This window comes from Pseudomonas sp. GW821-FHT03A09 (assembly GCF_059421065.1).
On record NZ_JBWKUX010000002.1, the window covers coordinates 1 to 57,025 of the forward strand.

General features: G+C 60.7%; 54 protein-coding genes (1 of these 54 cut by a window edge). 31 read left to right on the forward strand and 23 right to left on the reverse strand.

Features of this window, described 5'->3' with window-relative positions:
- Positions 1-175 precede the first annotated feature (175 nt).
- Both AC07V4_RS02845 and aptA read right to left on the reverse strand, forming a co-directional pair.
- Positions 176-1,669 carry a CoA-acylating methylmalonate-semialdehyde dehydrogenase gene (locus AC07V4_RS02845; protein ID WP_492637191.1) on the reverse strand — a complete coding sequence of 498 codons (1,494 nt, stop codon included), beginning with the start codon at positions 1,667-1,669 and terminating at the stop codon, positions 176-178.
- Positions 1,670-1,708: 39 nt separating this feature from the next.
- The gene (gene aptA, locus AC07V4_RS02850; RefSeq protein WP_016977052.1) at positions 1,709-3,058 is read right to left on the reverse strand and encodes an omega-aminotransferase AptA; all 1,350 of its coding nucleotides are present in this window, start codon (positions 3,056-3,058) and stop codon (positions 1,709-1,711) included.
- Positions 3,059-3,183: 125 nt separating this feature from the next.
- Between aptA and AC07V4_RS02855 the strand changes: the two genes are divergently transcribed.
- The 6 genes from AC07V4_RS02855 to AC07V4_RS02880 all read left to right on the forward strand — a co-directional run bounded on the left by AC07V4_RS02855 (position 3,184) and on the right by AC07V4_RS02880 (position 9,210).
- Positions 3,184-4,104 carry a LysR family transcriptional regulator gene (locus AC07V4_RS02855; protein ID WP_431749779.1) on the forward strand — a complete coding sequence of 307 codons (921 nt, stop codon included), beginning with the start codon at positions 3,184-3,186 and terminating at the stop codon, positions 4,102-4,104.
- Between the two features lie 88 nt (positions 4,105-4,192).
- Positions 4,193-5,587, forward strand: a complete 1,395-nt coding sequence (locus AC07V4_RS02860) for a uracil-xanthine permease family protein (RefSeq protein WP_492637192.1) — start codon at positions 4,193-4,195, stop codon at positions 5,585-5,587.
- A gap of 87 nt (positions 5,588-5,674) precedes the next feature.
- Positions 5,675-6,334, forward strand: a complete 660-nt coding sequence (locus AC07V4_RS02865; protein ID WP_492637193.1) for a TetR/AcrR family transcriptional regulator — start codon at positions 5,675-5,677, stop codon at positions 6,332-6,334.
- 12 nt (positions 6,335-6,346) lie between these two features.
- The gene (locus tag AC07V4_RS02870) at positions 6,347-6,928 is read left to right on the forward strand and encodes an IMPACT family protein (protein WP_431749781.1); all 582 of its coding nucleotides are present in this window, start codon (positions 6,347-6,349) and stop codon (positions 6,926-6,928) included.
- Between the two features lie 48 nt (positions 6,929-6,976).
- On the forward strand, positions 6,977-7,663 hold the full coding sequence (locus AC07V4_RS02875) for an SDR family oxidoreductase (protein ID WP_492637194.1): 687 nt from the start codon (positions 6,977-6,979) through the stop codon (positions 7,661-7,663).
- 188 nt (positions 7,664-7,851) lie between these two features.
- Positions 7,852-9,210 carry an 8-oxoguanine deaminase gene (locus tag AC07V4_RS02880; protein WP_492637195.1) on the forward strand — a complete coding sequence of 453 codons (1,359 nt, stop codon included), beginning with the start codon at positions 7,852-7,854 and terminating at the stop codon, positions 9,208-9,210.
- Positions 9,211-9,302: 92 nt separating this feature from the next.
- Here the strand turns inward: AC07V4_RS02880 and AC07V4_RS02885 are convergent, their stop codons facing one another.
- Positions 9,303-10,394, reverse strand: a complete 1,092-nt coding sequence (locus tag AC07V4_RS02885; RefSeq protein WP_492637196.1) for a calcium:cation antiporter — start codon at positions 10,392-10,394, stop codon at positions 9,303-9,305.
- A 195-nt stretch (positions 10,395-10,589) separates the two neighbouring features.
- On the opposite strand from AC07V4_RS02885, the gene AC07V4_RS02890 reads away from it, so the two are divergent.
- Entirely contained in the window at positions 10,590-11,543 is a 954-nt protein-coding gene (locus AC07V4_RS02890; RefSeq protein WP_043051475.1) for an adenosine deaminase, read from the forward strand.
- A gap of 128 nt (positions 11,544-11,671) precedes the next feature.
- Here the strand turns inward: AC07V4_RS02890 and AC07V4_RS02895 are convergent, their stop codons facing one another.
- The 3 genes from AC07V4_RS02895 to vimR all read right to left on the reverse strand — a co-directional run bounded on the left by AC07V4_RS02895 (position 11,672) and on the right by vimR (position 14,906).
- Entirely contained in the window at positions 11,672-13,042 is a 1,371-nt protein-coding gene (locus AC07V4_RS02895; RefSeq protein WP_492637197.1) for an MFS transporter, read from the reverse strand.
- A 105-nt stretch (positions 13,043-13,147) separates the two neighbouring features.
- Complete coding sequence (locus tag AC07V4_RS02900) at positions 13,148-13,843, reverse strand: ArsR/SmtB family transcription factor (protein ID WP_492637198.1); 696 nt, start codon at positions 13,841-13,843, stop codon at positions 13,148-13,150.
- Between the two features lie 133 nt (positions 13,844-13,976).
- Positions 13,977-14,906: a transcription regulator VimR gene (vimR, locus tag AC07V4_RS02905; RefSeq protein ID WP_492637199.1), complete on the reverse strand. Its 930-nt coding sequence runs from the start codon at positions 14,904-14,906 to the stop codon at positions 13,977-13,979.
- 118 nt (positions 14,907-15,024) lie between these two features.
- On the opposite strand from vimR, the gene AC07V4_RS02910 reads away from it, so the two are divergent.
- From AC07V4_RS02910 to AC07V4_RS02920, 3 genes are all read left to right on the forward strand, one after another.
- Complete coding sequence (locus AC07V4_RS02910) at positions 15,025-15,318, forward strand: putative quinol monooxygenase (RefSeq protein ID WP_492637200.1); 294 nt, start codon at positions 15,025-15,027, stop codon at positions 15,316-15,318.
- A 24-nt stretch (positions 15,319-15,342) separates the two neighbouring features.
- Entirely contained in the window at positions 15,343-16,356 is a 1,014-nt protein-coding gene (locus tag AC07V4_RS02915) for a zinc-binding alcohol dehydrogenase family protein (RefSeq protein ID WP_492637201.1), read from the forward strand.
- Positions 16,357-16,502: 146 nt separating this feature from the next.
- Positions 16,503-16,676 (forward strand): hypothetical protein, encoded by a 174-nt coding sequence (locus AC07V4_RS02920; protein WP_431752201.1) that lies wholly within the window; start codon positions 16,503-16,505, stop codon positions 16,674-16,676.
- Positions 16,677-16,684: 8 nt separating this feature from the next.
- On the opposite strand, the gene AC07V4_RS02925 is transcribed toward AC07V4_RS02920, so the two are convergent.
- Together AC07V4_RS02925 and AC07V4_RS02930 are read right to left on the reverse strand one after the other, a co-directional pair.
- Positions 16,685-17,878, reverse strand: coding sequence for a multidrug effflux MFS transporter (locus AC07V4_RS02925; protein WP_492637202.1), 1,194 nt, complete (start codon positions 17,876-17,878; stop codon positions 16,685-16,687).
- An 87-nt stretch (positions 17,879-17,965) separates the two neighbouring features.
- A complete protein-coding gene (locus AC07V4_RS02930) occupies positions 17,966-18,163 on the reverse strand; it encodes a heavy-metal-associated domain-containing protein (protein ID WP_049710182.1) in 198 nt (65 codons plus the stop codon).
- Positions 18,164-18,310: 147 nt separating this feature from the next.
- On the opposite strand from AC07V4_RS02930, the gene AC07V4_RS02935 reads away from it, so the two are divergent.
- From AC07V4_RS02935 to cueR, 3 genes are all read left to right on the forward strand, one after another.
- Entirely contained in the window at positions 18,311-18,691 is a 381-nt protein-coding gene (locus tag AC07V4_RS02935) for a hypothetical protein (protein ID WP_431752199.1), read from the forward strand.
- A 66-nt stretch (positions 18,692-18,757) separates the two neighbouring features.
- A complete protein-coding gene (locus AC07V4_RS02940; RefSeq protein ID WP_492637203.1) occupies positions 18,758-20,950 on the forward strand; it encodes a heavy metal translocating P-type ATPase in 2,193 nt (730 codons plus the stop codon).
- The gene (gene cueR, locus AC07V4_RS02945; RefSeq protein ID WP_431752197.1) at positions 20,947-21,351 is read left to right on the forward strand and encodes a Cu(I)-responsive transcriptional regulator; all 405 of its coding nucleotides are present in this window, start codon (positions 20,947-20,949) and stop codon (positions 21,349-21,351) included. Before AC07V4_RS02940 ends, cueR begins: the two co-directional genes overlap by 4 nt.
- Before the next feature lie 133 nt (positions 21,352-21,484).
- Here cueR and AC07V4_RS02950 read toward each other — a convergent pair whose 3' ends face one another.
- The gene (locus AC07V4_RS02950) at positions 21,485-22,384 is read right to left on the reverse strand and encodes a PA4780 family RIO1-like protein kinase (RefSeq protein ID WP_492637204.1); all 900 of its coding nucleotides are present in this window, start codon (positions 22,382-22,384) and stop codon (positions 21,485-21,487) included.
- Between the two features lie 124 nt (positions 22,385-22,508).
- Positions 22,509-23,786, reverse strand: a complete 1,278-nt coding sequence (locus AC07V4_RS02955; RefSeq protein WP_492637205.1) for an acetyl-CoA C-acetyltransferase — start codon at positions 23,784-23,786, stop codon at positions 22,509-22,511.
- A 114-nt stretch (positions 23,787-23,900) separates the two neighbouring features.
- Here AC07V4_RS02955 and AC07V4_RS02960 point away from each other — a divergent pair, with 114 nt between their 5' ends.
- The 4 genes from AC07V4_RS02960 (at position 23,901) to AC07V4_RS02975 (ending at position 30,038) form a co-directional block, all read left to right on the forward strand.
- The gene (locus AC07V4_RS02960; protein WP_492637206.1) at positions 23,901-25,244 is read left to right on the forward strand and encodes a 3-oxoacyl-ACP reductase; all 1,344 of its coding nucleotides are present in this window, start codon (positions 23,901-23,903) and stop codon (positions 25,242-25,244) included.
- 2 nt (positions 25,245-25,246) lie between these two features.
- A complete protein-coding gene (locus AC07V4_RS02965) occupies positions 25,247-26,095 on the forward strand; it encodes a MaoC family dehydratase (RefSeq protein ID WP_492637207.1) in 849 nt (282 codons plus the stop codon).
- A 300-nt stretch (positions 26,096-26,395) separates the two neighbouring features.
- Positions 26,396-28,183, forward strand: a complete 1,788-nt coding sequence (locus AC07V4_RS02970) for a collagen-like triple helix repeat-containing protein (protein WP_493074481.1) — start codon at positions 26,396-26,398, stop codon at positions 28,181-28,183.
- Positions 28,184-28,355: 172 nt separating this feature from the next.
- Positions 28,356-30,038 carry a ShlB/FhaC/HecB family hemolysin secretion/activation protein gene (locus AC07V4_RS02975; protein WP_492637209.1) on the forward strand — a complete coding sequence of 561 codons (1,683 nt, stop codon included), beginning with the start codon at positions 28,356-28,358 and terminating at the stop codon, positions 30,036-30,038.
- A gap of 133 nt (positions 30,039-30,171) precedes the next feature.
- On the opposite strand, the gene AC07V4_RS02980 is transcribed toward AC07V4_RS02975, so the two are convergent.
- Both AC07V4_RS02980 and AC07V4_RS02985 read right to left on the reverse strand, forming a co-directional pair.
- Positions 30,172-30,576, reverse strand: coding sequence for a response regulator (locus tag AC07V4_RS02980; protein ID WP_492637210.1), 405 nt, complete (start codon positions 30,574-30,576; stop codon positions 30,172-30,174).
- 60 nt (positions 30,577-30,636) lie between these two features.
- Positions 30,637-30,834 carry a Flp family type IVb pilin gene (locus tag AC07V4_RS02985; protein ID WP_492637211.1) on the reverse strand — a complete coding sequence of 66 codons (198 nt, stop codon included), beginning with the start codon at positions 30,832-30,834 and terminating at the stop codon, positions 30,637-30,639.
- A gap of 333 nt (positions 30,835-31,167) precedes the next feature.
- Here AC07V4_RS02985 and cpaB point away from each other — a divergent pair, with 333 nt between their 5' ends.
- From cpaB to AC07V4_RS03025, 8 genes are read left to right on the forward strand one after another with little or no spacing between them, the layout of a single operon-like run.
- Complete coding sequence (cpaB, locus tag AC07V4_RS02990; protein WP_492637212.1) at positions 31,168-32,094, forward strand: Flp pilus assembly protein CpaB; 927 nt, start codon at positions 31,168-31,170, stop codon at positions 32,092-32,094.
- A 15-nt stretch (positions 32,095-32,109) separates the two neighbouring features.
- The gene (locus AC07V4_RS02995) at positions 32,110-33,339 is read left to right on the forward strand and encodes a type II and III secretion system protein family protein (RefSeq protein ID WP_492637213.1); all 1,230 of its coding nucleotides are present in this window, start codon (positions 32,110-32,112) and stop codon (positions 33,337-33,339) included.
- Positions 33,336-34,529, forward strand: a complete 1,194-nt coding sequence (locus tag AC07V4_RS03000; protein ID WP_492637214.1) for a CpaE/TadZ family protein — start codon at positions 33,336-33,338, stop codon at positions 34,527-34,529. The genes AC07V4_RS02995 and AC07V4_RS03000 overlap by 4 nt, the downstream gene beginning before the upstream one ends.
- Positions 34,526-35,794: a TadA family conjugal transfer-associated ATPase gene (locus AC07V4_RS03005; RefSeq protein WP_431750239.1), complete on the forward strand. Its 1,269-nt coding sequence runs from the start codon at positions 34,526-34,528 to the stop codon at positions 35,792-35,794. The genes AC07V4_RS03000 and AC07V4_RS03005 overlap by 4 nt, the downstream gene beginning before the upstream one ends.
- Before the next feature lie 13 nt (positions 35,795-35,807).
- A complete protein-coding gene (locus AC07V4_RS03010) occupies positions 35,808-36,689 on the forward strand; it encodes a type II secretion system F family protein (protein WP_492637215.1) in 882 nt (293 codons plus the stop codon).
- 1 nt (position 36,690) lies between these two features.
- Entirely contained in the window at positions 36,691-37,584 is an 894-nt protein-coding gene (locus tag AC07V4_RS03015; protein WP_492637216.1) for a type II secretion system F family protein, read from the forward strand.
- 10 nt (positions 37,585-37,594) lie between these two features.
- A complete protein-coding gene (locus AC07V4_RS03020; RefSeq protein ID WP_492637217.1) occupies positions 37,595-38,317 on the forward strand; it encodes a tetratricopeptide repeat protein in 723 nt (240 codons plus the stop codon).
- Between the two features lie 2 nt (positions 38,318-38,319).
- Positions 38,320-38,589, forward strand: coding sequence for a DUF3613 domain-containing protein (locus tag AC07V4_RS03025; RefSeq protein WP_492637218.1), 270 nt, complete (start codon positions 38,320-38,322; stop codon positions 38,587-38,589).
- Between the two features lie 72 nt (positions 38,590-38,661).
- On the opposite strand, the gene AC07V4_RS03030 is transcribed toward AC07V4_RS03025, so the two are convergent.
- Positions 38,662-39,444, reverse strand: a complete 783-nt coding sequence (locus AC07V4_RS03030) for a response regulator transcription factor (protein ID WP_492637219.1) — start codon at positions 39,442-39,444, stop codon at positions 38,662-38,664.
- A gap of 122 nt (positions 39,445-39,566) precedes the next feature.
- Positions 39,567-40,046 carry a prepilin peptidase gene (locus AC07V4_RS03035; protein ID WP_492637220.1) on the reverse strand — a complete coding sequence of 160 codons (480 nt, stop codon included), beginning with the start codon at positions 40,044-40,046 and terminating at the stop codon, positions 39,567-39,569.
- Positions 40,047-40,118: 72 nt separating this feature from the next.
- Between AC07V4_RS03035 and AC07V4_RS03040 the strand changes: the two genes are divergently transcribed.
- Together AC07V4_RS03040 and AC07V4_RS03045 are read left to right on the forward strand one after the other, a co-directional pair.
- Positions 40,119-40,559, forward strand: a complete 441-nt coding sequence (locus tag AC07V4_RS03040; protein ID WP_492637221.1) for a TadE/TadG family type IV pilus assembly protein — start codon at positions 40,119-40,121, stop codon at positions 40,557-40,559.
- Complete coding sequence (locus AC07V4_RS03045; protein ID WP_492637222.1) at positions 40,556-43,276, forward strand: ATP-binding protein; 2,721 nt, start codon at positions 40,556-40,558, stop codon at positions 43,274-43,276. Before AC07V4_RS03040 ends, AC07V4_RS03045 begins: the two co-directional genes overlap by 4 nt.
- On the opposite strand, the gene AC07V4_RS03050 is transcribed toward AC07V4_RS03045, so the two are convergent.
- From AC07V4_RS03050 to AC07V4_RS03070, 5 genes are all read right to left on the reverse strand, one after another.
- Entirely contained in the window at positions 43,273-45,249 is a 1,977-nt protein-coding gene (locus tag AC07V4_RS03050; RefSeq protein WP_492637223.1) for a pilus assembly protein TadG-related protein, read from the reverse strand. The two genes, AC07V4_RS03045 and AC07V4_RS03050, sit on opposite strands and share 4 nt — an antisense overlap.
- 177 nt (positions 45,250-45,426) lie before the next feature.
- Positions 45,427-45,984 carry a DUF4136 domain-containing protein gene (locus tag AC07V4_RS03055; RefSeq protein ID WP_492637224.1) on the reverse strand — a complete coding sequence of 186 codons (558 nt, stop codon included), beginning with the start codon at positions 45,982-45,984 and terminating at the stop codon, positions 45,427-45,429.
- A gap of 45 nt (positions 45,985-46,029) precedes the next feature.
- Entirely contained in the window at positions 46,030-46,632 is a 603-nt protein-coding gene (locus AC07V4_RS03060) for a DUF4136 domain-containing protein (protein WP_492637225.1), read from the reverse strand.
- 24 nt (positions 46,633-46,656) lie between these two features.
- A complete protein-coding gene (locus AC07V4_RS03065) occupies positions 46,657-47,406 on the reverse strand; it encodes a methyltransferase (protein ID WP_492637226.1) in 750 nt (249 codons plus the stop codon).
- The gene (locus tag AC07V4_RS03070) at positions 47,399-47,707 is read right to left on the reverse strand and encodes a MazG-like family protein (RefSeq protein ID WP_003188211.1); all 309 of its coding nucleotides are present in this window, start codon (positions 47,705-47,707) and stop codon (positions 47,399-47,401) included. The genes AC07V4_RS03065 and AC07V4_RS03070 overlap by 8 nt, the downstream gene beginning before the upstream one ends.
- A gap of 178 nt (positions 47,708-47,885) precedes the next feature.
- On the opposite strand from AC07V4_RS03070, the gene AC07V4_RS03075 reads away from it, so the two are divergent.
- A complete protein-coding gene (locus AC07V4_RS03075) occupies positions 47,886-48,179 on the forward strand; it encodes a hypothetical protein (protein ID WP_492637227.1) in 294 nt (97 codons plus the stop codon).
- 3 nt (positions 48,180-48,182) lie between these two features.
- Complete coding sequence (locus AC07V4_RS03080) at positions 48,183-49,526, forward strand: MATE family efflux transporter (RefSeq protein WP_492637228.1); 1,344 nt, start codon at positions 48,183-48,185, stop codon at positions 49,524-49,526.
- A gap of 48 nt (positions 49,527-49,574) precedes the next feature.
- On the opposite strand, the gene speA is transcribed toward AC07V4_RS03080, so the two are convergent.
- The 4 genes from speA to AC07V4_RS03100 form a co-directional block, all read right to left on the reverse strand.
- Entirely contained in the window at positions 49,575-51,488 is a 1,914-nt protein-coding gene (gene speA / locus AC07V4_RS03085; protein WP_492637229.1) for an arginine decarboxylase, read from the reverse strand.
- 144 nt (positions 51,489-51,632) lie between these two features.
- Positions 51,633-52,004, reverse strand: coding sequence for a translation initiation factor Sui1 (locus AC07V4_RS03090; protein ID WP_005784408.1), 372 nt, complete (start codon positions 52,002-52,004; stop codon positions 51,633-51,635).
- Between the two features lie 182 nt (positions 52,005-52,186).
- Entirely contained in the window at positions 52,187-52,723 is a 537-nt protein-coding gene (locus tag AC07V4_RS03095; protein WP_492637230.1) for an NUDIX hydrolase, read from the reverse strand.
- 2 nt (positions 52,724-52,725) lie between these two features.
- Entirely contained in the window at positions 52,726-53,703 is a 978-nt protein-coding gene (locus tag AC07V4_RS03100) for a DUF2333 family protein (protein WP_431749658.1), read from the reverse strand.
- 391 nt (positions 53,704-54,094) lie between these two features.
- Here AC07V4_RS03100 and AC07V4_RS03105 point away from each other — a divergent pair, with 391 nt between their 5' ends.
- Together AC07V4_RS03105 and AC07V4_RS03110 are read left to right on the forward strand one after the other, a co-directional pair.
- The gene (locus AC07V4_RS03105) at positions 54,095-55,765 is read left to right on the forward strand and encodes a diguanylate cyclase (RefSeq protein ID WP_431752807.1); all 1,671 of its coding nucleotides are present in this window, start codon (positions 54,095-54,097) and stop codon (positions 55,763-55,765) included.
- Between the two features lie 53 nt (positions 55,766-55,818).
- Positions 55,819-57,025, forward strand: the 5' portion of a protein-coding gene (locus AC07V4_RS03110) for a methyl-accepting chemotaxis protein (protein ID WP_492637231.1). It continues 755 nt past the right edge of the window; 1,207 of the gene's 1,962 nt are visible here — the first part of the coding sequence; it begins with the start codon at positions 55,819-55,821; the stop codon falls past the right edge of the window.

Here is a 57,025-nt window from a genome sequence, read left to right on the forward strand (position 1 = left end):
ATCATAACTCATTGTTTAAAAAGGAGTTTTCCGTTTCGACTGCGCCGGAAGTGGGGCGAATTATAGGCCTCTAGAATTTGCCGTCAACCGCTTTTTTTCACATTTCTGTCATATCGGTCAAAAAAGCCCACTAAAACGCAAAAGCCGGCCCAAAGGGCCGGCTTTTCAGCTCGCCTTACAAACTAGGGAAGGCAAACTGGGATGCCTCATGGCTGGCCCGCTGCGGCCAACGCTGGGTAATCGCCTTGCGACGGGTATAGAAACGCACCCCATCCGGCCCATAGGCATGCAAATCGCCGAACAGAGAACGCTTCCAGCCACCAAAGCTGTGATAGGCCACCGGCACCGGCAGTGGAACGTTCACACCAACCATGCCCACTTCAATCTCATCACAGAACAGACGTGCCGCTTCCCCATCACGAGTGAAAATGCAGGTGCCATTTCCGTATTCATGATCGTTGATCAACTGCATGGCTGCTTCCAGACTGTTCACCCTGACCACACACAGCACCGGCCCAAAGATCTCTTCTTTATAGATGCGCATCTCAGGGGTGACACGATCAAACAGGCTGCCGCCCAGGAAGAAGCCTTCCTCATGCCCGGCAATACTCAAGCCACGGCCATCAACCACCAGCTCGGCACCCGCCGCCACACCATCTTCTATATAGCCACTGACCTTATCCCGCGCCTGGCCTGTCACCAGCGGCCCCATATCCAGGCCGCAAGAGGTCCCCGCGCCAATCTTCAACGCCTTGACCTGTGGCACCAGCTTGGCGATCAATGCATCCGCCACTTGGTCCCCCACACACACGGCCACCGAGATCGCCATGCAACGTTCACCACACGAACCGTACGCAGCGCCCATCAGAGCACTGACCGCATTGTCCAGGTCCGCATCCGGCATGAGCACAGCGTGGTTCTTCGCCCCACCCAACGCTTGTACGCGCTTGCCGCGTTTGGTCGCCTCGGAATAGATGTACTCGGCAATCGGTGTCGAGCCTACAAAACTCAGAGCTTTTACTTCAGGTGCTTCGATCAGCGCATCCACTGCGCCCTTGTCCCCGTGCACCACACTCAGTACGCCCTTCGGCAGACCAGCCTCCTGCAGCAATTGCGCAATCAGCAACGTCGAGCTTGGATCACGCTCCGACGGTTTCAGGATGAAACAGTTACCACAGACAATCGCCAGCGGGTACATCCACAACGGCACCATCGCTGGGAAGTTGAACGGCGTAATACCCGCCACCACGCCCAACGGCTGGAAGTCCGACCACGCATCAATGTTCGGTCCTACGTTACGGCTGTATTCGCCCTTCAGAATTTCTGGCGCTGAGCACGCGTACTCGACGTTCTCGATCCCACGCTTCAGCTCACCCGCTGCATCTTCCAGGGTCTTGCCGTGCTCTTCGCTGATCAGCTGCGAGATGCGTGCTTCGTTCTGCTCCAGCAATTGCTTGAAACGGAACATCACCTGCGCACGCTTGGCCGCTGGTGTGTTGCGCCAGGCCGGGAAAGCGGCCTTGGCCGAATCGATCGCCTGTTGAATAGTTTCACGACTGGCCAGCGGCACCTGGTGGATGACTTGACCGGTCGACGGGTTATACACATCGGCGCTACGGCCGGTGTCGTTGACCAACTCACCATTGATCAAATGCTGGATAAGGCTCATGCAGGGCTCCTGAAAAATTGTTCTATATAGAAGGAGAAATCAGTCGATCTTGTTCAGCACTTCACCGACCGCATCGAACAAACGATCCAGGTCCTGCGGCTTACTGTTGAAGGTTGGCCCGAACTGCAGCGTGTCACCGCCAAAACGCACATAGAAACCGGCTTTCCACAAGGCCATGCCGGCCTCGAATGGGCGCACGATGGCATCACCGTCGCGCGGTGCAATCTGGATCGCACCGGCCAGGCCGTAGTTGCGGATGTCGATCACGTTCTTGCTGCCTTTCAAACCGTGCAACGCATTCTCAAAGTGTGGAGCGACTTCGGCCACGCTCTGCACCAGGTTTTCCTTCTGCAGCAGGTCCAATGCCGCCAGACCAGCCGCGCAGGCCACCGGGTGCGCCGAATAGGTGTAGCCGTGGGGGAATTCCACCGCGTACTCAGGCGTCGCCTGGTTCATGAAGGTTTGGTAGATCTCGCTGCTGGCAATCACTGCGCCCATCGGGATCGCGCCGTTGGTGACTTGCTTGGCAATGCACATCAGGTCCGGGGTCACGCCAAAGCTATCGGCACCAAACATCGAGCCGGTACGGCCGAAACCAGTGATCACTTCGTCGAACACCAACAAGATATTGTGCTGGTCACAGATTTCGCGCAGGCGCTTGAGGTAACCCTGTGGCGGCACCAGCACACCCGCCGAGCCGGCCATTGGCTCTACGAACACAGCCGCAATGTTCGACGCATCGTGCAATTCGATCAGCTTGAGCAGCTCATCAGCCAGCGCGATACCGCCCTGTTCCGGCATACCACGGGAGAAGGCATTGCTCGCCAACAAGGTGTGCGGCAGATGATCAACGTCCATCATCGCCTGACCAAAAATCTTACGGTTGCCGTTGACGCCACCCAGGCTGGTACCGGCGATATTCACACCGTGATAACCACGGGCGCGGCCGATCATCTTGGTCTTGGTGGCCTGCCCCTTCAAACGCCAGTAGGCACGCACCATCTTCACCGCCGTATCGGCGCACTCGGAACCAGAGTCGGTGAAGAACACATGATTCAGGTTGCCAGGGGTCAGGTCGGTGATCTTTTCCGCGAGTTGGAAGGACAAAGGATGACCGTATTGGAAACCTGGGGAGTAGTCCAAAGTGCCCAGTTGCTTGGCGACCGCCTCCTGAATTTCCTTACGTGTGTGCCCGGCGCCACAGGTCCACAAGCCTGACAACGAGTCATACACCTTGCGGCCCTTGTCATCGGTCAACCAGCTGCCTTCGGCGGCCACAATCAGGCGCGGGTCCCGTTGGAAGTTACGGTTGGCGGTGTAGGGCATCCAGTGAGCATCCAACTTCAGTTGGCTGGCCAGGGAAGAAGGGGCGTTTTCGGGCATGTTCATCAGCAAAACCTCGCAGGGCAAAAGGCAGCGTCGGGATTGAAAAGCGTTGTTGCAGCTAAGTTGCCACGGCGATAAAGTCGGTGAAATTCAACTCTTCTAACCTTCAGTCAGGCCACCACTAAACTATGAGCAGCCGCAGACCCGATCCCCTGGCCCAAGTCAGCGACTTCGATATTCGCCTGCTGCGCATCTTTCGTAGCGTGGTGGAATGCGGCGGCTTTTCAGCGGCAGAAACGGTGCTCGGGATCGGGCGTTCGGCCATCAGCCAGCAAATGAGCGACCTGGAGCAACGCCTTGGCCTAAGGCTATGCCAGCGCGGCCGTGCAGGTTTTTCCTTGACGGAAGAAGGCCGTGAGGTCTACCAGTCGGCCTTGCAACTATTAAGTGCCTTGGAAAGTTTCCGCACCGAGGTCAACGGCCTGCACCAGCACTTGCGCGGCGAACTGATCATCGGCCTCACCGACAACCTTGTCACCCTGCCCCACATGCGTATCACCCATGCCCTGGCACAGTTGAAGGAACGCGGCCCAGACGTACAGATCCAGATCCGCATGATCGCGCCCAATGAGGTGGAACAAGGCGTGCTCGACGGCCGCTTGCATGTCGGCGTGGTGCCCCAGGCCAGCGCCCTGTCAGGCCTGGAATACCAACCGCTGTACAGCGAACGTTCGCTGCTTTATTGCGCGGTCGGCCACCCATTGTTTTATGCCGACGACAAGCAACTGGACGACGCCCGCATCGACAGCCAGGATGCCATCGCCCCCACCTTCCGCCTGCCCGCCGAGATCCAGGCCCATTACCAGGCGCTCAACTGCACCGCCAGCGCATCGGACCGCGAAGGCATGGCCTTCCTGATCCTCACCGGCCGCTATATCGGTTACCTGCCCGACCACTACGCCAGCCTCTGGGTGCAACAAGGCCGACTACGCGCGCTGAAACCGGCCACACGTTTCTACGATTTGAGCCTGGCATCGGTCACGCGCAAGGGCCGTCGCCCTCATTTGGTGCTGGAAAGCTTTCTGGAAAGTCTGGCCGCAACGCGCTAACTCAGGGCTCTCACAAAAAGCTGAGCAACTGGACAGCTTTTTGCAAGAGGCCAAGGACCTTGAACCGTCCGCCTTGAGTTTGCCCAACATGCCACCAGAATCTCCCAGCTCCAGCGACCTGATCTACGGCCTCAATGACCGGCCTAAACCTATCCCCGCCACGGTGGCCGCGCTGCAACATGTACTGGCTGCCTTCGTCGGCATCATCACGCCACCGTTGATCATCGGTTCCACGCTGGGCCTCACCGCCCACTTGCCCTACCTGATCAGCATGGCGCTGATGGTGTCTGGCGTAGGCACCTTCATCCAGGCACGTAGACCGTTTGGCATCGGTGCCGGAATGATCTGCCTGCAAGGCACCAGCTTTGCTTTCCTCGGCGCCGTGTTATCAGCGGGGTTCCTGGTGAAACAACGCGGCGGCAGCCCGGAAGACATCATGGCGATGATCTTCGGCGTGTGTTTTTTCGGCGCAGCGGTGCAGATTGTGTTGAGCCGTTTTATCGGCCAATTACGCCGGGTGATCACGCCGCTGGTGACCGGGATTGTCATCACCCTGATTGGCATCAGCTTGATCAAAGTGGGCATCACCGACCTGGGGGGCGGTTTCAACGCGCCTGACTTTGGTGCTCCCACCAATCTGGGCCTGGGCCTGTTCGTGGTACTGACGATCATCCTGCTCAACCGCTCGAACACACCCTGGGTGCGGCTCTCGGCCATCATCATCGGCCTAGTGGTCGGCAGCGTAGCAGCGTGGTTCAGTGGAAAACTGGTGCCCCAAGCCCTGCCCGACTTGCCCTTGATCAGCCTGCCCAGCCCATTTCGCTTTGGTTTCAATTTCGACTGGAGCGCTTTCCTACCGATCGCGCTGATTTACCTGATCAGCAGCATCGAAACCGTCGGCGACCTCACCGCCAACTGCATGATTGCCCGCCAACCTATCAGCGGCCCTTCTTATATAAGCCGACTCAAGGGCGGTGTATTGGGCGATGGTGTCAGTTGCATGATCGCCGCCACTTTCAGCGCCTTCCCCAACACCACCTTCGCGCAGAACAACGGCGTGATCCAGCTCACCGGCGTGGCCAGTCGTTACGTGGGTTTATACATAGGCCTGATACTGTTCTGTCTCGGCTTGTTTCCACTGATTGGCGCGGTATTGCAGCAAATCCCCAAACCGGTATTGGGCGGCGCGACCCTAGTGATGTTCGGCAGTGTGGCCGCCGCCGGTGTGCGCATCCTCGCCCAGGCGCCGCTGGACCGGCGCAGCATGCTGATCATCGCCACCTCGCTCGGTGTGGGCCTGGGCATCGCCGCCCAACCGAACCTGCTGCATTTGATGCCGCCCCTGGTGCAGAACCTGTTCGACTCCGCCATCACCAGCGGCGGCCTGACCGCCATCCTGCTGTGCCTGTTATTGCCCGAAGCCAAAGCGCCCGTCATTGCCGCAAACCACACGCCGGAAAGCGACACGTTGGAACCGCTTTGAGGGTTTTATTGCATCAGGACTTGTCTGAGCCTTGAGGGTGGGTTATCTGTGCACACGTCGTCTTTATCGATCAGCACGGAAACCTCCATGAGCCTCGAAGTTCCTGCCCACGGCCACCACGCCGGTAAGCCCGCCAGCCGCATTCGGCAAAAGAACGAACAAGCGATTCTCCAGGCGGCTGAAGATGAGTTCGCGCGCCACGGCTACAAAGGCACCAGCATGAACACCATTGCGTCGAGTGCCGGGCTGCCCAAGGCCAACCTGCATTACTACTTCACCAACAAACTGGGCCTGTATATCGCAGTGCTCAGCAATATCCTCGAATTGTGGGACAGCACCTTCAACGCGCTGACCGCCGATGACGACCCGGCCGTCGCGCTCACCCGCTACATCCGTACCAAGATGGAGTTTTCCCGGCGTCACCCACAAGCCTCGCGGATCTTCGCCATGGAGATCATCAGCGGCGGCGAATGCCTTACCGAATATTTCAGCCAGGACTACCGTGCCTGGTTCAGCGGCCGGGCGGCGGTGTTCCAGGCCTGGATCGAAGCGGGCAAGATGGACCCCATCGACCCCGTGCACCTGATCTTCCTACTGTGGGGCAGCACCCAGCACTACGCCGACTTCGCGACCCAAATCTGCCGCGTCACCGGGCGCACCAAGCTGACCAAGCAGGACATGGAAGACGCCGGCACCAACCTGATCCACATCATTCTCAAAGGCTGTGGCGTCAAGCCAGCCCCATAAACGAAGCGACTTATGCCTTTCACGCTCACCGGCTTTTGCGAATTTCGTGAAGAAATCCGCAAAAGCCGCTTTATCACACTGGCCGCGCCAATCACCAGCCCGCAGGACGCCCAGGCTTTTTTCGAACAGCACAGCGACCTCAATGCCACACACAATTGCTGGGCCTGGAAGCTGGCTGACCAATACCGCAGCAGTGATGATGGCGAACCCGGCGGTACGGCCGGACGACCGATTCTTGCCGCTATCGAAGCCCAAGGCTTTGATCAAGTCGCCGTGTTGGTGATTCGTTGGTATGGCGGCATCCAACTGGGGACTGGCGGTCTGGCCCGGGCCTACGGCGGCGGCGCAAACAAATGCCTGCAGAATGCCGAGCGCATCGAACTGATCAGTCGCGTGCCCCTGAGCTGTGCCTGCACATTCTCAGAGTTGAACCTGGTGAAATTGCGCGTCGCCGAACTCGGCGGTCTGGTGGTAGAAGAAACCTTCACCGCCAACGGTGTGGAACTGCAACTGGCATTGGGTGAGGCTCACATCGACACCCTGCAAACCCAACTGGCCGACCTCAGTCGTGGGCGTATCCTGCTGGAACGCTGAACCTGCTATGGTTGCTCGCTGCCCCTCCTACTCCAAAGGAAGCCCTTCATGTCTACGCCAAAAACCGCATTGATCATCGGCGCCTCGCGCGGACTGGGCCTTGGCCTGGTCAAGCAATTGCTCCAGGACGGCTGGGATGTGACCGCCACCGTGCGTGATCCGAGCAAGGCCGACGCCCTGAAAGCCGTGGGCCCGGTGCACATCGAGAAGCTGGACATGGACGATCAGCAAGCCGTGATCGCCCTGAGCCAACGTCTCAAGGACCGCACCTTCGACCTGCTGTTCGTCAATGCCGGCGTCAAAGGCCCGGCCAATCAGGAGCCTGGCCACGCCACCCTGGCGGAAGTCGGCCAATTGTTCTTCACCAACGCCGTCGCGCCGATCAACCTGGCCCAGCGCTTTGTCGGGCAGATCCGCAAAGACAGTGGCGTGCTGGCGTTCATGAGCTCGGTGCTGGGCAGCGTGACCATCCCCGACGGGTCGGACCTGGCGTTGTACAAAGCCAGCAAGGCTGCACTCAACTCCATGACCAACAGTTTCATTACCCAACTCGGCGACCATAAGCTCACCGTGCTGTCACTGCACCCGGGATGGGTGAAGACCGACATGGGCGGTGAAAATGCGCACATCGATGTCGACACCAGCGTGCGCGGCCTGGTGGATCAGGTGAACGCCTACACCGGCAAAGGCGGCCATCACTTCATCGACTACAAGGGCGATACCATCGCCTGGTAACTATCACAGATCGACATGTGGGAGGGGGCTTGCTCCCTCCCACATTGATAGCGTCCATTTCCCACGGCTAGACCAGACCTCTACTTACACGTAATCTAGCCCCCTCGCCTTCACCGGCGACCCTGGATCAGCAGACAGGGCAACACTGAGCTGGCAAACCTGAACCCATCATTCAGAGGAGCCGGCCAATGCCTGCGACCCGTATCTGGTTAAAAAACCCCCTCGCGATTTTCACCGCCAACGGCCTCGACGCCCGTGGCGGCCTGGTGCTGCAAGACGGTGTGATCAGCGAAGTGCTGGCCCAAGGGCAAGCCCCCACGCAGCCCTGCGCACAAGTGTTCGATGCTCGCGAGCATGTCGTTCTTCCCGGGTTGATCAACACCCACCACCACTTCTATCAAACCCTGACCCGCGCCTGGGCGCCGGTGGTCAACCAGCCGTTGTTCCCGTGGCTGAAAACCCTCTACCCGGTCTGGGCGCGCCTGACCCCGGAAAAACTCGCGCTGGCATCCAAAGTAGCCCTGGCCGAATTGCTGCTCTCAGGCTGTACCACGGCGGCCGATCACCACTACCTGTTCCCTGATGGACTGGAAAATGCCATCGATGTGCAAGTGCAAAGCGTGCGCGAACTGGGCATGCGCGCCATGCTCACCCGCGGCTCCATGAGCCTGGGCGAAGCCGACGGTGGCCTGCCGCCGCAACAGACCGTGCAACAAGGCCAGGTGATTCTCGACGACAGCCAACGGCTGATCCACGAATACCACCAACGTGGCGAGGGTGCACAGATCCAGATTGCCCTGGCGCCCTGCTCACCGTTTTCGGTCACCCCGGAAATCATGCAAGCCAGCGCCGAACTGGCCAACAAACTCGACGTGCGCCTGCACACGCACCTGGCGGAAACCCTCGACGAAGAAGACTTCTGCCTGCAACGGTTCGGCCTGCGCACCGTGGACTATCTCGACAGCGTCGGCTGGCTCGGTCCGCGTACCTGGCTGGCCCATGGCATTCACTTCAACCCGGATGAGATCGCGCGTCTCGGCGCTGCCGGCACCGGCATCTGCCACTGCCCAAGTTCGAATATGCGCCTGGCCTCCGGCATCTGCCCGACCCTGGACCTGCTCGCTGCCGGCGCACCCATTGGCCTCGGCGTGGATGGCTCCGCTTCCAACGACGCGTCAAACATGATCCTTGAAGCGCGCCAGGCCCTGTACATCCAACGCCTGCGTTATGGCGCGGAAAAAATCACCCCTGAAGGCGTGTTGGGCTGGGCCACCCAAGGTTCGGCGCAGTTGCTGGGGCGTACGGATATCGGTGAGTTGGCGGTAGGAAAGCAGGCCGACCTGGCGTTGTTCAAGCTTGATGAACTGCGGTTCTCCGGCAGCCACGATCCGATTTCGGCGCTGTTGTTGTGCGGCGCCGACCGTGCGGATCGAGTGATGGTGGCGGGTAAGTGGCGGGTCATCGACGGCCAGGTCGAGGGCCTGGACCTCAAGGGCCTGATCGCCGATCACACTCAAGCCGCGCGTCAGATGATCGCCGGAACCTAAGCCCTACCCCCATCAAAATGTGAAAGGAGATCTCTGTGGGAGCTGGCTTGCCAGCTCCCACATTGGGCCCAGTGATGATTTGAGAGATCGGGTTACAGGCCCAGCAGCGACAACATGATAAAGGTCGCAAACAGCACGAAATGGGTCATCCCCTCGATGGCGTTGGTTTCGCCATCGTTGAGGTTGATCGCACTGACAACCAGCGTGATCAACACCATCACCGTTTGCACCGGCGTCATCGCCATCTGGAACGGCTGGCCGGTGTAGAGCGCCATGGCCTCCATCACCGGTACGGTCAGGATCACCGTCGACAAGGACGCGCCCAACGCAATGTTCACCACCGACTGCATGCGGTTGGCCAACGCGGCGCGCAACGCGGTCAGAATCTCCGGTGCCGCCGAAATGGCCGCCACCACAATCGCGGTGATCACCGGTGGTGCGCCCGTGCCTTCAAGGCCCAGGTCGAGGGTCTTGGACATCACCTCGGCCAATGCGCCAATCACAATCACGCCAAACACCAGCGTACCGATGGAGAACGCCAGATTGATTGGCGGTTCCTGGTGTTCTTCCTGCTGTTGCTTGCGACGTTTTTCCGGATAGCTGTAGCTGAAGAAATAACTGTGTGGCCCCACCTGCATACGCAGGAACAAGGTGTAGAGCAGCACCATCGCCCCGATGGTGAACGCCGAGTAAATTTTCCAGTCAGCCTCGGGGATAAATTCCGGCACCACCATCGATACCCCCATGGCGGTGAGGATCATCACGCTGTAGCTACGTGCAGAATCGTCGTTGTAGGACTGTTCGCCATGTTTGATACCCCCCATCAGCGCGGCCAGGCCAAGGATGCCGTTGATATCGAGCATCACTGCCGAATAGATAGTGTCACGCACCAGTGTGGGCGACGGCTCATTGCTCATCATGATCGCCAGGATCACCACTTCCACCAGCACGGCGGCGAGGGTCAGGATCATGGTGCCATAGGGGTCGCCGACCTTTTCCGCGAGTTGCTCGGCGTGATGGGCCACGCGCATCGAAGCCACCACGATAAACGCGATCAGCACGACGCCACCAAGCAACGCTACCATCTGCCCACTGTTCAACATCCAGTGTTCCAGCGGGTAAGCGGCGACAGCGGCAATCAGCGCCAACAGCATGAATTTTTCTTGCTTGAGGGATGTGAGCATTCCGGGCCTTATCAAACAGCTAAACCAGTCATTGATGGGGTACAGACTACGGCACGTCGCTAACGTTTCGTTACACCTTAGTTCACACGGCCCTTGCGTGAATAAAAGTAAAACTCTCCTGCTGGTCAGGTTTTGCCGATTATTTCAGCCATGGCCTGTAGAATGCCGCCATTGCACCTGATGAGAATTTAGAAAATGTACGATTGGCTCAACGCCCTGCCCAAGGCTGAACTCCACTTGCACCTGGAAGGTTCGCTGGAGCCTGAGTTGCTGTTCGCCCTGGCCGAGCGCAACAAGATTGCGCTGCCGTGGAACGACGTCGAAACCCTGCGCAAGGCCTACGCCTTCAACAACCTGCAGGAATTCCTCGACCTGTATTACAAGGGCGCCGACGTGCTGCGCACTTCCCAGGATTTCTATGACCTGACCTGGGCCTACCTGCTGCGCTGCAAAGCACAGAATGTGATCCACACCGAACCCTTCTTCGACCCGCAGACCCACACCGACCGAGGTGTGCCGTTCGAAGTGGTGCTCAACGGCATCGCTGCGGCACTCAAAGATGGCGAGCAGCAACTGGGGATCACCAGCGGTTTGATCTTGAGCTTCCTGCGCCACCTGAGCGAAGCCGAAGCCGAGAAAACCCTCGACCAGGCGCTGCCGTTCCGTGACGCGTTCGTGGCCGTGGGCCTGGACAGCTCGGAAATGGGCCATCCGCCGAGCAAGTTCCAGCGCGTGTTCGACCGTGCCCGCCACGAGGGTTTTCTCACCGTGGCCCACGCCGGCGAAGAAGGCCCGCCCGAGTACATCTGGGAAGCCATCGACCTGCTGAAAATCCAGCGTATCGACCACGGCGTACGCGCCATCGAAGACGAGCGCCTGATGCAGCGCATCATCGACGAGCAGATCCCGCTGACCGTGTGCCCACTGTCCAACACCAAGCTGTGCGTGTTCGACGACATGGCCCAGCACAACATCCTCGACATGCTCGAGCGTGGCGTGAAGGTGACGGTGAACTCGGATGACCCGGCGTACTTCGGCGGTTACGTCACCGAGAACTTCCACGCGCTGTACACCTCGCTGGGCATGACCCAGGACCAGGCCAAACGCCTGGCGCAGAACAGCCTGGATGCGCGACTGGTAAAGCCGTAACTGAATAAATACAGTTAAAAATGTGGGAGGGGGCTTGCCCCCGATGGCAGTGGATCAGTCAATAATTGTTAGACTGACACTCTGCTATCGGGGGCAAGCCCCCTCCCACATTAGCCCTATATTGTCCTTTAGATTTCAGTCAGCTCTTCCAGGGTCTTGCCCTTCGTCTCCATCCCAAACACCCACACCACCAGCGCCGCCACCGCAAAGCACAGCGCGCCCAAGGCAAACACCCCGCCTTGCCCGGTTATCGGGAACACCAACCCCGTCACCAACGGCCCCAGCAACGAGCCGACCCGGCCAATCGCCGAGGCAAACCCCGAGCCCGTCGCCCGTGCGGACGTGGGATACAACTCCGGCGTGTAGGTGTACAGCACCGCCCACATGCCAAACAGAAAGAACTGCATCAACAAACCTGAAGTGATCAGCAAACCGACATTGCCGCCAAACACCGCACTCTGCCCATACAGAAAGGCCATCACCCCGCCGCCGAGCAAGGTCACCACGCAGACCGGTTTACGTCCCCAGCGCTCCACCAGCCAGGCCGCCATCAGAAAGCCAGGAATCCCCCCCAAGGAAATGATCACTGTGTAATACACCGACTGGGTGACGGCAAAACCCGACTGCTGCAACAACGCACTCAACCAGGAAGTCAGGCCGTAGAAACCCAGCAAGGCAAAGAACCACACACTCCAGATCATCATCGTGCGCTGGCGATACTGCGCCGACCACAACTGCTGGAACGCCGAGAAGAATGTCCCGGGCGTGCTCTCTACCCGTGGCAGGCGGATCGGCTCCGGCAAATCGGCGCGTCCCAGCGAGTCACGCACTTTCTGCTCGATGCCCTGCAACACTTTGTCAGCCGCTGCATGCCTTCCTGCCTGCTCCAGCCACCGCGGCGACTCCGGGATAAAAAAACGAATCGCCAGTACAAACACCGCCGGCACCGCCAACACCAGGAAAATGTCACGCCAGCCAATCACCGGCAGCAGGAAGTAAGACAGCACACCCGCCGCCACAAACCCCAACGGCCAGAAACCATCCATCAAGGCGATATACCGCCCACGCCCCTTGGCCGGGATCAGCTCCGAGAGCATCGACTGCGCAATCGGAAACTCCATGCCCATGCCGATCCCCAGCAAGATACGAAACAACGTCAACGTCTCCAGGGTCTGCGCCGTGGAACACAGGTAGCTGGCGATGCCCCATAAAACGATGCTCCACTGGAACACCGGCTTACGGCCAAAGCGATCCGCCAGCATCCCCGACAACGAAGCACCGACCACCATGCCGAAAAAGCTCGAGCTGGCCAGCAACCCAGCCTGGGCGGTGCTCAGGCCGAACTCGGTTTTGATGGATCCTAAAAGGAAGGTCATCATCGCCAAGTCCATGGAGTCGAAGAAAAACGCCAGGGCGATGATGATAAAAATGATTCGGTGATAGCCGCTGATGGGCAACCGTTCCAGCCGTTCCGCTGCGCTATAGCCCTGCAAACCCATGCCGCACCCCCTGTGTAAAAATCCCCTCGGCGAGTGTGCGGCATCGTTTCCCCTGGCTATTGCTGGATACGACCTGATTGAAACTCTGAACGACGCCAGTCGGCGTCAGGATCGTTCGGGCGCCGCTATAAGCATGATTTGCGCAAACCCGACGTCATTCACCAACAAGGCCCTGGATTCATTGATCACACTGATCCAGTTCGCCTGCAGGAACAACTGCATCAACCCTGCACCCAATGCGCCTCCAAGGTGGGGCTGTTGCTGGCTCCAATCAAAACAATCGCAGGCCAATGGCGACGTCAGCGCCTGGGTAAAAATACCCAGGGCCGCCAAGCGCTGTGCTCCCTTGACCGTGACCTCGGAGCGTTGCTCATGGCGCTCGATCCATCCTGCGGTCAACATGCGTTGATACAACCCGGCCCCCAGTTCCCCACCGAGGTGTCCATGGCACAACCGGGCGCGACGCAACAACGGCGGTGCTACCAATATCGGTGGCAAAGCACCCGGCGTACTCCGTGCCGCGCTGGCCATGGTGGTATTGGCAAGTGCGTCGATGGCTGCACAGACGTCCGCAGCCGCAACCCTGAACAGTCGCTTGCCACGTTGAGCCTCGGAGCGTAGCAGGCCGCCCCCAGTCAGCCGCGCCAAATGGGCGTTGGCCGATGCGGACGACAGCCCGGTGAGTGTGGCCAACTCTTCTGAAGACTTCGCAGAGCCGTCCATCAAGGCCCACAACATGGCGGTGCGTTTGGGCTCGGCGAGCAAGCCGGCGATCTGACTGATGCAAGGTGCTTCTTCCACGTATTCACTCCCTGTTGAATCATTTGTCTGCTGCGGTGGCGCCAAAGTATAGGTGCGCACAACGTCGGTTCCGCCGGGTCTGACCATGCGGCTAGGGACAAAATCTGAGTGAAACGTCCTGCTGTTGCGAAGGCTATTGCCCAGTGATCACTCGCTCCGGCCATTGCGCGGTCAATGTCGCACAGCGGGACACCAGCATTTCCCGCAGCAAGTTGATCGGTTTGCTCAACTGCGCACGGTGGGCGCACAGCAGATTGAGCGGTGTGCGCTCCCCGCGCAGCTCAGGCAGGATCACACGCAAGCGCCCGGCCAACACATCCGTGCTCACGTCCAACCAGGACTTGTAGGCAATACCGACACCCGCTACGGCCCAGCGACGTACTACGTCAGCGTCATCACTGAAACGATCACCGCTCACCGTCAGGCTCACTTCACGCCGGCCATCGTGGAAGCTCCAACGGTCATGGACTCGGCTGCCGAGCATATAAAGCAAGCAATTATGCTGGGCCAGTTGCTCCAGGTGCCGAGGCTCGCCATGCCGGGCAAGGTAACTGGGCGCGGCGCACAGCACCCGGACATTGTCCGGGGCGATGGGCAGCGCAATCAGGCTGGAGTCCTCGGGCTCGCCATAGCGCAAGGCGATATCGACCGGCTGGCGAAACAGGTCGGCAATACGGTCTCCCAGCAGTAGGCGCACGGTCAGTTGCGGGTATTCACGTTGAAACTCATCCAGCCACGGCAATAGCTGATTACGCCCGAAATCCGAAGGCGCCGACAGTTGCAGCACGCCACTGACATGGTCCTGGCCGCTGGCCAATAAGCGCCGCCCCTCGTCCAGCGAGCTTAACGCGGCACGGGCGTATTCCAGGAATCCGTCACCTTCGGCGGTTAAACGCAGGCTGCGTGTGGAGCGCGCCAACAAGCGCGTGCCCAGTTGCTGTTCGATGCGTTTGAGCGCGGCGCTGGCCACCGCCGGCGACAGGTCCATGACCCTGGCGGCGGCCGACAAACTGCCCAGGTCCGCCGCCCGCACAAACAACTGCAAATCATCAAAACGCAGCATGCATTTACGCTCATTATCAAAATTTTATTGAAACAGCCTGCTGTTTTAGCCGCTTTTTTCTTCCCGGGAAATAGCCAATCATCTGTCCATCCCGTTCATCACGTGCCAGGAGTTGAATATGTCCACCGCCTTTAACGTCATCGCCACGCTGATCGCCAAACCCGGCCAACAGACCACCCTGGAACCCCTGTTGCGCGGCCTGCTGGAACCGACCCGCCTCGAAGCCGGTTGCGAACAGTACGACCTGCACCAGGACCTGCAACACCCAGAGACGTTCTACATGCTCGAACGCTGGAGCAACGATGCGGCACTGGCCGCCCACGACCAGAGCGCACATATCCAGGCCTTCCGCGCCAAAGCCGCTGATGTCCTCGAACATTTCGAACTCAAGCGCCTGAAATTTCTCGCCTGATTACCGCCCTTTTCCGGAGCCCCCATGAAAGCCATTGCCTACTACGCCTCACTGCCCATCAACGACCCAAAATCCCTGCAAGACATCGAACTGCCGGAGCCCGTCGCCGGCCCACGCGACCTGCTGGTCGAAGTCAAAGCCATCTCGGTCAACCCGGTGGACACCAAGGTGCGCCAGAACGTCACCCCGGAAAATGGCGCCGCCAAGGTGCTGGGCTGGGACGTGGCCGGCGTGGTCAAGGCCGTCGGTAGCGACGTGACGTTGTTCAAGGCCGGCGACAAGGTGTTCTACGCCGGCTCCCTGGTGCGCCCCGGCGGCAATAGCGAACTGCACACGGTGGATGAGCGCATCGTCGGCCATATGCCCAAGAGCCTGGGCTTCGCAGAGGCCGCCGCGCTGCCGCTGACCGCCATCACCGCGTGGGAACTGTTGTTCGAACGCCTACAGGTCCGGGAAGGCAAGGAAGATGAAGGCCAAAGCCTGCTGATCGTCGGCGCGGCCGGTGGCGTGGGTTCAATCCTGACCCAACTGGCCAGCCAACTTACCGCGCTGAACGTCATCGGCACCGCCTCCCGCCCGGAAACCCAAACGTGGGCCAAGGCCCTGGGTGCGGACCTGGTGATCGACCACAGCCAGCCGTTGAGCGAAGCCCTGAAAGCCGCCGGCCATCCGCAGGTGACCCACGTGGCCAGCCTGACCCAGACCGACCATCATCTGGACCAATTGGTCGAGGCCCTGCAACCTCAAGGCAAGCTGGCGCTGATCGACGACCCCAAGGTGCTGGACGTGAGCAAGCTCAAGCGCAAGAGTCTGTCGCTGCATTGGGAGTTCATGTACACCCGTTCGATGTTCGAGACACCCGACATGATCGAGCAGCACAACCTGCTGAATCGCGTCGCTCAGTTGATCGACGCTGGCACCTTGAAAACCACGGTGGGCGAGCACTTCGGTGTGATCAACGCAGCCAATCTGCGGCGCGCTCACGCCCTACTGGAAAGCGGCAAGGCCAAGGGCAAGATCGTGTTGGAAGGGTTCTGAAAGAAAGGCTGTAGGGGTTGTCCATTATTCATGTGAGTAATGGGCAACACCATTAGTCTGAGAGTTGATCCTTGTCATATTTATGCGCGTATTCGGGTTTATATTGGCCGCCTTTGCCACGATTCTTTTACGTGAGGAAGTCAGCAATGAAGATCCTGATAAAAGCGTTAGCAAAATCCCAATGGGAAGTCCGCCTGGACCAAAAAGCCATTACCTTCCGCAGTGAGGCCGAAGCCCGAGCTTTTGCCGACACCCTGAAAGCCCGAATCCAGGCGCCCCACCACATTCCCCTCAGCCAGCAGCGCTACGCCGCTGGCTGATCCGCACGTCAGACCTGCGCCTGTGCGGCCCTGGCCCGTTGCAGGCGTTGGGTCGACACTGCCACCGTCACCGCCAAGACACCGCACAAGCTGATGACCATCGCCATCGGCATGGCGGTGCCGTCATGCAACACGCCCACCAACGAAGCGGCCCCTGCCGCCACGCCAAACTGAATGCAGCCGAGCAACGCCGACGCGCTGCCGGCCCGCGCCCCTTGCCCGGCCATGGCACAGGCCGAGGTGTTGGGCAAAATGCAGCCTAAGCTTGCGATGCAAATAAACAACGGCACCAGCAATGGCCACAATGCTTCGGTGCGCAAAGCGGTGATACCCAGCAAGGTTATCGCCGCCAGCACGTAGACCCACACCGTGCGCGACAACAGAAACGCCGGGCCGCGCTTGGACAGCAACCGTGCATTGAGTTGTGCCACCAGAATGAAGCCCGCGGCATTGGAGCCGAACAGCCAGCCGTAATGCTCCGGGGCCACGCCATAGAGCTTGATGAACACGAACGGTGAGCCGGCGATGTAGGCAAACATTCCAGCAATCGAGATACCACCGGTGAGGGCGTAGCCGAGGTAAACCCGGTCCGACAGCAACGCGCCATAGCGGCGCAGTGACCCGGACAGCGGTTGGCGCGGCTTGTCGGCCGGAAAGGTCTCCGGCAAGCCAAGGGCGACGGCAATCGCGGCCATTACGCTAAACACCGACAGCGCCAGGAAGATCGACTGCCAGCCCCACAACCCCACCATCACCCCGCCTGCCAATGGTGCCAGGATCGGCGCCAGGCCAGTCACCAGCATCAGTTGCGAATACACCTTGGCAGAGCCCACGGCATCGCATTTGTCGCTGACCACCGCCCGGGAAATCACCATGCCGGCGCAACCGCCGAGCGCCTGCACGAAGCGCGCCCCGATCAACCATTCGAGGGAAGGCGCATAGGCGCATGCAAACGAGGCCAGGGTGAACAGCGTCACACCGCTGAGCAACGGACCGCGACGACCAAAACGGTCCGCCAGCGGGCCGTAGATCAACTGGCCGATGGCCAGGCCGCCGAAATACACCGCCAGAGTCAACTGGATATGCTTCTCGTCAGTCGCGAAAGCGGTGGCCATCGCCGGAAAGCCAGGCAGGTAGAAATCGATCGCCAACGGCGCGAAGGCGCTCAAGGCGCCCAGGATCAGGATTATGCGGAGGTTCATCAGACACCCAAGTGAGTCGGCAGCCCAACAGTCTAGCCGTGCTTGGGTGTCCTGAACATTACGATAGCTCGCTAACTATCAGAAAGTTTACGCGAGCTTGGCGCTGTAGCCTTCTTCGGTGATCAGGCTGATGACCTGCTCGGCAGACAAGCGACTTTCAACCCCCACTTCCTTGGCGGCCAGGTCGACCTTCACACTCGCCGCCGGGTCCTGGCTTTGCACCGCCTGGGTCACGGCCCTGACGCAATGGCCGCAGGTCATTCCTTCAACGCTGAATACTTGCATGACATGACTCCTTTAATGAGGTTGAACCCAGTGTTGACCTTGCCACGATGGCAAGGTCAAGTTCTGAAAACTTCTGCCGGGCTGGTATTCGCCGGCTTCAAAGGCCAAGCTTCACCCATCGTTGATTCAAACCACGGAGCATTCGCCATGCGCTGGTCGTTTTTTGCCCTTGCCGGCCTGCTGAGCTTATCTGCCGCTGCGCCAAACGCCTTCGCCGCAGAAGACTATGCGGTGCTGATCATTTCTCGGGAACGCCTGGAAGTGCCGACCAATTGTGAAATCGGTCTGTACCTGAATGACCAACTGGCGGGCCGACTGTTCCAGGAACAGGCCACCTCGTTCAACCTGCCGGCGGGCAACCTGTCCTTGCGCCTGAAGCTGCTGCCGGGCCAATCCCCAGGCTGCCTGCCCGGGATGCTCGCACCACCCGCGCAAAACATCACGCTCAAGGCCGGTGACGTGCGCAAATTGCGCATCGCCCAAGGCCCGGACGGCCTGTACCTGAAACCCGCCACACTGGAATATTAATCACGCTTGACCTTACCCACAGGTCAAGGTTGATCCTAGGGGCAACTTCTTCTTGAGGACTGCCCCATGAATGGACCCACTACCTTTGACCTGCCCATCAGTGGCATGACCTGCGCCAGCTGTGCCGGCCGCGTCGAACGCGCTCTGGGCAAGGTGCCGGGGGTGCAAAGCGTCAGCGTCAACCTGGCCAATGAGCGCGCCCATGTCGAAGTGCTGGGCCAGATGGACCCCGGCGTATTGATTGCCGCCGTCGACAAGGCCGGCTACACCGCCACCCTGCCCCAAAGCGAAACCGTCACCGACGCCAATCAAGCCCAGCGCCTGCATCGCGAGCGCTGGTCATTACTGCTGGCGATTCTATTGGCGTTGCCGTTGGTACTGCCCATGCTGGTAGAACCCTTCGGCCTGCACTGGATGTTGCCCGCCTGGGTGCAGTTCGCCCTGGCCACGCCCGTGCAGTTCATTTTTGGCGCACGCTTTTACATCGCCGCCTGGAAGGCCGTGCGCGCCGGAGCCGGCAATATGGATTTGCTCGTGGCCATCGGCACCAGCGCCGGTTACGGCTTGAGTATCTATGAGTGGCTGACAGCGCCCGCTGGCATCATGCCGCACCTGTACTTCGAAGCATCGGCCGTGGTGATCGCCCTGGTGCTGCTCGGCAAGTACCTGGAAAGCCGCGCCAAACGCCAGACCGCCAGCGCCATTCGCGCCCTCGAAGCCTTGCGTCCGGAACGGGCGATTCGGGTGTTGGATGGCCGAGAAGAAGAGGTCGCCATCAACGCGTTGAAGCTCGATGACCTGGTGCTGGTCAAACCCGGTGAACGCTTCCCGGTGGACGGCGAAGTGGTGGACGGCCAAAGCCATGCCGACGAGGCATTGATCAGCGGCGAAAGCCTGCCGGTGCCAAAACAGCCCGGCGACAAGGTCACTGGCGGCGCCATCAACGGCGAAGGCCGTTTGCTGGTGCGCACCCAGGCCCTGGGCGCAGAAAGCGTGCTGGCGCGGATCATCCGCCTAGTGGAAGACGCCCAGGCCGCCAAGGCGCCGATCCAGAAACTGGTGGATAAAGTCAGCCAGGTGTTTGTACCCGCCGTGCTGGTGCTGGCGTTGATCACGCTGGTGGGGTGGTGGTTGTATGGCGCCTCCCTGGAGACAGCCATCATCAACGCCGTTGCCGTCTTGGTGATTGCCTGCCCTTGCGCCTTGGGCCTGGCCACACCGACGGCGATCATGGCCGGCACCGGCGTCGCCGCGCGCCATGGCATCTTGATCAAGGATGCCGAAGCCCTGGAGCGTGCCCATGAAGTCAGCGCCGTGGTCTTCGACAAGACCGGCACCCTCACCTCCGGCACGCCGAAAATCGCGCACATGACAGCAGTGGATGGCAATGAAGCCTTGTTGTTGCAACAGGCGGGCGCCTTGCAACGCGGCAGCGAACACCCACTGGCCAAGGCCGTGCTGGATGCCTGCCGCGAACAAGGACTGAACGTGGCGGATGTAAGCGCCAGCCAATCCCTGACCGGGCGTGGTATCGCCGGTACGCTCGACGGCCGGCGACTGGCCTTGGGCAACCGTCGTCTGCTGGAAGAAAGTGGCTTGAAGGCAGGCGACTTCGCCAAAGAATGGGAAGCCGAAGGCCGCACCTTGTCCTGGCTGATCGAGCAAGGCGAACAGCCCCGTGTGCTCGGACTGTTCGCCTTCGGTGACACCCTCAAGCCTGGCGCGCTGGAAGCGGTGGAGCAACTCAAGGCCCAGCACATCAGCAGCCACTTGCTCACCGGCGATAATCGCGGCAGTGCCCGCGTCGTCGCCGAGGCCCTGGGCATCGACGATGTGCACGCCGAAGTACTGCCGGCAGACAAGGCCGCCACAGTCGCCGAGCTGAAAAAAACTTGCGTAGTGGCCATGGTCGGCGACGGTATCAACGACGCCCCGGCCCTGGCCGCCGCCGATATTGGCATCGCCATGGGCGGCGGCACCGACGTGGCCATGCACGCGGCCGGTATCACCCTGATGCGCGGCGACCCACGCCTGGTGCCCGCCGCGCTGGAGATCAGCCGCAAGACCTACGCGAAAATCCGCCAGAACCTGTTCTGGGCCTTTGTGTATAACTTGATTGGCATTCCCCTGGCGGCCTTCGGCTTGCTCAACCCGGTATTGGCCGGCGCGGCGATGGCCTTGTCCAGCGTCAGTGTGGTGAGCAATGCGTTATTGTTGAAGACGTGGAAACCCAAGGACTTGGAGGATCAACGCCCATGAACATCGGCCAAGCCGCTCGCCAAAGCGGGCTGAGCGCGAAGATGATTCGCTATTACGAATCCATCGGCCTGCTCAAAGCCGCGCACCGCACCGACAGCGGCTACCGCGTGTATGGCTCCGACGACCTGCACACGCTGGCGTTTATCAAACGTTCGCGAGACCTGGGGTTTTCATTGGAAGAGGTCGGCAAACTGCTGACCCTGTGGCAGGACCGGCAACGGGCCAGCGCCGATGTGAAAGCCTTGGCGCGCCAGCATATCGATGAGCTGAACCAGAAGATCCTGGAGCTGGGGCAACTGCGCGACACACTGCAGGATCTGGTGGAGCATTGCCAGGGCGATCATCGGCCGGATTGTCCGATTCTCAAGGAGTTGGCGTCGGGCAGTTGCTGCGCCGACTGATTCATCTGACGAGACACAAAACCGAATGTGGGAGCTGGCTTGCCTGCGATGCAGGCACCTCGGTACATCCGTTAGACCGAGGTGATGCTATCGCAGGCAAGCCAGCTCCCACATTGGATCGCCGTTGCTCTGACTACTGCATCCAAGGCGGCGGTGGTGGCTCGTCGGACACTTTGCCCGGCGGCGCATCATCCGCCGCGCGGATCGCCTGGCGACGCTCTTCATCCAGCCGTGCCGCTTCGATCTCGCGCATCACACCGCCCACGTCCGCCAGCTCTTCCGGCTCGTCGAACTCGCCGGTCAATATGCTGGCCGGGTGCAGGGTGCCGGCCTCGTACAGCGCCCACATTTCCTTGGCGTACTTGGTCTTCTTCAACTCCGGGGCAAAGCGCCCGAAGTAGGAAGCCATGTTGCCCACATCCCGCTCCAGCATGCTGAACGCGTGGTTGTTGCCCGCCGCATCCACCGCCTGGGGCAGATCGATGATCACCGGGCCGGTCGGCGTGAGCAGCACGTTGAACTCGGACAGGTCACCGTGCACCAGGCCGGTACACAGCATCAGCACGATCTGGGAAATCAGGAAGGCGTGATATTCGCGCGCCTGATCCGGCTCCAGCACCACGTCGTTCAGACGCGGCGCCGCATCGCCGTACTCGTCGGCCACCAGCTCCATCAACAGCACGCCTTCGAGGAAGTCGTACGGCTGGGGCACGCGAACGCCCGCACCGGCCAAGCGGAACAACGCTGCCACTTCAGCGTTCTGCCAGGCATCTTCGGTTTCTTTCTTGCCGAACTTGGAACCCTTGGCCATGGCCCGGGCTTGCCGGCTGTTACGGACCTTACGGCCTTCCTGGTATTCGGACGCCTGACGAAAACTTCGTTTATTCGCCTCCTTGTAAACCTTGGCGCAACGTAATTCGTTACCGCAGCGCACCACATAAACAGCTGCTTCTTTACCACTCATGAGTGGGCGCAGCACTTCGTCGACCAGACCGTCTTCGATCAGGGGTTCAATGCGTTTAGGAGTCTTCATCAGCTTTTATTGTGGGTCCTGTATTACCAAACACGCGTGTGGCACTCGTTATACGGCAATCGGCTCGCCGGTGGGAGGGGCTACCGACCGTTGATCACTTAAGAATGCATCCAATATGCCAGTTTCAACGCTCAATGATCGCCGTCACCCCCTGGCCTCCGGCTGCACAGATGGAAATCAGGCCACGCCCCTTGCCCGCCGCATCCAGCAATTTGGCCAGGTTGGCGACGATACGCCCACCCGTGGCTGCAAACGGGTGCCCCGCCGCCAACGAGCTGCCTTTGACGTTGAGCCGACTGCGGTCGATGGACCCCAGGGGTGCGTCCAACCCCAGGCGGGTCTTGCAATAATCGGCGTCTTCCCAGGCTTTGAGCGTGCACAACACTTGGGCAGCGAAAGCTTCATGGATTTCGTAATAATCGAAGTCTTGCAGCGTCAGGCCATTCCTCGCCAATAAGCGCGGCACGGCGTACACCGGTGCCATCAACAGACCTTCGGCACCGTTGACGAAATCGACAGCCGCCGCCTCGCCATCGCGTAGATAGGCAAGGATCGGCAAGCCGCGCTCTTTCGCCCACTCCTCACTGCCCAGCAGCACCAGCGACGCACCGTCGGTGAGCGGCGTGGAGTTGCCGGCAGTGAGCGTGCCCTTGTCGCTGCGCTCGAACACCGGCTTGAGGCTGGCGAGTTTTTCCAGGGTCAGGTCAGGGCGCAAGTTGTTGTCGCGGGTGAGGCCCAGAAACGGCGTCAGCAAATCGTTGTGCCAGCCTTCGGCGTAGGACGCGGCCATTTTCTGATGGCTTTCCAATGCAAGCTGGTCCTGCTCGGCCCGAGGAATCTGCCAGGTCTGCGCCATCAGCTCACAGTGCTGGCCCATGGACAAACCGGTACGCGGCTCGCCATTGCGTGGTAATTCTGGCTTGAGGTGATGGGGACGAAGTTGTAGCAGGAGCTTTAATTTATCCGCCATGGACTGGCTGCGGTTGGCTTGCAGCAGAAGCTTGCGCAGCCCTTCATTCACGCCGATCGGCGCGTCGGACGTAGTGTCCACGCCACCCGCAATCCCGCATTCGATCTGCCCCAGGGCAATCTTATTCGCCACCAGTAGCGCGGCCTCAAGCCCGGTGCCGCAGGCCTGTTGAATATCGTAGGCCGGGGTTTGCGGCGACAGGCGCGAGCCCAGCACGCATTCGCGGGTGAGGTTGAAATCGCGGGAGTGCTTGAGTACCGCACCGGCTGCCACCTCGCCGATACGCAGGCCGTGCAGGTTATAGCGTTCGATCAGCCCCTCGAGGGCAGCGGTCAGCATGGCCTGGTTGCTCGCCGTGGCATAAGGGCCATTGGAGCGGGCGAAGGGGATGCGGTTACCGCCAATGATCGCTACACGGCGCAATTGAGTCATGGAAAGCTCCCTGATGGTTGTGGGTGGAATCATCAAGCCTAGCCTAGGCTCAATCGAACGACTTTCACCTAACGATGGTCCACCGTTTGAACCCCTGCACACGGAGAGCGTTCCATGTCTGACCGTTATATCGACTTCGCCAACTCAAGCCTCGGCCATCGACTGGTCGCCGCCATTGGCCTGCCGTCTCCGGTACGCCTGGAGCGCTGGCAGGCCGGGCGCCTGCGCCCGGTGGAAGGCGCCTTGCTGCTCGGCGGTGGGACGCTGGTGTCCAAGGTGCAGGCGTTTGCCCACAAGCTCACCGACGCCATTTACAGCTACGGCACCGAGACATCGACGTGGATTCCCGGGCACGGTCCCAAGCTCAAGGCCGTGGTGTTCGACGCCAGCGACCTACAGCACACCGACCAACTCAAGCAATTGCGCGAGTTCTTCCAGCCATTACTGAAGAACCTGGATAACAGCGCGCACCTGGTGATCCTCGGCCGTGCGCCGGAAAGTCTCAGCGACCCGTTCGCCGCCAGCGCCCAGCGCGCCCTGGAAGGTTTCAGCCGCTCCCTGGCCAAGGAATTGCGCAACGGCGGTGTGCTGCAACTGCTGTATGTCGGCGACGGCGCCGAGAACCAGTTGGAAGGTGCGCTGCGGTTTTTCCTGTCGCCTAAAAGCGCTTACATCTCCGGTCAGGTCATTCGTCTGCACGCCTGCGCCACACCGGTCGAGGATTGGACCCGCCCACTTGCCGGGCGCAAAGCCTTGGTCACCGGTGCCGCCCGCGGCATTGGCGCGTCCATCGCGGAAACCCTCGCCCGCGACGGTGCCGACGTGATCCTGCTCGACGTGCCCCAGGCCAAGGCCGACCTCGAGGCCCTCGCCGCACGCCTCGGTGCCCGCACCGTCGTGCTGGATATCTGCGCTGAAGACGCCGCCACGCAACTGATCGAACAGCTGCCGGACGGCCTCGATATCCTGGTACACAACGCCGGTATCACCCGTGACAAAACCCTGGCCAACATGACCCCGGAATATTGGGACGCGGTGCTGGCGGTCAATCTCAACGCACCGCAGGTACTGACCAAGGCTCTGCTCGACAATGGCACCCTGCATGACAACGCTCGCGTGGTGCTGCTGGCGTCCATTAGTGGCATCGCCGGCAATCGCGGGCAAACCAACTATGCGGCGAGCAAGGCCGGCCTGATCGGGCTGGCCCAGGCCTGGGCGCCGTTGCTCAAGGAACGTGGTATCAGCATCAACGCCGTGGCGCCTGGTTTTATCGAAACCCAGATGACCGCGCACATCCCTTTCGCCCTGCGTGAAGCGGGGCGACGCATGAGTTCGTTGGGCCAGGGCGGCCTGCCCCAGGACGTGGCGGAAGCCGTGGCCTGGCTCGGCCAGCCGGGTTCGGGTGCGGTCAGCGGCCAGGCGCTACGCGTGTGCGGGCAAAGCCTGCTGGGAGCCTGAGCATGGAATGGCAGACATTGGACAGCAGCCCGTTTCTGCCGCCGCTGTACTGGCGGGCGGTGCTCAAGCGCAAGATCACCGGCAATCATCTGCCTGATAAAGGCCTGCGCTGCCACATCCGCGTAAACCCTGAGGACGTGGCGGCCTATCGCAAGGTGTGCGGTTTTGTAGACAGTTCGGTGCTGCCAGGGACTTATCCCCATATCCTGGCGTTCGGTTTGCAGATGCAATTACTCACCGACAAACAGTTTCCCTTTCCGCTGCTGGGGCTGATTCATCTGAGCAACCGTATCCGGATTCATCGCCCGCTGGGGGGCGTGAGTAACGTGATGGTGGGTGTTTACGCACACAATCTGCGGCCCCATGCCAAGGGCGCGACGTTTGATCTTGCGACCACGGTCGAGGATGCATTAGGGCTTTTATGGGAAGCCGATAGCCGCATGCTCTGTCGCGGCGCGGCGCTTGCCGGCGAACCCCGAGAAGATCCTTTATCGACATCCAGCAACATCAGCGAGTTGGCCCGCTGGAAGGCGCCCGCGGATATTGGCCGTCAATACGCTCGGGTGTCCGGCGATTACAATCCGATCCACTTGAGCACATTGACGGCCAAGCTCTTCGGCTTTCCCCAGGCTATCGCCCACGGGTTGTGGAATACCGCCAGAACACTGGCCGCACTGCATCAACATTTGCCCGCCGCGAATGTTGAGATAGAGGTCGAATTCAAAAAACCCGTACGTCTGCCCAGCGAAGTTGTATTACTCACCAGCGCCGCTGGCTCCAGCGGCGAGTTGCTGTTGAAGGGTGCTGACGACATTCAACATATGCTCGGAAAATGGCGACCCATTGCATGATTCGCGCAAGTTAATTGTATATATACACCCTAAGTTATAACGGACGCTTCGGCGTCCGTTATTCATTCAACCTACTGATTCATATCGAGTAGATTTATTTTAAAACACCAAAATTACACCCTTTGTATTAGTTCCTAAGCCGACCGAGACCTTGTGTATATAAATCGTTAATACCAAGTTGAGCGTTGCACGAAAGAGTCCCCGGGTCTGTGATAACCACACGGACAAACGTACGGCTATCCCTAGAAGTAGTCGACGTTTGAAACAACCAAGGTTGTACAGGTGCAAGGGAACTCAATCATGAAAACTCAAACTCAAGTAGTACTCTGGAAAACAAGTACCGCGCTGGCCCTGATCATGGCGATGAGCCTCGGTGGCTGCAGCAGCGGTGGTGGCGGACATCACAGCAGTGTGGCGGCGTCTTCTCCGGATGCCGCAGCAGGCGGCGGCTCCAGTGGTTCCGGCGGTTCTGGCAGCGGGACAGATGGCAGCGGTGGCGGGACAGCAGGTACAGGTGGCTCCGGCGGAACCGGTGGCACAGATGGCGGTACTGGCGGCACAGCCGGCACGGGCGGGACCGATGGTGGCACTGGCGGCACCGCCGGCACTGGCGGGACCAGTGGTGGTACTGGCGGCACCGCCGGCACTGGCGGGACCGGTGGTGGTACTGGCGGCACCGCCGGCACTGGCGGGACCGGTGGTGGTACTGGCGGCACCGCCGGCACTGGCGGGACCGGTGGTGGTACTGGCGGCACCGGTGGTACTGGCACTTCCACAACACCTCTAGTGACCGGTCAGGTTGCTGGCAACCTTGGCTCGACCCTGAGCGGCGTAGGTACGGCATTGGGTGGCGTCGGCACAACGGTGGGCGGTGTACCCGTGGTGGGCACTACCGCAGGCGGCCTGGTAAGCAGCGTGGGCGCTGCCGTAACCAGCGTCGGCAATGGCGTCAGCGGTGGTTTGGGTACCCTGGGCACCAACTCCAATGCCCTCGGCACCACCGTCGCAGGGGTCGCCAACGGCGTAGCCAACCTGGGAACCGGTGTTTCGACGACCGGGCAGTCCGTGACTACGTTGCTGGGCTCGGTTCCGGTAGTAGGCACTACCGTGGCGCCTGTCGCAGGCAATCTGATAGGCACTGTGGGCCAGACAGTCACCATGCTCGGCAACACCCTGAGCACCGATAGCACTAGCGGCCAGTTGGGCTCACTCACCAACACCCTCGGTAGCAAAGTCCTGGTACCCGTTGTATCGCTGGTTGAAGGGACAACCGGGAAAGTGGGCACGGCTACCGGCCTGGGCGCACCCGTGGATAGCGTACTGAATAAAGTGGGAAGCACAGTGTCCAGCCTTGGCAGCCAAGTGGCGGGCGCCGGCGGTGGCAACCCTGTCACAGCGGCCGTCGGTGGCGTCCTGACTGGGGTTGGCAACGTGGCAGGGACCGCTGGGGGCTATGTCGCTCCAACAGCGTCAGCCAGTGGAGGCCTAGGCGGTGCACTTTCGGGATCACCTGTGGCAGGCCTTCCTGAAACCGTCGGGGGTGCGATTGCCAACGTGGGTAATGGCCTGCTTGCGGGCAACTCCACTAACGTCGTGGGCACTGTCGGCATGACGGTTGCCTCGGTAGGCGCGACGGTCGCCTCCGTGGGCTCATTGACGGGCGGTACCGGCGTGGCCAACACCGCTGCGACTTCACCAATAGCAGGGTTAACCACCAATGTCGGTGCAGCCCTGAACCCTGTGACATCACCTGTCAGTGGCCTGACTCAATCCATCGGTGCCTCTACTGGCCTGGGCGATCCGGTCAACGGCGTATTGAAAACCGTCGGCGAAACCGTCGCATCAGTAGGCAACAATGTCAGCGCAGCCACCCCCAACCCAATCGTGGGTGCCGTCGGGAATGTTCTGGCGACCGTAGGCGGCACCACCCACTCCGTTGGTACCCTGGTCACTGGCGGTAGTGCCACTGCCGGTGGGGTCGGCGGTTTGCTTGGCGGGGTAACAGGCGGGGCGACTGCCGGCGGGACAAGCACCACTTCAACGACTGGCCTGGGCGGTCTGCTCGGTGGCCTGGGAGGCAAAAAATAGAATTGCACCTGGCCGATTAGACGGCCTCCCCTACAGCGCCTACGCTTGGTTGAGATGAGAGGCTCCATTGAGTCTCTCATCTTTTTTTAAGGGCCAATCACTGGCCCTCCCGAACCGGGTCCCAGAACCCGGCGGGTCCGAAACGCTGCTGCAGTTGACCATGGAGTGTCCTATGCGCGTGTTGACACCGTTGTTATTGCTGACCCTCAGTGCCTACGCCCAGGCAGAGACCCTTCCCAGTTTCCTCAACAGCAACGACACCATTCGTACCCTGCCGGTGCCCAACCTGCCTGCCGACGCCTATCGACCGGTCACGCCAAAGACCCAGGTGCCGGAGGCCTCTCCCACACAGAACCAACCGTTGTTGATGGATACCAAGGTCACCATCCGCAAGTTGCAGATCGAGGGCGGAACGATCTACCCACTCAGCGAGACGGCCAAGGTCTACGAGCCGTTGATTGGCCATGAGACTAACCTCGCCCAATTGATCGATGCCACTCGCAGCATCACCCGCCGTTACCAGGAAGACGGCTACCTACTGTCCTACGCGTTCTTGCCTCAACAAAATTTCGAAAACGGCTTGGTCCGCGTGGTGCTGGTGGAAGGCTACATCAAGGATTACCAGCAAAGTGGCGACATCGGTTCAGTGTCGGCCTACGTCGATAAGCTAGCCAATAAGCTCTTGGGGGAGCGTCCACTGACACGCAAGACTTTCGAGCGTTACACCACCCTCATGAGTCGCATACCTGGCCTCACCGTACAGGCGCAAGTACCTCCACCGGGCACCACTGATGGCGCCACGCATATGCAGATCCAGGCCAGCCGCAAGCCCTTCACCACCAGCATGAGCCTGGTGGAGGACAATCGCAGCGGTACGCAAGCGTTGCTCACCGCCACCAGCAATTCCCAGACATCCATGGGCGAACAGCTCAACGTCAGTGGCCTGTTCCCGCCTGGCAAGGACAAAGAACATTACTACCGCGTCGGCTACAGCCAGTTCATCAATGCCGAGGGCAGCCAGCTCGTCCTCGGCGCCGAACGCTATCGCGCCGACCCTAGGAGCAACGTCCAACTCGATGGTGGCTTCGAACTCAAGCCGCACCAGTCGATCGATCGCTACACCATTGGCCTGAGCCATCCGCTGATTGCTTCACCCACTGAATCGTTGACTCTGGGCACGCGCCTGTACGCCGTTGACCAGACCACACGTTATCAATTAGTGGGCTACCCCAATCGCTTCGACATCCAAACCGACTTGCGCGCTCTGGCGTTCGAGGGGGACTGGCGCAAGTCCGACCCCCGACAATTGCGCATCCTCAGCGCCGGCCTGTATCAGGGCATCAATGGCATGGGTGCCAGGACCCACAGTGACCTAGGGACGGGAACACCCGACTTGGACTTCTTCCGCCTGCGCCTCTCCGGCGTGCAGAGCGACAAGTTCTTCGATAACTGGCAAGGGGTTCTGTCGGGAGCGTTCTACTGGAGCGACGCGACCCTGCCTGACAGCGAACGCGCGACCTTCGGCGGACAGAACTTCGGCCGCGGCTACCCCGACGACCAGGCTTCCGGCGATAAGGGCTGGGGTGTGGCGTACGAGGTCAACTACAGCTTCAACCGTGCCGGTGACTGGGTGAAGGTGCTGCAACCCTATGTCGTGCTCGACCGCGCCAAGACCTGGTTCAACGAGCTGCCGGTGAAAGGCAGCGACATGTCATCGGCGGCCGTGGGCCTGCGCTTTGGGGATAACAAGTACTACAACATCGCGTTGGAAGCGTCCAAGCCGATGTCGGACATCGCGCTGGACAGCCTCAACCGGCGACCGCGCTACACCCTCAGCTTCAGCTACCAACTCTGAATGGGATGTGGTGGGAGGGGGCTTGCCCCCGATGGCGGTCTATCAGTCGACATATTTGAGACTGACTTTCCGCTATCGGGGGCAAGCCCCCTCCCACATTTTTATCGAACTCGGCGTCTAAAAAGTATCCCGTCTACAGAGGGAATTTCTTGAGGGGGAAAAGGCTGTTGAGGGTATCGATCAAACGCACCAGGTAGATGGGCTTGCGAAACAGGTCCAGCACCTGCAGACGCAACATGTCGCTGACGTCATCCATCTCCGCATGCCCCGACATCACAATCACCGGCAAGTGCTGCCGTTCGGTGTGTTCGCGCAGGCGTTTGATCAGGGAGATGCCACTTTCCTCGGGCATGCGCAGGTCGGTGATGACCAGCGCAATGTCCGGGTTCAAGGTCAGTTCCTGCAAGGCATCGGTGACGGAGGTGGCGGTAAAACAAACGAAGCCCTCGTTCTCCAGCGATTCCGCCAGTTCTACGAGGGCATCCTCTTCGTCGTCCACCAACAAAATTTGTTGGCGGAAAGGTACAGCAGCATTCATGAGCGGTTCCTAACGTGGCCAGTCACAAACAAGTGGGCTCATAGGGTGCTGTGAAGGCCGCTAGGTAGCAGGAGTAATAGCGTCCGTGATTTTCTTGAAGAGCGCCGTGATTTGCGGCGATAGCGTAGACCCGGCGGCCAATATGATCAGCGCAACAATCGCCACGAGAATGAGGTATTCAATCGCGGTGGCGCCGTCTTTGCGCTGAAAAAACAACTGGAGTTGAATGTGAAGTTTTATCAACAGATCGAGGATCATACGACGTCTCCTATGGCGACCAGGCGCCCTATCACGGTACTGCACAGTAATTGCGATGTGCCATCTGAGCATTGTCAACAAACCCCCACCTCACAACTGTAAGAACTGATTAATCACAAAGTATTGGTCGCTTTGTTGGCGCCTTAAAACCGTGATTTCAAAGGCCGGTCCTGCCCGTGCGCAAGAAATCTTGCTGTCAGTAATGGCATTTTGTCCTAGCTGAACTACCTTCAAATAGCGAAATAGTTAGTTACTGTTCATAGCAGCCGCGTTGCGAAATTTGCCCGCTCGGATAGACGGGTTGTGTAGTGCAACAGGAAAGGGAGAGCCGTCATGAACACGCGTTTGAGCATGGTGTTGGCCGGGGTGCTCCTTATCGGTGCGCTGTTTGCCGGTTATTGGGGGTTGGTCCTGAGCCACACGCCCGCCCCGGCACCGCCCCCGCCACCCCAAGCGGCACCTGTCGAAAAAGCCGCTGCCGTGGTGGAAGACCAGACCCGCCAGCCGGTGGTGGTATTGGCCCACGATGTGCCGCCCTTTGTTGCCCTGAATGCCGCCGACCTCACAGTGGAAAAACTGCGTACCGTACCGGCCGGCAGCATGACCAGTGTCGACCAGGCTATCGGCCGCACACCCTGGCGTGCCCTGCGCGCCGGCACTTGGTTGAATGAAGAAAGTTTCACCCCCGGCGGCCCGCTGGCGCGCATGATCCGCCCGGACGAGCGCGCCCTGGCCGTTGCCGTGGACGAGGTGATTGGTGCCGCCGGCCAACTGAGCCCCGGCGATTATGTGGATGTGCTGCTGTACCTGCGCCAGGACGCCGCCAACCTCGAGCAATCGGCCCAGGTGGTGGTACCCGCCATGCGCCTGCTCAGCGTCGGCGATCAAATGGGCCTGAGCAATGACGGCACCCCCGCTTCCCCGCCCGCACTCACCGCCGAAGAAAAAGCCCAGCGTCACGCGCCCTCGCGCACTGTGGTGCTGGCCGTGCCCGAAGCCCTGCTGAGCCGCCTGATGCTCGCCACCCAGGCCGGCACCTTGCGCCTGGCCGTACGCAGTGCCGATGAGCGTTTGCTCAGCCATTACTGGGCCGGCGAAAGCGATGCACCGGGCAACCTGCAGAGCGCCAACCGCGACCTCTACCAGTTCACACAACTGGCCTTTGCCCAAGCCCCGAAAAAAGTCGTCCAGGGTAGCCCGCGCCGTACAGGTGTCGAGGTCATCCGGGGTAATCAAGCCACCCAACAAACACCTGACTGAACAAGGATGCTGTGCATGAGCCGACGTTTCGCACCGGTGTTCACGCTGAAAATTGCCTGTGCCCTTCTACTGTCGAACCTGCCCGTGGGTCTCGCCATGGCCGCCCCGGGCAATTGCAGTAGCCTGGGCCAACTGCCCGCCGCCCTCTCGGTGGGAGAAGGTTTGCAACAGGAGCTTCAATCACCGGTGGCCATCACCCGCCTGGCGATTGGTGATCCGAAAATTGCCGACGTGCACCTCAACGGAGACCGTGGCTTCCTGCTGACCGGCGTCGCTTCCGGCACCACCAGCCTGATGGTCTGGACGGCTTGTTCGAACACGGCGCGCCAGAGCATCGTGTTCGTCAAGGGCAAGGCCACTTCAGCCCTGACCAGCCTGGCGCTGTCGCCCTCCGACGACCCGCTGCTGCCCAGCCAGGTGCAGACCGACATTCGCTTTGTCGAAGTCAGCCGTACCAAGCTCAAAGAGGCCAGCACCTCGATTTTCGGGCGCGGCGGCAACTTCCTGTTCGGCAGTCCGAGTAATGTCGCCAACCCAGTAGGCACAGCCTTTCGCGGCAACCTGCCAGTCAACGGTGACACCTTCAATATTGGCTTCGGCGGTGGACGCGTCTCGGCGATGATCAACGCGCTGGAAAGCAGCGGCTTTGCCTACACGCTGGCGCGTCCAAGCCTGGTGGCCTTGAGTGGGCAAAGTGCTTCCTTCCTGGCGGGCGGCGAAGTGCCAATCCCAGTACCCAGCAGCGGCAGCAACAACATTTCGATCGAGTACAAAGAGTTCGGCATTCGCCTGACCCTAACCCCCACCGTGGTCGATCACAACCGCATTTCACTGAAAGTGGCGCCGGAGGTGAGCGAGCTGGATTACACCAACGCTGTGATCATTCAGAACATCAAGGTGCCGGCCCTGACCATCCGCCGCACCGACACCAGCGTGTCGCTGGCCGATGGCGAAAGCTTCGTGATAAGCGGTTTGATCAGCAGCAGTAACACCACCAGTATCAGCAAGTTCCCAGGACTGGGAGACATCCCAGTCCTGGGCGCGTTTTTTCGCGACTCCAATATCAATCGCCAGGACAAAGAACTGCTGATGATCGTCACACCACACCTCGTACAACCATTGGCGGCCAACGCTCAACTGCCGTCCTTGCCTGGCGAGAAGCTGCGTACCTACGACCCGAATTGGTACCGCCTGTACTTCCTGGAAAACGGCAATTTTGACCGACTCAATGGATTGTCCCAATGAGCGATAGCCTGAGCCAGACCTTCCTGGCAATCACCCGCAACACCACCGACCTGGAATGGCTGCAGGGCGCACTGGCGCCCCTGGGCCAAGTGGTCAGCGCCGGCAGCGGCACGCTGGACGAACTGCTTGCCCTGGTCGATGTGACCTTCTCCAACCTGGTGTTTATCGGCCTCGACCGCGAGCACGTGGTGGCCCAAAGTGCGTTGATCGAAGGCGCACTGGAAGCCAAGCCGATGTTGGCCATCGTCGCCCTCGGCGACGGCATGGACAACCAGTTGGTCCTTAATGCCATGCGCGCCGGCGCGCGGGATTTTGTCGCCTACGGCTCGCGCTCCAGCGAAGTGGCCGGGCTGGTGCGGCGCCTGAGCAAACGCCTGCCACCGGTTACCGCCAACACCCAACTGGGTGGCCTCACCGTGTTGTACGGCACACAGAGCGACGCAGACGGCGCACTGCTGGCCAGCCACCTTGCACTGGTCGTACAAAAGAGCGGGCAACAGACCCTGCTGCTGGACCTGGGCCTGCCCCGGGGTGACAGCCTCGCGTTGCTGGGGTTGGAGAGCTCATTCAATTTCGGCGATGCGCTGCGCCACCTGCGACGCCTGGACACCACCCTGATCAACAGCGCCTTTACCAGCACCGAAGACGGCCTGCGCATTCTCGCCTACGCCCCCAACGACGAACCCCTGGAGCGCACCAGCGCTGCCGAGCTGTACATGCTGCTTAGCGCATTGCGCCAACACTTCCAGCACATTGTGGTAAACCTCGGCGGCCAGCCGGACAGTGAAGCCCTGCGCACCTTTGTCAGCCATTGTGACAAGCTGTTGTGGTGCACCGATCAGAGCGTCCTGGACTGCCGCCGCAACCTCGGCGTGCTGAACCAGTGGCGCGAAAAAGGCATGAAGCTGGAACACGCCAAATTGCTGGTTGATCGCTATATCAAGAGCTGTGCACCTGACTCAGAAGCGCTCGGTAAAAGCTTCGGCCTGGAGGTGATTGCCGTGCTGCCCCTGAGCCCGGAAGTGCGCCTGAATGCAAAAAACCAGGGCCAAACCTTATTCACGCTGGCCCCCCGCGAGCCCCTGACCCACGGCCTGAAAGCCCTGGGCGAACGCCTGGCAAAACGTTCTCAGGTTCTGAAAGAAACGCCCCATAATTGGCTTGATCGCTTGCTGAGACATGGCAAATGAACGGCGAAAAACTCTTCGGCGCGCCCGCCCGTAGCCTCGGTGGCAACACCGACCACGACGGGCTCAAGCTGGTGCTGCATCGCTACATCATCGATGCCATCGAAGAGTCGGGGAAGAACTTGCTGGAAGGTTCGCGCCCATTGCTCGCGCAGTTTGTCATCGACAAAGTGGCCGAATACATCAACCGCATGCACCTGGCCATTTCCCGTTATGAGATGGAACGCCTGGCCGAAGAGATCGTCGATGAGCTGACCGGTTTCGGCCCGTTGGAAGTGCTGCTGCGCGACCCCTCCGTCACGGAGATTCTGGTCAACGGCCCACACCGGGTGTTTATCGAACGTGACGGCCTGCTGCACCAGAGCGACCTGCGGTTTATCGATTCACATCACGTGGAGCGTGTGATGCAGCGCATCCTCGCGCCCCTGGGCCGACGCCTGGATGAATCGTCACCGATGGTCGATGCGCGCCTGCCCGATGGCAGCCGGGTCAACGCCATCATCCCGCCGATTGCCCTGGACGGGCCATGCCTGTCGATTCGAAAGTTTCGCAAAGACATGCTCAAGAGCAGCGACCTGGTGGCCATGCAGACCATCGACCAGAACATCTTCGACTTTTTCCAGGAAGCCGTGGGCAAGCGCTGCAACATCCTCATCAGCGGCGGTACCGGCACCGGTAAAACCACGCTGCTGAACATCCTCAGCCAACTGATCAACCCCCATGAGCGCCTGGTGACCATCGAAGACGTGGCCGAATTGCAACTGGGCCACCCCCACGTGGTGCGCCTGGAAACCCGTCCGCCGAATGCCGAGGGGCATGGCGAGGTCAAGGCCAGCGACCTGATCCGCAATGCCCTGCGGATGCGCCCCGACCGCATCATTCTGGGTGAGATCCGGGGCGTGGAAGTGCTCGACGTACTCACCGCCATGAACACCGGTCACGACGGTTCCATGAGTACCGTGCACGCCAACAACGCCGCCGATGCACTGCTGCGCCTGGAAACCCTGGTGGGTTTGACCGGTCGCGTGGTGGCGGAAAAAACCTTGCGCCAGATGATCTGTGCGGCGCTGGATGTGGTGATTCAACTGACCCGCTTGCCCGACGGCCGCCGCTGCGTGAGCGAGGTCGTCGAAGTGGTGGGCATCCGCGAAGACGTATACGTGACCAACACCCTGTTCCGCCACGACCGGCGCACCGGCTTCGGCTTCCTGCGCGAGGCGGTCAACCCGGCCGGTGAAAAACTGCGCCGCGAACCGGCATTGCCTTGAAAGGAACTCGATCATGACCGGGGCCATCCTGCTGCTTATCTGCCTGATCCTGATCGGTCTGTCGATTCGCTCGTTTCAAAACGGCCTGCGCCGCGCCCAGACTGATCGCGTGCTGGACCGCCTTGCCGCTGGCCAGCCCCAACAGGTTGAAGATACCAGTCAGTGGCGCGGTGTAGAGCGTATGTTCCTACGTGCTGGCCTGGGTAAGCCCAGCGACAATCTGGGACTGTGGCTGGCGGTATGGGGCTTGGGTGTCGTGTTGGGACTGATGGTGGCCGGCTGGCTCGGTCTGCTGGTGATGTTGGTCGTGCCACCCCTGCTGCTGCGCCTGTATATCGCCTGGCGCTATCAGCGACGTATCAAACGCATGATCGAACAACTACCGCAATTGCTCGACCACACCGTACGCAGCCTCAAGGCCGGACGCACCCTGGCCGACGCCGTGCTGGGCGGTATCGAGATCACGGAAGACCCGCTGAAAAAGGCCATGGGCCGCATCCAGCGCAACGTGCAGTTGGGCGTCAGCCTGCCGGAGTCGGCCCATGACTTTGCCGAGTTCTATGAGCGCGATGAGTTTCGCCTGTTCGCCTTGGGCTTGAAGGTCAACCACCGCTATGGCGGCAACGCCAGCGAGCTGCTGGAAAACCTGATCAAGATGATCCGCGAGCGCGAGCAGGCCGCCCGCCAGTTGCGTGCCTTGACCGGCGAAACCCGGGTGACCGCCTACGTCCTTACCGCCTTACCCATTTCCATGGTCGGCTACTTCCTGGCGGTGAATCCCGCATACCTGATGACCATGTGGAACGACGGCACAGGCCGCATGCTGCTATTCGTGGCCCTGGGCATGCAGGTGTTGGGCTGCTTCACCTTATGGCGCATGTTGCGGAGTGTATGACATGGCAATTGCCCTGCTGATCAGCGCTGTGTTGTTCCTCGCGGCCCTCGGGCTGGTGCTTGCCAACCTGATGAAGCAGCGGCGCGGCCAACGCTTGGTTGCCCAACGCTTACAGGGCCAGATGGGCCGCGAAGACAAACTCGGCAGCTTGATGCGGCAACTGGGTAGCAGCCAACTGGCGCAACGCTCGGTCAGCCTGGACAACGAAACCCAGATCCTGCTCAACCGGGTCGGCTGGCGCAAATCCAGCCAGCGCTCGATGTTCGCCGCCTTCCAGATCGGCACGCCGTTGGTGTTGCTGGGCATTGTGTTGGTGACCCAGGGTTTGTTGTTTCCCCACAGCGCCTCGCCATGGTTGGCGCCGTTGATCGCCCTCGGCATTGGCTACTTGCTGCCCAAGCGCATTTTGGCCAGCGTTGCCAAAGGCCGTCAGCAGCAGATTGCTCGCGAGGTAGCGACCTTCATTCCTCTGCTGCGCATCCTGTTCGAATCCGGCATGGCCGTCGAACAGGCCCTGCGTGTGTTGAGCATTGAGGCGCAGCGCCTGCTACCCGCCCTGACCCATGAATTGCGCCTGATCCTGGCACGGGTCGACTCCGGCCTGGAACTCAGCGAGGAGCTGGGCAAGACCGCTCGGCTACTGGCCGTGGATGAATTCACCGACACCTGCACCATCCTCCAGCAATTGGTGCAGCAAGGCGGCGGCGCGATGAAGTCATTGCTGGCGCTCAAGCAATTGCTCGACGACCGCCGCTTGACCCGTATCCAGGAATTCGTTTCCAAGATGTCGGCGAAGATGTCGGTGGTGATGATGGTTTTTCTGTTTCCCGCCCTGCTGATCGTGCTCGGGGGGCCAGCGTTCATCGGTATCTCCCGGGCCTTGAGTAACCTATGAGGAGCGCCCGATGAAAGTGTTGATAGCCGGTTTGAGCCTGTTGCTGCTCGGCGGTTGTGCCACCAATGGCCAAACCCCGTGGGGCGCGTTTGCGGCCGCCGGAAGTTGCCCCAAGCCTGGCTCCGATCAGGAACTGTCGCTGAACCTGGCCGATGAAATGGCCAATGACGGCAAACTGCACGCCAGCCTGGCCAACCTACAGAGCCTTCCGGCCAATCTGCCCCAGGTGCGTCTGCGCCAGGCCAAGGCCTATCGCTTGCTGGGCCGCAGCGAGGCCGAGCCGCTGTACCGCAGCTTGATCGGCACCTGCATGGCCGCCGAAGGGGAACACGGCCTGGGCCAACTGGCCTCGGCCAAGGGTGACAACGGACAAGCCATGGCGCACTTGCAACGCGCGGCGCGGTTGGCGCCCACCGACGAGAAGATCCGCAATGACCTGGGCGTGGTGTACCTCAACCAACTGCGCCTGGAAGACGCTCGCTTCGAATTCATGACCGCCATGGAACTCAAGCAGAGCGACCCACTGGCGGCGATCAACCTGGTGACGTTGCTGATCTATCAGGACAACTGGAAGCAGGCCGCGCAACTGGTCAGCCAGATGGGCCTGAGCCCCGAACAAGTCACCGAAGCCCAGGCCAGGGCCGAGAAACTCAAGGGCACCGGCACACCCGTCGCCAAGGCCAAGGACCAGATCGCCACGGTCAGTGATGCGACCGGCAACCCGAGGAATTGATGATGAAACGACCTTATCTCGCCAGCCTGGCAGTGCTGGCACTGCCCATCAGTGTCATGGCCATAGAACCCGGGCCGTCATCGCCGCAGCAGGCTGCCACCGAGAACTGGCTGACGTTACAGTCCAGTGGCAACGCGGCCTCCGGCACGCCACAGAAAGCCACCGCCGCCGAACGCGAACAAGCCGCCCAGCGTTTGCTGGACAGCTACAAGCACCCGATTCCGGAGTTTTTTGAACAGAAGGTGGGCGGGCAAACCGGCGGCAACAACTAATCGCTGCCGCAGTTCCAAATGTAGGAGGGGGCAAGCCCCCTCCCACATTTAGATAGCGTTCGCAAAGCGGTTTCAGTGGGCCGTCACACGCTGGCGCAGCGCCGAGTTGCTGGGGGATAGCGCCAGCGCCAGTTGAGTACGGTTATGCATGTGGGTCAGACGCAGCACCTGGGACACATACAACTTCACGGTGTTTTCGGTGATGCCCAACTCGCAGGCAATCTGATAGTTGGTCTGGCCCTTGCCCACCAACCGCGCCACATCCAACTGGCGCGGTGACAGCTGATTGAAGATCGCCGGGATTTCCATCGGCCCGGCCTCCTCGGCCGATGCCTCCTCTCCCTCCGGCCCTGGCGGGCTGCGGCGGACTTTGTCGAGATCCTGGTACAGGTCGTTGATGGACTCGGACAAAAATTGCAGCTTCTGATTCAAGTGGCCCAGTTGCAGGTCCTTCTTGCGCTCTTGCAACGCGGCTTCCTGACGCTGTAGGCCTTCGAGCAATTCATGCAGGTTGATTGGCTTCTGGTAGTAGTCGGCGATCCCGGCGCGCAGCGCCTTGATCACGTCCTGCTTGTCGGCGCGACCGGTCAACATGATCGCTTCAAAGGCCCGCTGCTTGCCGGCGACCTTTTGCAGCGCCTGGACCAGTTCGATGCCATCCATGTCCGGCATATGCAGGTCGCACAGCACCAGGCCAATCTCGGTGTCTTCACTGAAGCGCTGCAAGGCCTGCTGACTGGACTCACAAGGGACGCAGCGGAAACCGCTGCTTTCGAGAAACTCACAGAGCTCTTCTACGATCAACGGTTGATCGTCGACCACGAGCACCTTTACTGCAGAGGTAAGCTTGTTCACGCGCGACTCCATGCCTAGCAACTCAAAAGTTAACCCATCCTTTACGACGACTATTCCTACACAACCCCCTACCATTAAACGTAGACCTACTTTCCGACTATGTACATAGCGTTAATCACCGGCTACGAATAATGGATCCAAAACCAGGTCGCAACGAACCCCACCAGTAAAAATGGGGCAAACGGCAGTTTTTTTGACATTTGAGGCGCCAGATAAACCATGCGGTGTTTAAGCGCTTGCCCCATAAGCGGCCACAGCTTTGGCGCCAGCAAAAGCCACACCATGCTCGCTACCGCAGCGCCAATGAACGAACCCAGCAAATACTCGGCATTTGAGGCCAACGCCAACGCCATGAGCAACTTCACATCCCCCGCGCCCAGGCGGCCCAGGGCGTATCCAGGCAGGGTCAGCAGCAGCGCCAGAATGAACGCCAGCCACCCTTGCCCACTAGGTGCGCCGAGCCAGGTGCTACCGGTCCACAGCAGGTAGATCAACGCCAGCAACGCCGCGCCCAGCGTCAGGCGATTGGCAAGCAACCGCTGCCGAGCATCCTGCACGGCACACACGCCCAACCACACCAAAACCACTGCACCCTGGATCACGTAAAAAACATCCCTTTTTGCTGATTGATTCTATGCTGATATCAAGTAGTAGCCGTCAGGGTAGACGCGGTGATGAAAACAAGCCTCCCCAACAAGCAAAAAGGCACGGCAGCGATCGAGTTCGCCGCCGTATTCGTGATTTTTTTCGCCGTGTTCTACGGGATGGTCAGCTATAGCCTGCCGCTGCTGCTGATGCAGTCGTTCAACCAGGCGACCGCCGAAGCCGTGCGCTTGAGCGTAGGCCTGGACCCCACGATGCAAGGCTATTCGGCCACGGTGATCAGCACGGCCAACACCACTGTCGCCACACGTTTGGGGTGGCTTCCCCCTGCCTTCAATTTCAACGCAGGGACACAGGTCACCACCACGTTCGTCGGCGGTCTGCTCAAGGTGCAAATCAACTACCCCACCGCCAACCTCCAGAACGTGATGCCGTTCATTGTGTTACCCGGCATCGGCACCGTCCCACAATTGCCGGTGACGCTGCAGGCCCAGTCGAGCCTGCAGTTTTGACGGCCGGGGATAAACTCTTCGGGCGCCTGCTCGGCCGCAGTGGCGCACTGGCCATCGACCCGCCGACGCCCTCTTACGCCGGGCTGCACCTGCACCTGGACGCTCAAGGCCGCGTGCTCGATATCAGCGGCGCCCTGCGGCAACACCTCGCACCGCACGCGGACTCACTGCCGTTGCAAGACTTGCTGTGCGCCCACAGCGCCCTGGCGGTAGAAGGCGTTCCCGCCGACTGGCAACGTCACAGCCTGGACCTGGACTTCCAGGGTATCGCCGGGCAAACCCTGCACACTCGCGGCACTCTTGAGCCGCACGACAACGGCTGGCTGCTGCATGCACTGGACATCGGCGATTTGCTCGACGGCAGGCGGTTGGCCGACGAGCGCGAGCAGAATCACCAACTGACCAACCGGGTCAGTGAACAGCTACGCGTGTGCAGCCTCAGCCGCTTGCCCGAGGTGTTCAACGAGCAACTGTGCAGCGTGGCGCAGCGCTGGCGCATTCCCTGTGTGGCCCTGGCGCTGCTCGACCAAGAGGACCAGGGCTGGCGCGTCTACAGCCAATACGCCAACCATGACGCACCGTTGTTCTGGCATACCGGGCAGCGCCTCGGCACTTGCCTGGACAGCCTCAACGGCACCACCCCGTTGGCCCTCAAAGCACCGTATGGGCGTGGAGAGCACCCGCGTTTGCACAGTGTGTTCGGCAATGCCGACGGTTTTCTCGTGCCTTACCGCGATGGCCAGGGCGTCGCCGCATGGCTGTTGTGCGGTGCTTATAACGGCCAACCCCACACACGCGAGCGCGACTGGCTGAACCTCGCCTCCGCCCTCGCCGCGCCTTTGCTCAGCCGCTTGCGAGAACAGCGTCACCACCAACAGCTGGAACGCCTGGAGGCCCTGCAAGGTTTGCTGGGCACTGGCTGGTGGGAGTTGTTGCCCAGCAGCGGCGAGATCCAACTCGCACCACAATTGATGCGCAACCTGGGCCAGGAAGAAGAACCGACCCGGCAAGCCCTCGACACCTGGCTGCACCTGATCCACCCCGCCGACCGCCAGGAACTGCAAAGCCGCCTGCGGGATCTGCACACCCTCGGCAAGCCCTTGCTCGCCAGCGTGCGTCTCAGCCGTAGCGACAACACGTGGTATCGCGTCCAGGGCCAAGTGCTGGGCACCGGCGAGCAACGCCGTTGTATCGGCTTCATGCTCGATATCAGCGACATCAAGAACCAGCAGCTGCAAGCCGACGTCGCCCGAGCGCGCCTGGACAACCTGATCGCCAGCTCGCCCGCCATCATCTACGTGCAGCACTACGAAAACGGCGCCCTGCAACCGGTTTTTTTCAGCGACAGCCTGCTGCCATTGCTGGGCCGCACCCTGGCCGAATGCAGCCACGACAACCTGGTGCAATGGGTGCACCCGGACGACCGAGACCTCTACTTCCAACGCACCCGTCAGTTACTGCGCGAAGGCAGCGTGCGCAGCCGTTATCGCGTGCAGGACAAACAGGGCGATTACCACTGGCTGCTCGACGAAGCCAAGCTGCTGCGCGACGACCTCGGCCTGCCGGTGGAAGCCGTCGGCCTGTGGCTGGACGTCACCGAGGCGACCCTGGTCGCGCAGCAGGTCAAGGACAGCGAAGAACGCTACCGAATCCTGGTGGAAGATTCCCCGGCGATGATCTGCCGCTACCGGCCGGACCTGACCCTGACCTTCGGCAACACCCCCCTGGCCAACTACCTGGAATGCCTGCCGGCTCAACTACCAGGACTGAACCTGGGCGACTGGCTGTCGGATGAACAACGCCAGGCCTTCGTACATCGCATCCACCAACTGACCCCTGAGTTTCCTGTCAGCACTGCCGAGATCAGCCTGCAACTGCCAGGGCGCGAACATGCCTGGTGGGTGTGGTCGGACCGTGGCGTGTTTGATGAGCAAGGCGTGTTGTTGGAAGTGCAGGCCGTGGGCCGCGACAACACCGAAGTACGCCGCTCCCAGCAGCAACTGACCCAAAGCGCGAAAATGGCCACCCTCGGCGAAATGGCCACGGGCCTGGCCCATGAGATCAACCAGCCGCTGAACGTGATGCGCATGGCCATCGTCAACGTGCTCAAGCGCCTGAGCACCGGCAACGCCCAAGTCGATTACCTCACCGAAAAACTCCAGCGCATCGACGCCCAGGTGCAACGTGCGGCGCGGGTGGTGGACCACATGCGCGTGTTCGGCCGTCGCTCGGAAGTTGAGCAGCAGCCTTTTGACCCGGCGCAGGCCGTCGAAGGCACCTTGTCATTGCTCAGTGAAGGTTTGCGTGGCAAAGGTGTGGACGTACGCCTGACCCAAGAGGAAATTCCGGTGCAGGTCAGGGGCTACGTCGACCAGCTTGAGCAAGTGCTGATCAACCTGATGGTCAACGCTCGCGATGCACTGCTCAGCCTGCGCGAGAAAAACCCCGAGCTGCGCCCATGGATCGCCGTGCACACCGAACACGACAGTCGTCATGTGCGCATCTGGGTCGAAGACAACGGCGGCGGCATCGATCCACGGTTGCTGGAGCGGATCTTCGAACCGTTTTTCACCACCAAGCCGATTGGCGTAGGCACCGGGCTGGGCTTGTCGGTGAGCTACGGCATCGTGGAAAACATGGGCGGGCGCCTGAGTGTCAGCAACGGTGAACACGGCGCGCGTTTTTGCGTGGAACTGCCCAGAGCCATCGACGCTTAAATCACCAGGTAAGCTTCGCCGGTCTGGCCGCAGGTCAGGTTGGCGCCGACGTTCACGTTCGCCAGGCTGATACCGAGGCTGTTCAACAGGTTGTTGAGAATCGGGTTCAGCAGCGGGCCGAGCAGGCCGTCCACCACCGGCGTGACGATGGCGCTGACGCTACTGAGCAGCGACACCGTATTGGCGATCAAACTGCCCAACGGGTTATTGCCCACCGGTTGATAAGCCGTGATCCCCACGCCATTGAGGGTGGTGGAAAGGCTGCTGACCACATTGGTGGCGGGCGTGGCGGCCTGATACGTCGGTGCAAGGCCCACGTTGGGCGGCGTGGCGAACGGCGTGGTGCTGGAAAACACCTGGGTCTGGACACTTCCGGCAATCGGACTTTGCACCTTGATCCCGATACCGCCGCCAGCGAAGGGTATCCGGGGATCACAACTGCCGATGAAAGCGATCATATGGCAAACCTTGGTGCCGATATCGATCAGCGCCAGGGGTGCCACTGTCATTGGTTGGGTAGTGGAAAACGCATTGGTGATGCTGCCGATGTTCAGCGAGGCCAACGAGGTGGTGGTATTGGCCGTCAGGCTCTTGGTGCCGGCGTTGCCAGTTGGACAGCTGTAGGCGGTGACATAACTGCTGGCGCCGCCGGCATCCAGCACGATATTGATCGGCAGGTTGCCCGGCAACGCCAACACATCCAATTGCTGGCAACCGGCGCCCAGCAAGCACAGCGCCGAGTTGATCGTGGTTACCAGGTTCAAGCTCAGCAAGCCATTGAGCACCGGCGTCAGCGGCCCCACCAAGTTGTTCACCGCGGTGTTGAGCCCCGACAGGCTGCTCAACACCGGCAAGCTGACCGTCACCTCGGTGCGCACCTGGGCCGTACGCACGTAGATCGCATTCGGCCCCAGTGGGTTGGCCGCCGCCAGCGCCGGATTACCGATGGCGGACAATTGCGGCGGCTCGGTGATTTTGACCTGGGTGGTGATATTGGCCAGCCCCAGCAGGCTTACCGGCAAGGTCGCCGCCACCGAACTTTGGCTGTTGGACAGTTGCACCACACCCTGAATCAGCTGGAATACTTGAAGGTTGGCGTTCAGCGCCGCCGCTGTAGTACCCGTCTGCAACTGCAGGATCTGCCCGAGGGTCAGTGGCGCCTGGTTGATCGCGGCGATTTGCAGGTTGCCCAGGGCCGTCAGCACATCCGCCGTCGCGCCATTGGCGGTCAGCACCGTGATTGCCGCCTGGATCAACTGGGTCGCGGTGACATTGGTATTGAGCAGTTGCGTGTAATTACCGGCGGCCACATTCAGGTTGATCGCCAGTTGGTTGAGGTAACTGAGCAGGTTGATGTTGGTATTGATCAGGCCATTCCAACCGGCGACGGTGAGGTTGACGTTGCCACCGAGCAGCCCGGAAAACAGCGGATTCAACAAACTTGCACTAGCCGTGTTGACGCTGGCCAGCGTGCTGTTGATGGTGAGCTGGGCCAAGGAAGGCGCAGGCATTGCCGCTACCGCCGTGGCGGTCAACACAGTGTTGAGGCTGACCGGATTGCCGGAAGTCAGTGCCCAAATCCCTGCCGCGACACTGGTGGGAACGGTATGGGTGACCACGACTTGAATCGCTGACGACAACGCCGGGTTTGCACTGAATGTGCGCATGCCCGAAGCACCGGTCGTCACCGAACCGCAACGGGTCACCAACGTATTGCCATTACCCACCACAAAATTGTTCCGCGCCACGCTCTGCGCGGCAAAAGCCGCTGCACTCAAGCCGGCCAGGCAGGTGCCGCCGCGGCTGACGGCCTCCAACGCCGCGGTGTCCGCCACACCTTGCAACTGACGCTTGGCTAAGTACAAACGGCCGCTGTCGATCACCAACAAGGTACAGACCAACACCAACGCCAACACACCCACCGCCATCAGGCCGATAGCGCCACGTTGCTTGCCATGAAATCGTGGGGACATCGAGCACTCCTGTGCCGGCGAGTCGCCGAGCGCTTACTCTTCTGGAGTGTAGATGAGTGTAGGAGATCCAATGTGGGAGCGGGCTTGCCCGCGAAGGCGGAGTGTCAGTCAGCACATCTGTGACCGATAGGCCGCATTCGCGGGCAAGCCCCCTCCCACAGGGGGATGTGGTGGCTTTTAGTGGGGTGGGTAGTTGGAAAGGATTTTTCCCACTGTGGAGCGAATCGCGTTGCTGCGGTCTTGCGGATTCGGCGTGCTGGCCATCATCTGCTCGTCACTGCCACGCCACACCAGTTTGCCGTCCTTGCCGTCGAGCAGGTCGATCTGGATGGTCGCCACTTTGTAGGTGATGTTGCGCGTCTCGTTGTACATCGGCGCGCCCCAATAACCATTCCAGGGGCCGCCCCAAGCGCCGCCGTAATTGGTGGTGACTTGCTGCTGGCGGTCTTCGACAATCAGGTACGCCTGCACCTTCAGGTCAGCATTCGTACCCGCCGCCACAGGGCGCAGGCCGCGTTGGTCGAGTTGTTCACCCACGGCCTGGCGGATGCGTTGCTCGGTGAGATCACTCTTGATACGCGGGTCATCCGGACGGTATTGCAGCGCCGGGTCTTTCCAGGCCCAACTGCGGTAGGCGCCAAAATCGCGGCTGGCGTCGAAGTCGTGGTTGACCTGATTGGTCTGGCAGCCGCCCAGCAATACAACAACAGCGAGTGCAGCAATGCGACGAAACATGGATGTTCTCCAAAAAACGATTCGAGCCTCTGATGAGAATAGCTGCTAACTGGGTGGATAGGCAGTCATTGCCTTCTGCATCGCTTCGCGCAACGCCTCAGCCCGATCACTCAGGCTGCCCTGGCTGGTGGTTTCAGCACTGGTGCTCCACACCGGCTGGCGGGTGCGAGCGTCGAACAGACTGATCCGCGCCACCGCCACCGTCACTTCATAGGTGCGTACCACCGGCACGGTGTTGTACATGCCGTAGCCATTACCGTAACGGTTATAGCCGTTGTATCCGTAGCCGTAATCGTCCTGGACTTGCCTGAGGCGCTTCTCCAGGCGCACGTCGGCGCTGACCAGCAGATCGGGTGCACGGTTGTCATGCAACGGACGCAGACCGCGCTGATCGAGGGCACCGGTGACGGCCTCGGCAATCTGCGCCGAGTCGGCCCAGGCCGAACCTGCCGGCAGCTGGCCGTTGAGCCAGGCCCAACTGCGATAGGCCCCGTAGTCCCGCACGGGTGCCGGGTAGGCGCTGGCATCAAAGGTATTGGCCGCCTGGGCCGGAGCTGGCGGCATCGGGGCCGAAGCGGCCACGTAAGGATTGGGTGTGGAGCAGGCACCCAATCCGAGGGACAACAAGATCAAACAGAGACGACGCATTTCGACCTCCGCAAACTGGGCCGCTTAAACCGGACGGCAGATCCAATGTAAATAACGCCCAAGTCCGGCAAAGCTTGGGTGACGACGGTGAGCAAGTTCCATCTCCAACAAATCCAGTAGCTCAGCCCGGGCCTGGAACTCCACCGGCATATAGTCGTGGAACACCCGCACACCGCTTTGGCTTTCGACTTGCCACACCCCTTCAAGTTGCGCCGCCAACTCACGTGGGTCGAGCGGCTGTTGCGGGGTGAGGCTCTGCTTTTCGCCGGCCATGTCGTTCTTGCGCATCTTGCGGAAGTGGCCTTTGAGCAGGTTGCGATAGATCAGCGCATCGCGGTTGTAGAACGCCAGCGACAACCAGCCACCGGGCACCGTGAGTTGGTGCAGCACCGGCAGGATCGCATGAGGTTCGGCCAGCCACTCCAGCACGGCGTGGCACAGCACCAGGTCGTAGGGTTCGGTGAGCTGACCGAGCAGGTCTTGCCACGGGGCGTGGATAAAGGTGGCGGCCTGCCCGGCGTCGGCAAAACGTTGGCGCGCGCCTTCCAGCATCGGTTCGGCGGGCTCGGCCAAGGTCACGTGGTGGCCACGTTCGGCCAGCCACAGCGACATATGGCCCAGGCCAGCGCCGATGTCCAGCACGCGCAACGGTCGATCCGGCAGGGCTTCACTCAGGTCGGCCTGGAGCACTGCCAGGCGAATCGCGCCTTTGGCACCACCGTAGATCTTTTCGGCGAAGCGCGTGGCCAACTGGTCGAAATGACGATCACTCATGGGCAAACCGCCGTTCGCTGTCGGCCAATTTGGCGCGCACCACCTCGTTCATGTCCAGGCCCAACTCACTGCACAGCAACAGCAGGTACAGTACGATGTCGCCGACCTCCTGCCCGGCGTGGGCGAGTTTGTCGGCGGGCAACTGGCGCGACTGGTCTTCGGTCAGCCATTGGAAGATTTCCACTAGCTCGGCCATTTCCACGCTGGCGGCCATGGCCAGGTTTTTCGGGCTGTGAAACTGCTTCCAATCGTTGGTATCGCGGATACGATGCAGGCGTTCGGTGAGGTGTTCGAGGTTCATGCGCGGGCTCCTGAAGGCGTATAGCTTCGGGCGGATAAGCCATCAAGGCAAGCGAATCCATCGACGCCCAACACAGCCCATGATTACAACCCGGCAAACCTCTATGCTTATAGGGAACTCGCCCGGCGCTATAGCAACCAAAGGCACAGCAACGCCCACCTCTATTCAGGACACATACATGCAGGCAGAAAGCTTTTTCGGTTGGTTGGGCCAGGCGCTCGGCTCCATCATCCGCTTTATCGTCGATGGGCTCAGCGGACTGTTCGGCGCCTTGACCAATGCCGGCGGCAACTTCGTCGATGGACTGGCGCGTACATTGGGCATGGACACCTCCATCATCAGCATCATTACCCTGATCATCGGCCTGATGTTGCTGTACTCGGCAGTGCGCGCATTCATGCGGGCTTCGATCATCGCCGGGGTTATCTGGCTGATTCTGGGCCTATGGTTGCTCAGTTGGGTCGTGCATTAACACTTGAACAGCTTACTCACCGACTGGCGCCACCGCCCCACCCATCGCCGCGTCTGGGCTCTGGCCGCGCCGATGATCCTGTCGAATATCTCGGTGCCGCTGGTGGCCCTGGTGGACAGCATGGTCATCGGCCACCTGCCCCACGCCCATCAACTGGGCGCCGTGGCGGTCGGGGCCAGCCTCTATACCTTTCTCGCCTGGGCCATGGGTTTCCTGCGCATGGGCTCCACCGGGTTTGCCGCGCAAGCCGCCGGGCGCGGGGATGGCGCCGCGCTGCGACAAATCCTGCTGCAAGGCCTGTTGCTGGCGCTGGGCCTGGCGATGCTGCTGGGCACCGTGGGTATTCCCCTGAGCCATCTGGCACTGGAATGGATGCAACCGTCTCCAGAACTGACGGAGCTGACCCGCGAGTTTTTCCACACGCGCCTGTTCGGCCTGCCGGCCGCGCTGGCCAGCTATGCGCTGGTCGGCTGGTTCCTCGGCACGCAGAACGCTCGCGCACCGCTGGCCATTCTATTGACCACCAACCTGGTCAACATCGCCTTGAACCTGTGGTTCGTACTCGGTCTGGATTGGGGGGTGGTCGGTTCGGCGCGGGCATCCGTCGTGGCCGAATGGACCGGCGCCCTGCTCGGCCTGGCAATGACGCAAAAGGCCCTGCGGGCCTACCCCGGGCATATCGCCTGGGCTGCCTTGAAATTGTGGGAAAGCTGGCGCCCGCTGCTGGCGGTCAACCGCGACATTTTCATCCGCAGCCTCGCGCTGCAATCGGTGTTTTTCATGATCACGGTGCAAGGCGCACGCCTGGGCGACGCGACCGTGGCGGCCAATGCGCTGCTGCTCAACGGCCTGCTGCTGGCGGCCCACGCGCTGGATGGATTGGCTCATGCGGTCGAAGCCCTGTGCGGCCACGCCATCGGCGCCCATGACCGCCAGGCGCTGCGCCGGTCGCTGGTGGTCGCTGGCGGTTGGTCGCTGATCGCCAGTATCGGGTTTGCCCTACTGTTCACCGTCGCCGGCCACCTGTTCATCGCCATGCAAACCGATATCCCTAGCGTGCGCGAAACGGCCGACCTCTATTTGCCTTATCTGGCGATACTGCCGTTGATTGCGGTCTGGAGTTACCTGCTGGACGGCCTGTTCATCGGCGCGACCCGCGCGCGTGAGATGCGCAATGGCATGCTGTTGACCGTCTTGCTGACGGCTCCCTTCGCCTGGGCGCTGCAGGGCTTGGGTAACCACGGTCTGTGGATAACTTTCTTGCTCTTCATGGCGCTGCGCAGCCTCACCCTGGCCTTCATCGGCTGGCGCCTGAACACTCGGAACCGGTGGCTGGCCGAGCCGTAAAACAAAAAACCCACCTGAGAAGGTGGGTTTTGTTCAGCCGCTATCGCCTCACGACGACAGGTAAGACGAACGCGTCAGGCCCAGACGCAACGCGTCGAGGAACTGCGTACGCTCGCTGGCGCTGATCTTCGCACTCGCACACTTGTCACGGTAGTGCGTCATCAACTCCTCCGGCGACAAGTGCACATAGCGCAGCATGTCTTCGATGGTGTCGTGGGTCTCGATCCCAGCGCTGTACACCGAACCGTCTTCGCGCTGGTAGATGTTCACCGAGTCGGTGTCACCGAACAGGTTGTGCATGTCGCCCAGGATCTCTTGGTAAGCACCTACCAGGAAGATGCCCAGCAAGTAGTCCTCGCCTTCGTTCAAGGCGTGCACCGGCAGGCTGGTCTCGATGGACTGCTCGTCGACGTACTGCTTGATCTTGCCGTCGGAGTCGCAGGTCAGGTCTTGCAGTACGGCACGGCGCAGCGGCTCTTCGTCGAGACGGTGCAGCGGCAGGATCGGCAATACCTGGCCGATGGCCCAGGTGTCCGGCAGGCTCTGGAACACCGAGAAGTTGCAGATGTACTTGTCGGCCAGCTTGTCATTGAGTTCATCCAGCACTTGGCGGTGCGAGCGCTGACGGGCTTTCAATGAGTTATGCAGGCGGCGGCACACGGCGAAGTAGCACTGTTCAGCCAGGGCTTTTTCCGCCAGGGTCAATTTGCCGTCGGCGTACTGGGTAGCCACGTCGCTCATGTAGTGGGTGGCACGCCAGTAGGTTTCGGTGACCATCTCGATATCGGTCGGACCCAGCAGGTCCACCAGCCATTGCACGGTTTCCGGCAGGCTTTCCTTGTTCTCGATTTCCGGCACGTCGTCGTTGTGTTTCTCGACGTCGGTGACTTGCACCACCAGCATGGCGTGGTGGGCGGTCAGGGAACGACCACTTTCGGAGAAGATGTTCGGGTGCGGCAGGCTCTGCGCGTCGCAGAACTCCTTGAGCATGCCCACGACAACACCGGCGTAGTCGTCCATGTCGTAGTTGATCGAACTGGCGTTACGCGAGTGCGTACCATCGTAGTCCACACCCAGGCCACCGCCCACGTCGATGTGGTCCACCGGCAGGCCAAGGTTGCGCAGTTCGCCGTAGTAACGAATGGCTTCCTTGAACCCGTGCTGGTAGTCGGCCAGGTTGGCGATCTGCGAGCCCATATGAAAGTGCAGCAGGCGGATGCCTTGGTCCAGGCCGGCAGCGCGGAAGCGCTCGACCACCGACAGCAGCTGCGCTGCCGACAAACCGAACTTGGACTTCTCGCCACCGGTGTCCGCCCACTTGCTCGAGGCCAGCGACGACAAACGCACGCGCAGCCCAACCTGCGGCTTGACCTTGAGGCTCGCCGCCTCTTCGATCACCAGGCCGACTTCGGATTCTTTCTCGATCACGATGAATACGTTGTGACCGAGCTTCTGGCCCATCAGCGCCAGGCGGATGAACTCACGGTCCTTATAACCGTTGCACACGATGGTGCCGCCCTTCGGCGCCAGGGCCAACACGGCCAGCAACTCAGGCTTGGAGCCGGCTTCCAGGCCAATGGACACGTTCTGGGTAGCGATGATGTTTTCGATCACCGCTTCCTGCTGGTTCACCTTGATCGGGTACAGCGCGGTGTACTTGCTCTGGTATTCCAGGCGCTCGATGTTCGAATCGAAAGCGCCGGTCAGCTGGCGTACACGGTCTTGCAGGATGTCGGGAAAGCGCACCAATAGCGGCAAGGACAAGCCGCTTTTACGCAGCTCGTCGACTTGCTCGTACAAGTCGACAGGCGTGCTGTTCGGGCCGTTCGGACGGACTTCAACGCGACCGGCATCATTGATCGCGAAATACCCGGCCCCCCAATGGCGAATCCCGTAAACACTGCGGCTGTCCGCAACTGTCCATTGGCTGCCATCGTCTTTGCGTGTGCGTCGTACGGACATCGAAGTCCCCTATATAAAGTCGAAAATCGCCGCACCCTTTTTGTAAGGCTGGCGCAGTCTAAAGAATGAAAATGACGATTTGCCTGCGAGAGAGGTAGACACCACTCGCAGGACAGAGTTTAGACACAGGTCGGGAAGAGGCTTTCAGCCGCCGGACTTCTTGGCCTTGTACCCGAGCTTGATCAGCTCGGCCAACAGCAACTCGACGTGATCGCCCTGGATCTCGATGACGCCGTCTTTCAACGCGCCACCGGTGCCACAACGTTTTTTCAGCGTAGTGGCCAGTTCCTTCAGGGCATCCTCGGCCAGCGGCACGCCGGTGATGGTGGTCACCGTCTTGCCGCCACGGCCTTTGCTCTCACGTCGCACGCGGGCAATACCGTCGCCTTCAGGAATCAGGGTCTGTTTGCAGGTACACGAATCCACGGGCTGACGACAGTCCGGGCAGTGTCGACCTGCGTCGGTGGAAAATACCAGGCCACCAAGGGCGGCGAAGGATGCGGCTTTTTTGGCCACCGGCAATCCTCTTGGGAGGACAAAGACTGATCGGCACCTGCGAAGAGGTGGCCAACCGCGAAGCCCCACTCAGGCAGGGGCAGCGCTACCGAACCGCCAAGGGTGGTTCGGGTGAAAAGTCGCGCAGTGTAACCACAAAAAGCCGACTTGCTAAGAGCCAAATGGCGCCAATTTATGCAACTTTAGCGACGCGAGGCCAGATAGCGCCGCAAGCCCTCCTGGGCGTCCGGGCAGTAAGGCTTTTGTTCAGCCTCCTGCAGGACATTTTCAATGGGTAAAAAGCGCGCTTCCATGACCTCTTCGGGCTGCAGCCGCAAGGGGCCGTCCCACACCGCAGAGTAGGATGTGCACCAGAGCCGGCTGTCGCCATCTTCAAAGTAGAAATGGTCGTGTTCGACCAACTCAACGCCACTTACACCCAGCTCTTCAGCAAGCTCCCGCCGAGCCGAAACGGCGTAACTCTCACCTTTCTCGACCATCCCGCCCGCCGCCGTGTCCCAGAACCCGGGATACAGCGCCTTGCTCAAGGTGCGCCGATGCACGCACAGCTCACCTTGAGAGTTGAACAAGAAGATAAAGGTGCAGCGGCCGATCAGACCGCGCTGGCGAAGGTCGGACCTGACGAGGTGCCCGAGCAGGTTGTCCCGCTCGTCGACCCAACAGATCAGTTCAGCGTCGGAAGCCGCCCGATGGGCGGCCTCCCTTTGAGTAGCGTCCATCATCAACCCTGATTGAGGAGCTGACGCAAATCGATCACTGCAGCGTTTGCCCGGGAAATATAGTTGGCCATTACCAGCGAGTGGTTGGCGAGAATGCCGAAACCACTGCCATTAAGAATCATAGGACTCCAAACGGTTTCCTGCGAGGCTTCCAGCTCACGAATGATCTGGCGCACGCTGACGGTGGCATTCTTCTTGGCCAGGACATCGGCAAAGTCGACTTCAATGGCGCGCAGCAGGTGGGACAAGGCCCACGCCTGGCCACGGGCTTCGTAGAACACGTTGTCGATCTGCATCCATGGGGTTTCCACCACTTCTTCATCGACCTGCGGCACCTGGCCCGGCGCCAGTGCTTCGGTCTTGAGCGTGGTGTTGAGCTTCACCCGACCGACGCTGGCCGACAGGCGTTGCGACAGTGAACCCAGACGGGTGGCGACATCGCCCAGCCAGTTGTTCAGGTTGTCGGCGCGGGCGTAGAACAGCGCGCCCTTCTGGTTCGGGTCGGACAGGCGCGCCTCATAGCGGCTCAGGGAATTGATGCCTTCCTGGTATTCCGACTCGCTGGACGGCAGCACCCAACTCTTGTTGTCGAAGTTGAACCGCGGCTCGGCCTTGGCCAGGTCGGCATCTTCAGCCGACTGCGACTGGGAGCGGGCGAAGTCCTTACGCAGGGCACGGGTCAGGTCGCGTACCTGCACCAGCACGCCGTATTCCCAGCTTGGCATGTTGTCCATCCACAGGCCCGGCGGGAAACGGTCGTTGGAAATATAGCCCCCTGGCTTGTTCAGCAAGGTGCCGACCACAGTCTTGAGGGTTTCGACGGTGGTGTAGCCCACCACCATCTGCTTGCCTTCCTTCTCGGCGGCAAGCTGGGCGTTTTGCTGGACCGGGAATAGCGCCGGCTCTTCGCTCCAGTACCAACCCAGGGCACCGGTGACCAACAGGTACAAGCCCAACACGCTGAGCAAGGCTTTGCTCATCAGCAGGTTGCGAAAGTAGCCACGGTTGGCCGACTTGGGCTCAGGAGCGGGGCCTTTGGCACTGCCTTCACGGTTTTTCCAGTCCAGCATAGCGATATCCTTTCAATCACTTGAGTTCATGCACATCAATTGTCCGGGTGCGTTCAAACACTCCGACCACAACCCTACCCCATCGTGCCCGTCGGTGCGGGGCTTTTAAACGAAAGTGGCGTACAGAGGGTGTTCGACTATAAAGGATGCACGCTTTTTTAGCTGCGCGACCACAAGGTCAAAAACTGAATGACAGAGACTCGTACTTAATTGACGTATGACACTCATGTAACAGATAAGAGGTGCTAGCATAGAGCCATCAGTCGACCTCAGCATGCACCCTCACACTAGTAGTCAGGATATGACCGAGCCAGAAGACCCCAGCCGTGAGCGTCTCAAGCACCACTTTGCCCAGCGGGTAATTCATCAGGCACGTCAAATTCTTGAGATCTGGCAACGCCTGCAACGCAGCGAATGGTCGAACGCCGATTTTTCCGAACTCAGCGAAGCCAACCTGCGCCTGCTGCGCTTTGCCGAGCGCTTCGAACAGCCGGAACACGGTCAACTGGCGCGGCACATCGGCGAGTCCCTGAAGGCGGTAGACGAAAATCGTGGGCGCTTGAGCAGCCAACTGATCACCGAACTCAACCGCCTGATGCAACGCCTGTCCCGTACCGGCCTGCGCCAGGGCGACCAGCTGGAACAAACCTTCCTGCCACCGATGCGCAAGCCCATCTACGTGATGCTGGCCGATCACGACCGCGCCGAGCGCCTGGCCAAGCAGCTTGAATTCTTCGGCATGAGCGCCCAATCCCTGGACAGCATCGCGGCTTTTCGCGCATCCATGGCCGAGCGCCTGCCGTCCGCCATCGTCATGGACGTCGACTTCTGCGGCGAAGGCCAGGGCCTCAAGCTCGCCGCCGAAGCCCAGGAAGGCCTGGAGCAAAAACTGCCGCTGCTGTTTTTCAGCCTGCATGAAACCGACACCCCAACCCGCCTGGCCGCTGTGCGTGCCGGCGGGCAGGAATTCCTGACCGGCACGCTGGAAGCTTCAAGCCTGCTGGAAAAGATCGAAGTACTGACCTGCATCGCCCAGTACGAACCCTATAAAGTGCTGATCATCGACGACTCGCGCGCCCAGGCGCTGCACACCGAGCGGCTGCTCAACAGCGCCGGCATCGTCACCCGCACCTTGATCGAACCGATCCAGGCCATGGCCGAGCTGGCGGACTTCCAGCCGGACCTGATCATCCTCGACATGTACATGCCCGCCTGCACCGGCACCGAACTGGCCAAGGTGATCCGCCACAACGACCGCTACGTCAGTGTGCCGATCATCTACCTGTCGGCCGAAGACGACCTGGATAAACAGCTGGACGCCATGAGCGAAGGCGGCGACGACTTCCTCACCAAGCCGATCAAACCACGCCATTTGATTACCACCGTGCGCAATCGCGCGGCGCGCGCACGCAACCTCAAGGCACGGATGGTGCGCGATAGCCTGACCGGCCTGTACAACCACACTCACATCCTGCAATTGCTCGAAGACTGCAGCTTCCGTGCACGCCGCGAGAACAAGCCACTCAGCTTTGCCATGCTCGACATCGACCATTTCAAACGGGTCAATGACAGCCACGGGCACCCCATGGGCGACCGTGTGATCAAGAGCCTGGCGCTGTTTCTCAAGCAGCGCTTGCGCAAGACCGACTACATCGGTCGTTACGGTGGTGAAGAGTTCGCCATCGTGATGCCCGATACCGACCTGGAGTCGGCTTGCAAGGTGCTGGATGAAATCCGTGGGCGCTTTGCCGAAATCCACTACCCGGCCCAGCCCCAGGATTTATGGTGCACCTTCAGCGCCGGCGTGGTGGAGCTGTGCGACGGTTCCGACAGTTTGATGATGGCCGCCCAGGCCGACGAGGCGCTGTACCGCGCCAAGGATGCAGGACGCAACCGCGTACAACCCGCGCGTGCATCAAAGCAAAGTGCCATCTTTTCACCGGAATCCAGCGATTCCGTCATAACTCTGTAATGGAAACGCAATAACTTCAGGCACTTATCTTTTGCTGTCGGTTGAAACCACGCATGCGCCTGAAGCTGCTGACCAATCTCAACACCCTTCTATTGGTGGCCGTTTGCCTGGCCCTCGGGGCGACGCTGTGGTGGTCGCAGCGGGCGCTGGAGCGGCCTTATTTGCTGATGGAGCGTTACTTGGGGTTGTCCCAGACGTTTCAGAATCAGGCCGCACGCAATATTGACGATTACTTGGCCAGCGGCGATGCCTTGCGCTTGAGCAGCGCCAGCCAAAGCCTGGAAAGCCTGTTGCAGCATCTGGATGAGCTGCCCGTCGACCTCGCGCAAAACCTGCGGCCCAGCCTGGTCGACCTCGACACCTTCAGCAAAACCGACCTGTTGGCCGCCGGCAAACTGGCGGGCGATCCGCAAGCGCTGCTCCTGCAAGCCGAACGCGAATTGGGCGCGAACCTGGAACAACTCAGCCAATACGCCATAGGCGTCAACTCGCCGGACGCGGCGCGCTATCTGCCGCCCTTGCTCGCCGCATCCCAGCATTTGGGCAAGCTGTCCCTGGCTCGCGACAAGCTGGTCAGCAGCGGCCGCGCCGAACTGGCCGACGATGTGGAGCGAGAACTGGCCAGCATCCGCACCCAGGCCGACCAGCTGGCGCAACTGCCATTGCTTGGCGTCAAAGCCAGTAGCGAATCCAGCGCCGATGACTTCTCCGCCATGATGGGCCTGGAAAACAGCGAAAAAACCGAAGTTCAGGACACCGGCGTCGACCTCAAGCGCGAACTCAACAGCCTGTTGACCCGCTATCCCGCCGAACTCAAGCGCACCCGCGAACAAATCCAGCAACGCGCAGACCTCGCCACTGGCACCCACCTGAAAATTTCCGCCGTGCAACAGGCCATCGCAGGCCTGGAACCCGTGGTGCGTGCGCAACACGGCAAGATCCAGGGCGAAGTTCGCCTGATGCAAGGCGTGATGATCGGCCTGATCCTGCTGATCGCGCTGCTGATCGATACCTTGCAACGGCGCCTGGCGCGGGTGCTGACCAACCTCGCCCCGGCCCTGTCGACCTGGGCCGACGGCGACTTCAGCCAGCCGATCGCCCTGGGCAAGACCAACCGCGAGCTGCACGACATCGAAGCGTCCCTGAACCGCCTGCGCGCCTACTTGGTGGACTTGGTAGGCACCATTCGCGGCAACGCCCAGGAAGTGGCCGGCAGCAGCCGCGCCCTCGCCGAACTGAGCAGCGGCTTGCACGACGGTG

Excerpts from the sequence above, each read along its gene's own strand:
- AC07V4_RS03005 (WP_431750239.1), top strand. The coding sequence starts at position 34,526 with ATGAACGGCGAAAAACTCTTCGGCGCGCCCGCCCGTAGCCTCGGTGGC.
- AC07V4_RS02955 (WP_492637205.1), bottom strand. The coding sequence starts at position 23,786 with ATGACTCAATTGCGCCGTGTAGCGATCATTGGCGGTAACCGCATCCCC.
- AC07V4_RS03040 (WP_492637221.1), top strand. The coding sequence starts at position 40,119 with ATGAAAACAAGCCTCCCCAACAAGCAAAAAGGCACGGCAGCGATCGAG.
- AC07V4_RS02880 (WP_492637195.1), top strand. The coding sequence starts at position 7,852 with ATGCCTGCGACCCGTATCTGGTTAAAAAACCCCCTCGCGATTTTCACC.
- AC07V4_RS02940 (WP_492637203.1), top strand. The coding sequence starts at position 18,758 with ATGAATGGACCCACTACCTTTGACCTGCCCATCAGTGGCATGACCTGC.
- AC07V4_RS03050 (WP_492637223.1), bottom strand. The coding sequence starts at position 45,249 with ATGTCCCCACGATTTCATGGCAAGCAACGTGGCGCTATCGGCCTGATG.
- AC07V4_RS03075 (WP_492637227.1), top strand. The coding sequence starts at position 47,886 with ATGCAGGCAGAAAGCTTTTTCGGTTGGTTGGGCCAGGCGCTCGGCTCC.
- cpaB (WP_492637212.1), top strand. The coding sequence starts at position 31,168 with ATGAACACGCGTTTGAGCATGGTGTTGGCCGGGGTGCTCCTTATCGGT.
- AC07V4_RS02930 (WP_049710182.1), bottom strand. The coding sequence starts at position 18,163 with ATGCAAGTATTCAGCGTTGAAGGAATGACCTGCGGCCATTGCGTCAGG.
- AC07V4_RS02875 (WP_492637194.1), top strand. The coding sequence starts at position 6,977 with ATGTCTACGCCAAAAACCGCATTGATCATCGGCGCCTCGCGCGGACTG.
- AC07V4_RS03025 (WP_492637218.1), top strand. The coding sequence starts at position 38,320 with ATGAAACGACCTTATCTCGCCAGCCTGGCAGTGCTGGCACTGCCCATC.
- AC07V4_RS03055 (WP_492637224.1), bottom strand. The coding sequence starts at position 45,984 with ATGTTTCGTCGCATTGCTGCACTCGCTGTTGTTGTATTGCTGGGCGGC.
- AC07V4_RS02910 (WP_492637200.1), top strand. The coding sequence starts at position 15,025 with ATGTCCACCGCCTTTAACGTCATCGCCACGCTGATCGCCAAACCCGGC.
- AC07V4_RS02920 (WP_431752201.1), top strand. The coding sequence starts at position 16,503 with ATGAAGATCCTGATAAAAGCGTTAGCAAAATCCCAATGGGAAGTCCGC.
- AC07V4_RS02965 (WP_492637207.1), top strand. The coding sequence starts at position 25,247 with ATGGAATGGCAGACATTGGACAGCAGCCCGTTTCTGCCGCCGCTGTAC.
- AC07V4_RS02915 (WP_492637201.1), top strand. The coding sequence starts at position 15,343 with ATGAAAGCCATTGCCTACTACGCCTCACTGCCCATCAACGACCCAAAA.
- AC07V4_RS02885 (WP_492637196.1), bottom strand. The coding sequence starts at position 10,394 with ATGCTCACATCCCTCAAGCAAGAAAAATTCATGCTGTTGGCGCTGATT.
- aptA (WP_016977052.1), bottom strand. The coding sequence starts at position 3,058 with ATGAACATGCCCGAAAACGCCCCTTCTTCCCTGGCCAGCCAACTGAAG.
- AC07V4_RS02985 (WP_492637211.1), bottom strand. The coding sequence starts at position 30,834 with ATGATCCTCGATCTGTTGATAAAACTTCACATTCAACTCCAGTTGTTT.
- AC07V4_RS03010 (WP_492637215.1), top strand. The coding sequence starts at position 35,808 with ATGACCGGGGCCATCCTGCTGCTTATCTGCCTGATCCTGATCGGTCTG.
- AC07V4_RS02870 (WP_431749781.1), top strand. The coding sequence starts at position 6,347 with ATGCCTTTCACGCTCACCGGCTTTTGCGAATTTCGTGAAGAAATCCGC.
- cueR (WP_431752197.1), top strand. The coding sequence starts at position 20,947 with ATGAACATCGGCCAAGCCGCTCGCCAAAGCGGGCTGAGCGCGAAGATG.
- AC07V4_RS02935 (WP_431752199.1), top strand. The coding sequence starts at position 18,311 with ATGCGCTGGTCGTTTTTTGCCCTTGCCGGCCTGCTGAGCTTATCTGCC.
- AC07V4_RS02855 (WP_431749779.1), top strand. The coding sequence starts at position 3,184 with ATGAGCAGCCGCAGACCCGATCCCCTGGCCCAAGTCAGCGACTTCGAT.
- AC07V4_RS02845 (WP_492637191.1), bottom strand. The coding sequence starts at position 1,669 with ATGAGCCTTATCCAGCATTTGATCAATGGTGAGTTGGTCAACGACACC.
- AC07V4_RS02895 (WP_492637197.1), bottom strand. The coding sequence starts at position 13,042 with ATGGGTTTGCAGGGCTATAGCGCAGCGGAACGGCTGGAACGGTTGCCC.
- AC07V4_RS02925 (WP_492637202.1), bottom strand. The coding sequence starts at position 17,878 with ATGAACCTCCGCATAATCCTGATCCTGGGCGCCTTGAGCGCCTTCGCG.
- AC07V4_RS03105 (WP_431752807.1), top strand. The coding sequence starts at position 54,095 with ATGACCGAGCCAGAAGACCCCAGCCGTGAGCGTCTCAAGCACCACTTT.
- AC07V4_RS03015 (WP_492637216.1), top strand. The coding sequence starts at position 36,691 with ATGGCAATTGCCCTGCTGATCAGCGCTGTGTTGTTCCTCGCGGCCCTC.
- AC07V4_RS02950 (WP_492637204.1), bottom strand. The coding sequence starts at position 22,384 with ATGAAGACTCCTAAACGCATTGAACCCCTGATCGAAGACGGTCTGGTC.
- speA (WP_492637229.1), bottom strand. The coding sequence starts at position 51,488 with ATGTCCGTACGACGCACACGCAAAGACGATGGCAGCCAATGGACAGTT.
- AC07V4_RS03000 (WP_492637214.1), top strand. The coding sequence starts at position 33,336 with ATGAGCGATAGCCTGAGCCAGACCTTCCTGGCAATCACCCGCAACACC.
- AC07V4_RS03065 (WP_492637226.1), bottom strand. The coding sequence starts at position 47,406 with ATGAGTGATCGTCATTTCGACCAGTTGGCCACGCGCTTCGCCGAAAAG.
- AC07V4_RS02980 (WP_492637210.1), bottom strand. The coding sequence starts at position 30,576 with ATGAATGCTGCTGTACCTTTCCGCCAACAAATTTTGTTGGTGGACGAC.
- vimR (WP_492637199.1), bottom strand. The coding sequence starts at position 14,906 with ATGCTGCGTTTTGATGATTTGCAGTTGTTTGTGCGGGCGGCGGACCTG.
- AC07V4_RS02865 (WP_492637193.1), top strand. The coding sequence starts at position 5,675 with ATGAGCCTCGAAGTTCCTGCCCACGGCCACCACGCCGGTAAGCCCGCC.
- AC07V4_RS03070 (WP_003188211.1), bottom strand. The coding sequence starts at position 47,707 with ATGAACCTCGAACACCTCACCGAACGCCTGCATCGTATCCGCGATACC.
- AC07V4_RS02860 (WP_492637192.1), top strand. The coding sequence starts at position 4,193 with ATGCCACCAGAATCTCCCAGCTCCAGCGACCTGATCTACGGCCTCAAT.
- AC07V4_RS02890 (WP_043051475.1), top strand. The coding sequence starts at position 10,590 with ATGTACGATTGGCTCAACGCCCTGCCCAAGGCTGAACTCCACTTGCAC.
- AC07V4_RS02970 (WP_493074481.1), top strand. The coding sequence starts at position 26,396 with ATGAAAACTCAAACTCAAGTAGTACTCTGGAAAACAAGTACCGCGCTG.
- AC07V4_RS03100 (WP_431749658.1), bottom strand. The coding sequence starts at position 53,703 with ATGAGCAAAGCCTTGCTCAGCGTGTTGGGCTTGTACCTGTTGGTCACC.
- AC07V4_RS02975 (WP_492637209.1), top strand. The coding sequence starts at position 28,356 with ATGCGCGTGTTGACACCGTTGTTATTGCTGACCCTCAGTGCCTACGCC.
- AC07V4_RS03095 (WP_492637230.1), bottom strand. The coding sequence starts at position 52,723 with ATGGACGCTACTCAAAGGGAGGCCGCCCATCGGGCGGCTTCCGACGCT.
- AC07V4_RS03060 (WP_492637225.1), bottom strand. The coding sequence starts at position 46,632 with ATGCGTCGTCTCTGTTTGATCTTGTTGTCCCTCGGATTGGGTGCCTGC.
- AC07V4_RS02995 (WP_492637213.1), top strand. The coding sequence starts at position 32,110 with ATGAGCCGACGTTTCGCACCGGTGTTCACGCTGAAAATTGCCTGTGCC.
- AC07V4_RS03020 (WP_492637217.1), top strand. The coding sequence starts at position 37,595 with ATGAAAGTGTTGATAGCCGGTTTGAGCCTGTTGCTGCTCGGCGGTTGT.
- AC07V4_RS02960 (WP_492637206.1), top strand. The coding sequence starts at position 23,901 with ATGTCTGACCGTTATATCGACTTCGCCAACTCAAGCCTCGGCCATCGA.